We start from the raw sequence: 57,671 nt of genomic DNA on the forward strand, positions 1-57,671 counted from the left end.
GTTCAACCAGGCCGGCGGCCCCGGCAAGGACCACCCGCGCTACGCCGGGCTGACCATCTGGTCGCCCAACATCAACATCTTCCGTGACCCGCGTTGGGGCCGTGGCATGGAAACCTACGGCGAGGATCCCTTTCTCACCGGACAACTGGCGGTCGGTTTCATCCGCGGTTTGCAGGGCGATGATCTCGACCACCCGCGCACGATCGCCACGCCCAAGCACATCGCCGTGCACAGCGGCCCGGAGCCGGGGCGGCATGGGTTCGATGTGGATGTGTCGCCGCGCGATGTGGAAGCGACCTATACGCCGGCCTTCCGCGCGGCACTGGTCGAGGGCCAGGCCGGCTCGGTGATGTGTGCGTACAACTCGCTGCATGGCACGCCGGCGTGCGCGGCCGACTGGCTGCTCAACGGCCGCGTGCGTGGGGATTGGGGCTTCAAGGGCTTTGTGGTCTCCGATTGCGATGCGGTGGACGACATGACCCAGTTCCATTACTTCCGCCCCGACAATGCCGGCTCGTCCGCCGCAGCGCTCAAGGCCGGGCACGATCTCAACTGCGGGCATGCCTATCGCGACCTCGGGACCGCCATCGAACGCGGCGAAGTGGACGAGGCGCTGCTCGATCAATCGCTGGTGCGCCTGTTTTCCGCACGCTATCGGCTGGGCGAACTGGAAGCCCCGCACAAGGATCCGTATGCGCGGCTTGGCGCGAAGGACATCGATAACCGCGGCAACCGTGCATTGGCCCTGCAGGCCGCCGCCGAGTCGATCGTGCTGCTGAAGAACGCCGATGCCACGCTGCCGCTGAAAGCCGGCACGCGGCTAGCGGTGGTCGGCCCCAATGCCGATGCATTGGCCGCGCTGGAGGCCAACTACCAGGGCACCTCCGCTGCGCCGGTGACGCCACTGCTCGGCCTGCGCGAGCGCTTCGGCATCCAGCAGGTGCGCTACGCGCAAGGCGCGCCGTTGGCTGCCGGCGTGCCGGGCATGATTCCGGAGACCGCACTGCGCAGCGACGGCAAGCCGGGGCTGCGTGGCGAATATTTCGACAACGTGGACATGACCGGCGCGGCACGCGTGGTGCGGCAGGACCGCGTGGTGAGCTTCAACTGGGACCAGGTCGCCCCGGCCAAGGGCGTACCGGCGGATCGTTACGCCGTGCGCTGGAGCGGCGAACTGCTGCCGCCCGGTGCCGGCGACTACACCCTGGCGGTGCGCGTGGCGCGCTGCTTCGATTGCAGCGGCCACGACCCGGTGCGGCTGTACATCGACGACAAGCTGGTGGTTGCCGGCAATGCCGAAGACAAGCACGTGCCGGCCGGCATGCACAACGCCGACGGCCGCAGCGTGGAAACCGTGCTGCATTTCGAAGATACCCGCCCGCGCAAGATCCGCCTGGAAATGGAGCACCGCGGCCAGGACCAGGGCGTGCGCCTGGAATGGCTGGCTCCTGCCGCGGCGCAACTGGCCGAAGCGGAGCAGGCCGTGGCACAGGCCGACGCGGTGGTGGCGTTTGTCGGACTGTCGCCGGATGTGGAAGGCGAAGAGTTGCGCATCGATGTGCCCGGCTTCGACGGCGGCGACCGCAACGACATCGCCCTGCCCGCCCCGCAGCAAGCCCTGCTTGAACGCGCAAAGGCCTCCGGCAAGCCGCTGGTGGTGGTGTTGATGAGCGGCAGCGCCGTGGCGGTGAACTGGGCCAAGACCCACGCCGATGCGATCGTGGCCGCGTGGTACCCGGGCCAGTCCGGCGGCACCGCGATTGCCCGTGCGCTGGCCGGTGACGACAACCCCGGCGGGCGCCTGCCGGTGACGTTCTACCGCTCCACCAAGGACCTGCCGGCGTACGTCAGCTACGACATGAAGGGCCGCACCTATCGCTACTTCAAGGGCGAGCCGCTGTTTCCGTTCGGCTACGGGCTGAGCTACACCAGCTTTGCGTATGCGCCGCCGCGCCTGTCCACCACCACGCTGCAGGCCGGCAGCACGCTGCAGGTGACCACCACCGTGCGCAATACCGGTGCGCGTGCCGGCGATGAAGTGGCGCAGGTGTACCTGCAATACCCGGACCGTCCACAGTCGCCGCTGCGCAGCCTGGTCGGCTTCCAACGCGTCCACCTCAAACCGGGCGAACAGCGCGAACTCAGCTTCACGCTGGATGCGCGTGCGCTGAGCGATGTGGACCGCACCGGGCAACGCGCGGTGGAAGCCGGCGATTACCGCCTGTTTGTCGGCGGTGGGCAGCCGGGCACCGGCGTAGCCGGCGATGCGGCGGCGTTCTCGATCTCGGGGCGTTTGCCGTTGCCGAAGTAGGCGCCGCATCGAGCGGACGCACGCAGTCGCCGGCCATTCCGGCGCAGGTGGACAACAGGTGCGCGGACGTCGGTGAAGTGTCGACGGCGCACCAACCGGCTAGAGGCAGCGACGTGCATGCCTACGCCCCCCTGTCGGCGCGTTGATCGGCACTGACGATGCCCGCTGCAAGGCGGCCGGAGCGAGTGCCGACGTGCGGGCTGCAGGGCGGAGGCCGTGGCGCCCGGCGGGCGTTCTCGAAGACGGGTCGCGGCCTGCGTGCAGATGGGAAGGCCGCGGACCAGTCCGCCACTCCGCCATCGAAACGGCCCGCATACGGCAACGAATTGTGCGGGCGCACTATGCATATTCGGCGAACACGTTGTATGGTCATCAGGAATTGGTCATGCATAGGTCTCATCGCTCCAGTTGCCGTGTGGCGGCCGCCAGCGCAGGGATGAGGGTCGTGCGGATCGCAGGTCGAACCATGGAGTCTTGAGGTCATGCATACCCGCCGCGACATCCTTCAGCTGCTCGGCGCCGGCGCCGGCTTGCTGGCCAGCGCCCTGCCCGCGTTCGCGGCCGCGCCTGCCGCAGGTGCGTCCACTGCCGGCGGCGCATTCGTCAGCAAGCGCCCGCCCAAGGCGCAGCGCCGCTTCGTCAGCAAGGCGGTCGAGCAGCAGATCGTGCAGATCAAGGCGCAGATCGCCGACCCGGAACTGGCCTGGCTGTTCGAGAACTGCTACCCCAACACGCTCGACACCACCGTGGAAACCGGCACCCGCAACGGCAAGCCGGACACCTTCGTCATCACCGGCGACATCCATGCGATGTGGCTGCGCGATTCGTCTGCGCAGGTGCATCCATACGTGCCATTGGCCAGGCGTGACCCTGCATTGCGGCGCATGTTTCATGGCCTGATCCAGCGCCAGGCTGCGTGCATCAAGCTCGACCCCTACGCCAACGCCTTCCTGCCCGATGGCCAGACCCAGCGCCTGAAGTGGTCGCTCAACGACATCACCGAGATGAAGCCCGGCGTCGGCGAGCGCAAGTGGGAAGTGGATTCGCTGTGCTACCCGATCCGCATCGCGCACGAATACTGGCGCGCCACCGGCGATGCGGCACCGTTCGACGACGACTGGCGCGAAGCGATGCACGTGGTGGTGCGCACCTTCCGCGAGCAGCAGCGCAAGGACAACCGCGGCCCGTACGTGTTCCAGCGCCCCTCCCCGCTGGCCACCGAAACCCTGGTGCTGGAAGGCTACGGCCAGCCGACCAAACCCAACGGCATGATCCACTCGATGTTCCGCCCGTCCGACGATGCCTGCGTGTTTCCGCTGTTCGTGCCGGCCAATCTGTTTGCGGTGACCTCGCTACGGCAATTGGCCGCGATGAGCACGGCATTGCATCGCGACACGGCTTTCGCCGCCGACTGCACCGCACTGGCCGATGAAGTGGAAACCGCCACCCGCCGGTTCGGGCAGCTGCGCGACAGCGATGGGCAGGCGTACTGGGCGTTCGAAGTGGACGGCTTCGGCAACCAGCTCTTCATCGACGACGCCAACGCGCCCGGCCTGCTCAGCCTGGCCTACCTGGGCTGCTGCGATCGTGCCGACCCGGTGTTCCTGCGTACCCGCCAGCTGGCCTGGAGCGAGCGCAACCCGTATTTCTCGCGCGGTACCGCCGCAGAAGGCGTCGGCAGCCCGCACAGCGGCATGGGCACCATCTGGCCGATGTCCATCGTGCAGTACGCGCTGGTCAGCGACGACGACGCACAACTGCGCCAATGCCTGCAATGGCTGAAAACCACGCACGCCGGCACCGGCTTCATGCACGAGGCGTTCGACAAGGACACCCCGAGCACCTTCACCCGCGACTGGTTCGCCTGGGCCAACACCTTGTTCGGCGAACTGATCATCGACCTGCATCAACGCAAACCCCAGCTGCTGCGTAGCGCCTGATGTTGCGAAGGGCCTGACCGCCCTTCGCATGCGTTACCGCGCAGCGCTTGATCTTCCCTTCTCCCGTCGGGACCTCGGTCCCCTTCATGGGGAGAAGGTGCCCGAAGGGCGGATGAGGGGACGGCGCACCCACTTCGCGACATCAGAGACCACACACATGGCAACACGACGCGGTTTTCTCCAAGGCGCCATCGCCGCAGCACTGTTCGGTAGCGTCGGCCTGCCCGGCATGGCCCGCGCGCGCGCCGGCAACTACGCGCTGCCGGCCGACGCGCGCACCCGCGCCGATCTCACCCGCCATGTCGATGTCTTCATCGGTACCGGTGGCCACGGCCACACCTTCCCCGGCGCCACGCTGCCGTTCGGCATGGTGCAGCTGAGCCCGGACACCTACAACGCGGTGTGGGATTCGTGTTCGGGCTATCACGAGTCCGACGGCTCGATCATGGGCTTCTCGCACACGCATCTGTCCGGCACCGGCATCGGCGACATGCTGGACTTCCTGCTGGTGCCCGCCACCGGCGAAGTCAGGCTGGTGCCCGGCCCGCTCGACAATCCGGACGCCGGCTACCGCTCGCGCTACGACCATGCCGATGAAGCCGCATCGCCCGGTTACTACCGCGTGCGTCTCAAGGACAGCGGCGTGCATGCAGAACTCACCGCCACCGCGCGGGCAGGCCTGCACCGCTACCACTTTCCCAAGGGCAAGCCGGCGCACGTGTTGCTGGACCTGTGCCACGGCATGCAGGACAAACCGGGCATCCCCACCCGCGTCAGCGATGCGCAGCTACGCGTGGTCGATGCGCAGACCCTCACCGGCGGGCGTCGCGTCTATCAATGGGCCAAGGGGCGTTACATCTACTTCGCGCTGCGCGTCTCACGCCCATTCGCGCGCGTGCAGCTGTACAACGAAGACCAACCGCTGGCTGCCGATGCGCGCAGCAGCGACGGCGTGCATCTCAAGGCCGCACTGCACTTCCCCGATGCATCCGACGCACCGCTGCTGATCAAGGTCGGCATTTCCGCGGTCAGTGCCGACAACGCATTGGCCAACCTCGACGCCGAATTGCCCGACTTCGACTTCGCCCGCGTGCACGCACAAGCCGTGGCCGCCTGGGAAAAAGAGCTGGCCCGCGTGCGCATCGACAGCGACGACGACGCACAACGGCGCATCTTCTACACCGGCCTGTATCACAGCCTGCTGGCGCCCACGCTGTTCTCCGACGTGGACAACCGCTACCGCGGCATGGACCTGCAGATCCACACCGCGCCTGCCGGCTACCACAACTACAGCACCTACTCGTTGTGGGACACCTACCGCGCCGCGCATCCGCTGCTCACGCTGGTGCAGCCCGAGCGCGTGCCCGACCTGGTGCAATGCCTGGTGCGCGGCGCCAACGAATGCCCGGACGGCGTGGGCATCTGGCCGCTGCAAGGCGTGGAAACCGGCTGCATGATCGGCTACCACTCGGCCGTGGTCCTGGCCGAAGCGCACGCCAAGGGCTTCACCGGCATCGACTACAAGGCCGCGTGGCCGGCGTACCGCAAACGGGCGATGGACGACACCACGCATGGCCTGGGCGAATATCGAAAACTCGGTTATATCCCGGCCGACAAGGTGGACGAAGCGGTCAGCCGCACGCTCGAATATGCCTACGACGACTGGGCCTGCGCACATCTGGCGCAAGCCGCAGGTGCCAGCGACGATGCACGCGCATTGCGTGAACGCTCGCGCAATTACCGCAATGTATTCAATCGCGACAGCGGCTTCGTGCAGGCGCGGCTTGCCGACGGCAGCTGGGCCACACCGTTCGACCCGCGTGGCATGGGGCATATCGCCAAGTGGCGCGATTTCACCGAGTCCAATGCCTGGCAGGCCACCTTCCTCAACCAGCACGACCTGTACGGCTACATGGACTTGTACGGCGGCCGCGATGGCTTCGTCGCCAAGCTGGACGAGCTGTTTTCCACCAGTTCCGAGCTGCCCGCCGACGCACCGCCGGACATCGACGGCCTGGTCGGCCAGTACGCGCACGGCAATGAGCCCAGTCACCACGTGGCGTATCTGTTCGCCTATGCCGGGCAACCGTACAAGACCCAGGCGATGGTGCGCCGCTTGCTGCGCGAGCAGTACCACGACGCGCGTAACGGCCTGTCTGGCAATGAAGATTGCGGGCAGATGAGTGCGTGGTTCGTGCTCAGCGCGCTCGGCCTGTATGCGGTGGATCCGGTCAGCGGCAACTACGTCGTGGGCAGCCCGTTGTTCAAGCGCGCCACGCTGGATGTGGGCAACGGCCGCACCCTGCGCATCGTGGCCAACAACAACAGCGCGCAGAACGTGTACGTGCAATCGCTGACCTGGAACGGCAAGCCGCTCACCCGCGCCTGGCTGCGCCACACCGAGCTGGCTGCCGGTGGCACGCTGGAATTTGCGATGGGACCCAAACCGAACCCGGCCTTCGGCGCTGACAAGAAGGATCTGCCACCGTCGTTCGCGTAACGTGATTGCACAACTACCGCGTGCTCCCGCAAGCGGGCATTGCGCGTCCTTCTCCCGCAAGCGGGCATCGCCTTCCTTCTCCCGCAAGCGGGCATTGCCATTCCTTCTCCCGCAAGCGGGCATTGCCATTCCTTCTCCCGCAAGCGGGAGAAGGTGCCCGCAGGGCGGATGAGGGCAGAACGCAAACACCAGCGCCTCCATCCACCCGCACCACCGGCCCCACCTACATCGAGACCTCCATGCTGCGTACCACTCTTGCTCCCCTGGTCCTGGCCCTGGCGCTCGCGCTGCCCGCCGCTGCTGCAACGCCCGAATCCTGGCCCGCCTTCGGCACGCAGGGCACGCAGTTCGTGCGCGACGGCAAGCCTTACCAGATCCTCTCCGGCGCCATCCACTTCCAGCGCATCCCGCGTGCCTACTGGAAAGACCGCCTGCTGAAGGCGCGCGCCCTGGGCCTGAACACCGTGGAGACCTACGTGTTCTGGAACCTGGTGGAGCCGCAACAAGGCCAGTTCGATTTCGACGCCAACAACGATGTCGCCGCGTTCGTGCGCGAGGCTGCCGCGCAAGGCCTCAACGTCATCCTGCGCCCGGGCCCCTACGCCTGCGCGGAGTGGGAAGCCGGCGGCTACCCGGCCTGGTTGTTCGGCAAGGACCATATCCGCGTGCGCAGCCGCGACCCGCGCTTCCTCGCCGCCAGCCAGGCCTATCTGGACGCAGTAGCCAAACAGGTGCAGCCGCTGCTCAACCACAACGGCGGCCCGATCATCGCCGTGCAGGTGGAGAACGAATACGGCTCCTACGCCGACGACCACGCCTACATGGCCGACAACCGCGCCATGTACGTCAAGGCCGGCTTCGACAAGGCGTTGCTGTTCACCTCCGATGGCGCCGACATGCTTGCCAACGGCACCTTGCCCGACACCCTGGCCGTGGTGAATTTTGCGCCAGGCGAAGCCAAGAGCGCATTCGACAAGCTGATCAAGTTCCGTCCCGAGCAACCGCGCATGGTGGGCGAATACTGGGCCGGCTGGTTCGACCATTGGGGCAAGCCGCATGCGGCAACCGATGCCAGGCAACAGACCGAAGAACTGGAATGGATCCTGCGCCAGGGCCACTCGGCCAACCTCTACATGTTCATCGGCGGCACCAGTTTCGGCTTCATGAATGGCGCCAATTTCCAGGGCAATCCCAGCGACCACTACGCGCCGCAGACCACCAGCTACGACTACGACGCCATCCTCGACGAGGCCGGTCACCCCACGCCCAAGTTCGCGCTGATGCGCGACGCCATCACCCGCGTCACCGGCGTACAACCGCCCGCATTGCCCGCGCCGATTGCCATGGCCGCCCTGCCGGAAACCCCGCTGCGCGAATCCGCCTCGCTGTGGGACAACCTGCCCGCCCCGATCGCCATCGACACCCCGCAGCCGATGGAGCACTTCGGCCAGGATTACGGCTACATCCTCTACCGCACCACCATCGCCGGCCCGCGCAAGGGTCCGCTGTATCTGGGCGACGTGCGCGACGTGGCGCATGTGTATGTGGATCAACGACCGGTCGGTAGCGTCGAACGGCGTCTGCAACAGGTGTCCATCGATGTGGATATTCCGGCCGGCCAACACACCCTGGATGTCCTGGTCGAAAACAGCGGCCGCATCAATTACGGCCCACGCATGGCCGACGGCCGCGCCGGACTGGTCGACCCGGTGCTGCTAGACAACCAGCCACTCACCGGCTGGCAGGCCTTCCTGCTGCCGATGCGCGCCCCCGACAGCATCCGCGGCTGGACCCGCAAGCCGGTGCAAGGCCCGGCCTTTCATCGCGGCACGCTGCGTATCGGTACGCCCACCGACACCTATCTGGACATGCGCGCCTTCGGCAAGGGCTTCGCCTGGGCCAACGGCGTCAACCTCGGCCGCCACTGGGCCATCGGCCCGCAGGCCGCGCTGTATTTCCCTGCCCCGTTCCAGCGCAAGGGCGACAACACCGTGGTGGTGTTCGACCTGGACAGTACGCCCAAGCCCAGCGTGCGCGGCTTGAAGCAGCAGGTGTGGATCAAACCGAAGGACTAAAGCCCGGCCAAATCGCGCGTTAAAGGTCTGCGGCTATCGGTGGTTGGCTAGTGGTGAACCCGGCGCACGCACAGCAGCCGGCGTACCCAGGCACCCACGCCCCCCCCAACGCCAGGCAACTGCCGCGACAGCAGCGCCCGACGCGGCCTTCAGACCGCGCCGCACCCGCCGTTATCAGAACGTCCGGTGCCGCTGCGCCGCCCGTACCACCAGGTATCGGACGGCGCAGATTCCAGGCAAGATCACCGGCTGACACCGTTACGGGGGCGCTCTGGTTGCTACGTGGACGGCTTGATTGCAGGTTCCAGGAGCGTTGCATGTCCTCGTCCACCGTTACGCAAGAATCCGTTCCCGCAGGTCCGGAGCACACCCAGCACGCGTTCGCAGAACAGGTCCACAGCAAGCCGATGGGCAGCACCGAAGCGGCGCACATGATGACCTTCCTGTGCCAGACCCAGTCGGCCAAGAAGCCGCAGACACTGTTGCCGCCGCAAGTGCGCGACGACAGCAACGCCTGAGCAGTCGTCTCGATCATTGACGCCGCAGGCCAGGCCTGTGGCGGGCTGTGCGTGGGCGGCACACTCACACGTACGAACGCCGTGCTTGAACATGGCGCGTGCAGACAGGCGTTGGCGACGGCCCAGCGTGCTGACGGCCAGCACGTCCAGCCACGGTGACGGCCGCGCGAGTCACCTCACCGCAATCGAGAGCGACCGGCGACGACTGCCCGGCGCATCGCCCTGCCTGCACGCTTCATGCAATGGAGTTTTCATTCCGACGCTGACGGCGACGCACCGCCATTGCCGCGTGCCACCAGCCAGCGCAGCGGAATGAGCGGGTGTCATGCGATCGTGGCGTGCGCCGTGGTCGGCGACCGCCTGCTCCGGGGATACTCACTACACGCGGTCTTTGGTGGATGATAAGAGGCTCCACATCCGCACAGGACTCGACCACGATGCGTCTGCCATGCCTGCTGATCAGCGGTGTTGCCAGCCTTGCCGCATGCACTGCGCACGCACAGGCGCCGCTGTCGCCAATCGTGCTCAGCGAGTTCATCGCCGACCCCGCACCCACACCGCAGGCGCATGCCTCCACGTTGTTGGAAACCCGCGACGGCCACCTGTTGGCCGCCTGGTTCGGCGGCGCGCATGAAGGCGCAGCGGACGTCGGCATCTGGCTCAGCCAGCGCGACGCGCAGCACTGGCAGTTACCCCGCCGCATCGCCGACGGCGCGCGTGCCGGCACCGATGGCGCGACTGTGCCTGCCTGGAACCCGGTGCTGTTCCAGTCGGCCAGCGGGCCGGTGCAGCTGTATTACAAACTCGGCCCCAACCCGCGGCAGTGGTGGGGCCTGCGCATGACCTCCAGCGACGACGGTGCGCACTGGTCGTCTCCGCAACGCCTGCCCGACGGCATCCTCGGGCCGATCAAGAACAAGCCGGTGCAACTGCCCGGCGGGCGCATCCTGGCACCCAGCAGCAGCGAAGACCGCGGCTGGCGCGCACATCTGGAATGGAGCGACGACGATGGCGCGCACTGGCAACGCGGCATGCCGCTCAACGACCCGGCGCTGATCGGCGCGATCCAGCCCAGCCTGTTGCTGCATGCGAATGGCCGCGTGCAGGCGCTGGGCCGCAGCCAGCAGAACAAGCTGTTCAGCACGTTCTCCGACGATGGCGGCCTGCACTGGCAGCCAATGCAGTTGCTCGATGTGCAAAACCCCAATTCCGGCACCGATGCGGTGCTGCTGCGCGATGGCCGCTCCCTGCTGGTCTACAACCCGGCAGTTGCCGGCAAGGACTGGTGGGAGGGCCGCGGCACCCTGGCCGTGGCCGTGTCTGACGACGGCCTGCAATGGCGGCGCGTGCTGACACTGGAAGACAGCGCCAAGGACGAATTCTCGTATCCCGCAGTGATCCAGACCCGCGATGGCCTGGTGCACATCAGCTACACCTGGAAACGCCAGCGCATCAGGCATGTGGTGATCGATCCGGCACGGCTGGCAGGCAACTAAGGGCACGAGCAAGTAATGCGGGGCGGTAGCCCAGGCATTTAGGTGCAGGAGCGCTCTCCTGGTCGGGGTGCCGTTCGCTCTGGGGGCCGCGTCGCGATGCGTGCAGGTTGCGTGCATGGCGGACGCTCACGCACGCGGAAGGAGCATGTGTTGATTGCGCGGTTCTCAGCATCTGTTCCAACGCTTCGTGCCTTGGATGACGGTGATGAGCACTGCGCACGGACTCAAGTTCCCTCCTTCCCGGCGGCAGATAAGCACGCGCCAGCAGTCACGTTCAGTGCTTCCGCAACAGGCGCTCAACGATGCAGCAGCTCCACGAAGCGGCGCACGCGGGCGACATCGGTGCGCTGGCAATCGCCACCTAGGTCGCTGATGTGGGCATGCGGCGCGTGCACCTGGGCAGCTACCGGGCCGCGCAAGGACGCATGGAACTCACGCGCACCGGTGCCTGCACGCAAGGCGGCGATGTTGTGTTCGGACACGCCCGCCCCCGGCATCACCACGATGCGACCGGCCGCCCGCTCCGCCATCGCGGCGATGGTCTCGATGCCGTCGATCGCACTGGCGCGCGCCCCCGATGTCAGCACCCGCTCACACCCCAACGCGATGGCCGCGTCCAGCGCACGCAATGGGTCCGCACTGACATCGATCGCGCGATGAAAGGTCACGCCCAGCGTGCCCGCTGCCGCGATCAACACGCGCATCGTGGCCAGATCGACCTGGCCATCACGATCCAGCGCCCCCAGCACCACGCCGTCGCAACCGATGCGCACGCATTGCTCCACATCGCGGCGCATCACTTCCACCTCGTCGGCGTTGAACACAAAATCGCCCACGCGCGGACGGATCAGCACATACAACGGGATCTGCAGGCGCTCGCGCACCACCGCCAACGTGCCGAACGAGGGCGTCAGCCCACCGCCGTCCAGGCCGCCGCAGAGTTCCACGCGCATCGCGCCGCCTTGTTGCGCTGCCACTGCCGAACCGATGGAATCGGCAGCCACCTCCAGGCCGACCGCGCTCATGCCGCGGGCTCCTGGGTGTAGTGGCTTTCACCGGGCACCAGCAGATCCTGCCGCCGTGCATCGCACACCGCGTAGCTGAAGCCTTTCTGGATGGCGAATGCTCCCACCTCGCCACGCTTGTTCATCGCCAGAAAGCCGACCTGCAAGGTGCGCGTCAGCTCCGGCTTGCGGCGGATCAACCGCATCACCACCTCGCGGCACGCGTCGGCCGGCGACTTGCCTTGCCGCATCATTTCCACCACCGCAAAACTGCCGACATTGCGGATCACTTCCTCGCCCACGCCGGTGGAGGTCGCACCACCCACCTCGTTGTCCACGTACAAACCCGCACCAATGATCGGGCTGTCGCCGACCCGGCCGTGCATCTTCCACGCCATGCCGCTGGTGGTGCAGGCACCGGACAGGTTGCCGTGCGTATCCAGCGCCAGCATGCCGATGGTGTCGTGGTTGTCCTTACCGCCGGGCAACTTGGCATCGCGCCAGGCGCGGTTTTCGACATTGGCTTCCGGCGAATACTTGGACGTCTTCAACCATTCCTTCCAGGCCGCTTCCGAGCTTGGGGTGAGCAGCCTGGTTTTCGGAAAGCCCTGCTCCAGCGCGAACTGACGCGCACCATCGCCCACCAGCATCACGTGCGGCGTTTTCTCCATCACCGCGCGCGCCACCGAAATGGCGTGCACCACATCTTCCAGCGATGCCACCGCGCCGCAATTGCCCAGGTGATCCATGATGCAGGCGTCCAGCGTCACCCGCCCGTTGCGGTCCGGATAACCGCCTAGGCCGACGGTAGGATTGGTCGGGTCCGCTTCTGGCACCCGCACACCGGCTTCCACCGCATCCAGCGCAATGCCGCCGCTGCCGAGAATCTTCCAGGCCTCCTGGTTGGCGGCAACGCCAAAGTCCCAGGTGGAAATCACCCGCGCCGCACCACGCGGCAGCGCTGACGGCCGCACACCCGGCGTGGCGCCCACTGCGGCCTGCGCGCGTGCGCCCCAGCCGGCCAGCCCGGAAGCGATCGCGCCCAGCGTGGCGCTCTTGAGGAAGTGACGACGTTGGATCATCCGGGCAACTCCATGATGGAAACGAACGGCCGCGCAGTGCGGCACCAGCCTTCCATCATGCGGCAGCGTGGCGTGCGGATAAACCGTATTGCGGCGCTGTAGTGTGCGGATCCGCGCACAACTGTCGCGTGACTGGGCCGAGCCTGTCTGGGCCGCCGCGTGTTCGATGCGTGGATCGAACACGCGGCCGGCAACGGAGGGCGCCGTGCGCAGCGATGCCGAATCGCGCCTGGCCGCGCAGATGAGGCAGCCGACGCTGTCCTCTTCGCCTCGCCCTCATCCGGCGCTGCGCGCCACCTGCTCCCGGTGGGAGAAGGGAGTGAGGCCGGTCACGACACGGTTACCGGCAACGGTCCAGCTGCACTGCCGCAGCGCATCCAGGCCCGGCGAAAAAATCTTTCGTCCGGTTAACCCCATTCGCTGCGCTGGCCCGTTTCACTGACAGAGGCGCAGTGCACGGCGACCTCGGGCTGCTCGATTGTTCACTCATCCCACTTCGTCACGCAAAGGATTTCCCATGCCACGTCATAGCCTGATCGCGCTCGCCTTGTTGCTGAGCGCCTGCTCGCACGAACCCACTGCAGCGATCGACGAGCCGTCACGCGCCGAATCCTTGCCACAGCTCGCGCAACCGCAGCAACCCGACCAGATCGACTCGCTCCCAGAGGTCAGGCCGCAAGCGCAGCTCGCAGCACCCGCCCCTGCACATGTCCTGGAAGCGCCATCGGCCCCTAGCCCGCCGCAGCCGCCCGTCCTTGCGATGCCGGCGATGCCTGCGCCGGTCAGCAGCAGCCTGTCACATCAGGCACCCGCCGCCACGTTGATGGCGCATCGCCCGGTACTGGATAACCGCATGCCGATGCCACCGGTGATCCCGGCACCTGCCGAAGACCGCGAGCGCTACCAGCACATCGACGACAACGCCATCGTGCAGGCCGCCCAACAGCCAATCTCCACCTTCAGCATCGATGTCGATACCGGCAGCTACAGCAATGTGCGCCGCTTCCTCAGCGCAGGCAGCCTGCCGCCGGTGGATGCGGTGCGCGTGGAAGAATTGATCAACTACTTCCGCTACGACGACCCGGCGCCCACCAATGGCCAACCGTTCGCCGTGCGCACCGAACTGGCGACCACACCGTGGAATAAAGACAGCCTGTTGCTGCGCGTCGGCATCGCCGGCCGCGACATCGCCACCGCGAATCTGCCGCCGGCCAACCTGGTCTTTCTGGTCGACGTCTCCGGCTCGATGGACGCGCCGGACAAGCTGCCGCTGCTGCAGGCCTCGCTCAAACTGCTGGTGCGGCAGCTGCGTGCCAAAGATCGCATCACCCTGGTGACCTACGCCGGCAACACCGCGGTGGTGCTGCCGCCCACGCCGGGCGACCAGCAAGCCCGGATCGTCGAAGCCATCGACGCCCTGCAATCGGGCGGCGGCACCGCAGGCGCCAGCGGCATCGAACTCGCTTACAAAGCTGCGCAGCAAAGTTTTCTGCGTGGCGGCATCAACCGCATCCTGCTCGCCACCGATGGCGACTTCAACGTGGGCGTCACCGATTTCGATCAGCTCAAGGGCATGGTCGCCGAAAAGCGCCGCTCCGGCGTCGCCCTGTCCACGCTCGGCTTCGGTACCGGAAACTACAACGACACGCTGATGGAGCAGCTGGCCGATGCCGGCGACGGTGCCTATGCCTACATCGACACACCGCTGGAAGCGCGCAAGGTGCTCACTCACGAGCTGGGCGCCACGCTGGCCACCATCGCCCGCGACGTCAAGATCCAGGTGGAATTCAACCCGGACACCGTCAAGGAATACCGCCTGATCGGCTATGAAAACCGTGCGCTGCGCGATGAGGATTTCAACAACGACCAGGTCGATGCAGGCGACATCGGCGCCGGCCATACCGTCACCGCCTTGTACGAAGTCACCCCCGCCAATGGCAACGCATCGGTGGACCCGTTGCGCTATGCAAACGCCGCGGCACGTCCGCAGGCGCGCGCCCTCAACAGCGAGCTGGCGCACGTCAAACTGCGCTACAAACTGCCCGATGCGCAGCGCAGCCGGCTGCTGGACACGGTGGTCCGCCGCGATCAACGCCGGGCGCTGAGCGCCACCAGCGATGCCTTCCGGTTTTCTGCGGCGGTGGCCGGGTTCGGGCAGCGTCTGCGTGGTGGCAACCAGCTGCGTGGCTGGGATTACCCGCAGGTACGCGCACTGGCCGCCAGCAGCCTGGGCGAGGACCGCTTCGGCTATCGCGCCGACTTCCTGCAGATGGTGCAGCAGGCCAACGCGCTGAGCACCCGGCCCGTCGCCACCACCGACTGATGTGCGCGGCGCTTGCCTATACTGCGCACATGCACCCGGCCGATCTTGCGCATCTTCCCGACGAGGAGCTCATGCTCCTTGTCGCCAATGGCTTTGTCGAACAACCGGCAACCGAGTTGTTCACGCGCCACAACCGCGCCTTGTTCAACTTTCTGGCCTGGTTGTGCGAAGGCAATCTGAGCGAGGCCGAAGACCTTGCGCAGAAAACCTGGGTCAAGCTGATGACCCGTTGCAGCGATTACCGCCCCGGCGCATCCGCATTCACCAGTTTCCTGTTCCAGATCGCGCGCAATGCCTGGATCGATATGCGCCGTCGCGCCGACACCACCACCTCGGTGCCGCTGGAGGACAGCCACCTTCAGCTGCCCGACGAGGACCTGTCCACCGAACAGATGGCGATGCTCGGCCAGCAGCAACAGCGCGTGCGCACCGCGGTGATGGCGCTGCCCGACGCGCAACGCGAGGTGATCGTGTTGCGCTTCTTCGCCGGCCTGTCCGTCGAAGACATCGCGCAGGTAGTTGGCGAAGGCTTCGAAACCGTCAAGAGCCGGCTGCGCTATGCGTTTGCCAAGCTGCGCCTGAGCCTGGACGCTGCGCAATGAAGCCGGTCGTCGAACGTTTCATCGCGGGCGAAGACGGCATGGCCACGCTGCTGCGTGCCCTGCCCACCCATACACCGCCGGCCAGCATGCAGGCATGGTTTGCGCAGGCCGCCAGGCATGCCGACCGTGCACGCAGCGCCGCTGGATCTGGATCTGGATCAGCGCAAGATCCCGGCACCCTGCAGTTCGAACCGCCCGCATCGATGAACGCCGTCTTTGCTGCCGCAGCCGCGCAGGCCGAGCAGGCGCAGGCTGCACAGCGTGCAGCCATTCAAGCACGCATGAGCGATGGCGAAGACGCAGCGCAGGCACTGGGCGCCCCGTTGCACGACACCACGCGTGCGTGGCTGCAGCAGCACACGCCGTCGCCACCCACGGCCGCGATGCCTGTGGCGCCGGTGTTGCAGGGCAGCGTTGGTGACCAGACACCGGCCGGCGATGGCACTGCGACAGCCGGTGTACAGCAGGCGGCGAATCGCGCGTCGTCCGATAGCTCGCCACGCACGGCTTCGCTGGCTCCGCCGCAGGCCGCGGCAACGCCATCGTTCACCTCGCCAGCGGCGGCGCCCGGTGGCGCCGCGCCGCCACACGCTGCGCTGCACGGCCATGCCCCGGGTCGCGCGCGCCGCCAGCGGTGGATGCCGGCAGTGGCACTGGCCGCCTCGGTCACGCTGGTGGTCGGTGTTGGCCTGCGCTGGCAGGCAACTGCGCCGCAGCAGGCCCCGGCCGACGCGTACGAGCCAGCGCCGGCTTCAGCGCAAGTCGAAGCCGCAACCGGAGCAACGGCGACGGCAGCCGACGGCAAGCAGCCTGCGACGGGCCAGCGCCTGCCCGCGCCACCAGACCAGGGGGGTGCTGTTGAGCGCATGCCCCAACCTGTGCCCTCCCCGATGGCTGCACCGCCGCCGATGCCTGCACCCGCAGCGGTTGCGGAATCCCCCCCGATGCCTGCACCCGCTTCGCGCGCGGCGCCCATCGGCATCGCGCGCCCATCGCCTGCCGCCGCGCCCGCGCCGATTGCACCGCCACCTGCAGCTGCGTTGGCGCCGCCAGCGCTGCCCGCACCGCCAGCGCCGATCGCCAGCACCACAGTCGAGCAGAGGCAGTCCTCAAGTACCGACGGTATTGCGCCTGCGTCGATGGCCGATGGCACGCTGGCGTCGCCGCGTACTGCGACGCCCCAGGCAGCCCCGATGCCGGTCGGCACGCGGAGCAATGCGGCAGCGGCCATCGATGTGCAACGCTCCCAGGCACTGGACACCAATACACTGGTGTCCTCCGCGCAGCACGGCGCGACCACACCGCAGGCGCTGCAGGACGCGCGGCGCTTGTCGCTGCCGGCGCACGAGCGCTCTCCTGTGCCGAAGGCTGCGGCGCAACCGGGCGCTCCGAACGATGCCAAAGCATCCGCTGCTGCCAAGCCGGCTGCGCCAGCCGGCGCCTCCACGACAGCCGCTACCGAGAGCAGCGTCTCCACGCCGGGCACATCGATACAGCTGGTGGCGCTATCGGCGCCGCCGGATGCGTGGGTCGACCAGTATCTGCATACCCACCCTGGTGCACCCGCGCGGCTGCGCATCTGGGCAGGCGAACCGGAGGCCACTGCCTTCAGGCAGTGGCTCGATCGACTGCGCGCGGCGGCTCGACAACACGACTGGTCCACGCCGGTGGACGTCATCCGTGAACCACGCCTGCCGCCAGACCGGGTCCGCATCGAAGTGATCAGCACGGCGCAACCATAAGCGCGCCTGGTCCGACCGGGCGCAGGACGGGCGCATGCGCGCTGCGCGAATGTGGCGCCAGGTAAAGGCGATGCGTCTACAGTCAGTGGAGCGCTGCTGCATTCAGTTCTTGCGACGCAGTGACCCGACTTGCCGAGATGTCGCGCGCAGCATCGCTGCAATTAGGCTGTCTATCTTCGACCACACCGAGATACGGCAGGATGCGGCGCCCCGAATCACGATGCAGCGCACCGTCTGGGCTGCCGTCGAGGCACCTTCGCCGGACCTGCGCACGCTTGCGCGGGCGCACTGCGCCACCTCGTCATCAAATCCAAGCAGTTGCACAAGCGCACGCGGCACACGCGAAACGCAAATCAGTACTTCCGATACGACTCATGTGGAGCCGCGCCATCGGCGCGATCTGCCGGTCACTCGATGCGCATCGCGCATCAGCCCTCGCCACCCTCCGCATCCTCGCGCAACAGGCTGGTCAGCACATGGTCGCGCCAGACGCCGTTCAACTGCAGGTAGCGACGCGCGCGGCCTTCGATCCGGAAGCCCAGGCGCGCCAGTACCTGGGCGCTACGCACATTGTCCGGCACGTATTGCGCCATGACCCGGTGCAGCCCCAGCGGGCCGAACACGAAAGCGATGCCCTGCGTCGCAGCCCACTGCATCACACCGCGCCCCTGCCAGCCGGCATCCAGCCCGTAACCGAGATGGCAGGCCTGAAATGCGCCCCGCTGGATCTGGGTGAACCCCACCGTGCCGATTACTTCCTGCCCGGCCTGCAGGACAAGTTGCAACTCGCGCTCGCCGGGCACCGACATGCGGTACGCACTGCATATCCGGCGCCACCCGTCGGCGGTGTAGAACGCGGGCGGCCGCAACGGCATCGCCTCGACCAGGTGCGCCCGGTTACGTGCGTGATACCCGGCCACGGCGAGCGGATCCACACCGGACAGGTCGGAGAGCACCATGCCATCGTCGCGGCACACCGGGCGAAAAGCGGGCAGGCTCATGGCCGCCCCCTGCAGTGTTGACTGTTTGCTCTACGACGCCCGGCATCCATCGACCAGCACGCTGCGGATGCGGTCACGATACGGCCATGGCGCCGGCTACCCAGGCACACCCCTGCGCGCCGGCATGCACCCGCCGTATCGATCCGGATTTCAAACGGGGTGGCTGGCAACGCCTGGTCGGCACCGGCCAGCGTGGCACGGGGGCGATGCGTCAGGCGCGCCGTGCAGATGAGCCGTGGCCGCTGCGGGCCGCGTTTGCGCAGGCTTGGCAGCTGCGGTGCGGAGCTGTTGCCTGCCACCCTGGAGTGCCCGACACAACCCAGCCAGACGTCGCCAGCCACGTGCGCACGGCGCGCAGGACCGCCGTGTCCGCGTGGTCCATGCCCACTCCACGCGCCGGCCGCGCCCGCATGGCGGCGAGCGCCGTGGTCTTGTTGGACGCTCTTAGGCGGCAGCAGCCGAGTCAAGCGCCTGCGCCACCTGCCACTCGATGGCATCCAGGTTCGGCAGCAACGCGCTTTGCTCGCCGAGCAGCACGCGCATGTGCACGCCGTCCGGCAGCGCCTCTTCCGAGGCGTCGGCCAGCAGGCCGTCGCGCGGCACCGAGATCAGCTGCGGAAACGAAGCCGTCAGCAAGGCGAAATACGGCAGCGCAGGATTGCCGCCCAGCGCCTTCAGCACGATGACCTTGTTGTTGACCGCAGTGGGTTCATCGCCCAGGCCGCTGAAGCGCGCGAACGACAGCAGCGGCACCTTCCAGCCGTACCAGTCGATACGCCCGACCACCCAGCGCGGCATGTCCGGCAGCGCTTCGACCGCCACGCGCGACATCACCTCGGCCACCGTGGCGTTGGGCAGCAGCACGCGTTCGGTGCCGGCCTGAATCAGGACGCCGCGGATTTCGTCATTGTTGGCGTAGCTCATTGCAGGTTTCCGATCTGAAAGGGAGCTTCCGGCTTACGCCGGCCAACGCTGTGCCAACGCCTGCGCCAACTGCGCAGGATCGCCGGTCAGGATGCCTTGCCGGGCCAGGCGCGCGGCTGCGGCCGGGTCGTAGCAGCCATCGGCGGACTGACCCGCCAGCCAGCCGCCCTGCCCGGCCAATGCCAACGATGCGTCCACCAGCGCCTCGTTGGCGCCGCTGAGCAGCAGCACCGCACTGTCGCCGGGCGGCAGCGCGGCAATCAGCCCGGCAGCATCGCTGTGTGCCACGAAGGCCAGCGCGCCGGCGTGCTGCTGCACACCGACGTCGTCGGACAGCACATAGACCTTGCCCGGGGCGACCACCTGGCCCGCTTCGCCCAACTCCACCGGCAGCGCCGACACGCGCCCCATCTGGCGCACCAGGTTGCCGTACTGGCCACCATCGAGGGTCATGCGCACCAGCACCGCGCGTGGAAACTGCGGCGGCAGCGCGGCCAGCAGGCGACGGATCGCATCCGGTCCGCCGATCCCGGCCATCACCAGCACCGCGCCGGTCACCTCGCCACTGTGTTCCAGATCCACCAGCGACAATCCGCCGGTCGACAAGGCTGCAACGTCCAGCTCGGCGCGCGGGCGCACCACCACGGTGACGTCGTCCACCAGGCCCCAGGTGCTGGAATCGCCCAGCGTCAGGCCGGGCGTGTCGGCGGCGGCCGGGGTCCCGGCCTGCGCGGCCGTGCGCGCAAACAACGCATCGCCCGGCATGTTCTCGAATGCGTGCGCGGCGGCTTCCAGATGCTGATCCAGCTGCAGGTCCGAATGCTGGCGTGGTTCCAGCGCCAGGCCCGGCTCGGGCTGCAGCGAGGGCTCGCTTTCGGTGCCCGGCGGCAGCACGTCGGCGTGGCCGTGCAGCTTGGCAGCCAGATGGCGCACCCAGCGCTGCGCTTCCCAGCCTTCGCGCCGCACGGTGAGCTCGGCTTCGTCGAAGATCACCGTTACGCCGGGCATGTTGAAGGCCGGCTCCAGCGCTTCGAGCGCGTCTTCGATGGACGGCTCCAGTGCAACCAGCACCGCCACCGGCTCGGCGTCGCGCAGCATCTGCACGTCGACTGCAGACGGTTCGTCTTCCAGCACCACCTGCGCACCGGCCAGGCCGAGCGCTTCGCGCAGGCGCTCGCGCGCCTGACCGGGCCGGCCCAGCAGGGCAACCGGAGTTCCCATTGCGCCATTAGTCTCGGACACGGGCGATCCCCAGCAGGTCATACACGTTTCGCATCAGATCCAACTCTTGGTAAGGCTTGCCCAGGTAACGCTGCACGCCGATCTCGAAGGCGCGCTGGCGGTGCTTCTCGCCACTGCGCGAGGTGATCATCACAATCGGCACCGCCTTGAAGCGCGGATCGGCACGCATCGCGGTCGCCAGCTCGTAGCCGTCCATGCGCGGCATTTCGATATCCAGCAGCATCAGGTCGGGCACGCGCTCTTCGAGCAATTCCAGTGCCTCGACACCGTCGCGGGCGGTGGTGACGTCCAGGTTGTGGCGTTCCAGCACGCGGCTGGTGACCTTGCGCATGGTCAGCGAGTCGTCGACCACCATCACCAACGGCACCTGCCGCTGTGCTTCGGCGGGGCTTTCCAGTGCCGGACGCGCCGGCTGGCTGAGGTAGCGACGCACCAGCGGTGCCACGTCCAGGATCACCACCACGCGGCCATCGCCGGTGATGGTGGCGCCGTAGATACCCGGCACCGAGGCAATCTGCAGGCCCACCGGCTTGACCACGATCTCGCGGTTGCCCAGCACCTGGTCGATCGCCACCGCCGCGCGCAGATCGCCCGCACGCACCAGCAGCAACGGCACCTGCGCCTGCCCATCGGCACGCGCGGCGGCCTGGCCGACCAGCGAGCCGAGATCGTGCAGCACGTACTCCTCGCCGGCGTAGTGGTAACCACCCTCGCCCGACTCGTAGCGGGTGCGCGAGATACGGCCGATACCGCTGACCGACGCCACCGGCACCGCAAAGGTGGTCTCGCCGATGCGCACGAACACCGCCTGGGTGACCGCCAGCGTCTGCGGCAGGCGCAAGGTGAAGGTGACGCCCTGGCCACGCACCGAGTGGATATCCACCGAGCCGCCCAGCTGACGCACTTCGTTGCGCACCACATCCATGCCCACGCCACGGCCCGCCAGCTGGCTGACCTGCTCGGAGGTGCTGAAGCCAGAGGCAAAGATCAATGCATCCAGCTCGACATCGCTGAGCTCCTGCCCGGGTTCGATCAGGCCGCGCTGCTCGCCACGGCGACGGATCGCCTCGCGGTCCAGCCCGGCGCCATCGTCGGCCACTTCCAGCACGATTTCCGAGCCTTCGCGGCGCAGGCGGATCGCGATGCTGCCTTCTTCCGGCTTGCCCGCGTCGCGACGTTGTTCCGGGCTTTCCAGCCCATGTGCGACCGAGTTGCGCAGCATGTGTTCCAACGGCGCGACCATGCGATCGAGCACGTTGCGATCGAGTTCACCCTGGGTGCCTTCCAGCACCAGATGCACCTGCTTGCCGGTGTCGCTGGCCGCCTGGCGCACCACACGGCGCAGACGCGGCACCAGGCCATCGAAGGGCACCATGCGCGCACGCATCAGGCCGTCCTGCAGCTCGGAGCTGACGCGCGACTGCTGTTGCAGCAGGCCGTCGTACTGACGCGAGAGATCTTCCAGCACGCCCTGCAAGCCGCCCAAGTCGGCCGCCGACTCGTTCAGCGCACGGCTGAGCTGCTGCAGGGTGGAGAAGCGGTCCAGTTCCAACGGATCGAAGGTGCGATCGCCCTGGTCCTGCTCGCGCTGGTAACGCGCCACGATCTGCGCTTCGGTTTCAAGGTCCAGACGACGCAGCTGGTCGCGCAGACGGGCGTTGGTGCGATCCAGTTCGCCCATGGCACCACGGAACGCGCCCATCTGCTGTTCCAGACGCGAGCGGTAGATCGCCACTTCGCCGGCGTGATTGACCAGGCGATCGAGCAGGTCGGCGCGCACGCGCACCTGTTCCTGCTGGGTACGCGGCATCAGTTCTTCTTCGGCCTGGCCTTCGACCGGGATCGGAGCCGACAACGGTGCCGGCTCCACCGACGCCTTGGCGATCGCGCGGACATCGGCGTCGCTGGGCGGGGCCGCATCGCGGCCACGGGTGCGGGTTTCGAAGGCTTCCACTAGGTCGGTCGGCATCGCCACCGCGCGGTGCATGCCGGTACGGGTCAGCAGCTGATGCAGACGGTCGAAGCCACGCTCGAACAGGCGCACGTCATCGCGGTCGATGTCGGTGCGGTTGGCCGCCACCGCTTCCAGCAGCGATTCGATCGCATGGCCCAGGTCGCCGATGGCGTTGATGCCGGCCATGCGCGCGCCGCCCTTGAGCGTGTGCAGATCGCGCTGCAGTCCGTTGAGGACATCGCGGTCTTCGGGCACTTCGCGCATGCGGGCGATCAGGCCATCGCAATGGTCCAGCAGATCGCGGCCTTCTTCGACAAAGATATCGACCAATTCGCCATCGAGCTGATCGAAGTTGAGCGGGCCGATATCGAACGCAGCGCCCACGTCGTTGGCTGCGGTCTCCACGCGTGCGGCATCTTCCACCGGTGCGCTGAAGGCGGCGGCGGTGTCTTCCGGCACGACGGCGCTGTGGTCGGCTGGCTCGTGCGCGCTGGCGGCTGCGTGCTGGTCTGCAGCGTCGTCGGCGCCGGCATGCTGATCGGCGTCGGTGTGGACGCCGGCATCCGTGTGATCGGCATGTGCTGCATGCCCGGTCGCGGCACCCACGTCCCCGGCTACATCCGCGTCGGCATGTACTGGAGCGTCGGCGCTGACAGCCGATGCGTCGTGCAGGTCCGGCGCGATGTCCGATTGCGGATCGCCTGTCTCTTCGACCTGGTCGGCCGCATGCGCCATTTCGAACGCCTGCACCGATTCGATGGTGTGATCAGGCAGGGCGTCGGCGTCGGCCTGCGCAGTCTGTGCGTACTCGGCGTGCGCAAGCTCCGCGTCGGCCTGCTCGGCGTCAGTCTGCTCGGCGTCAGCCTGCCGTGCTTCGGACTGTTCGGCGTCGGTGTGCTGGTGCGCGGCAGTCTGCTCGCCTTCGGCCGCATGTTCGTGCGAAGACGTGTCCGGCTGCGACTGCTCGCCGGAATCGATGTGCTGCTCCGCCTGCGACTGCTCGCCGGCATCGACGTGCTGCTCCGCCTGCACCTGCCAGCCTGCGGACTGCTGGGCGTCCGAAGACGCGTCCTGGTCCGCATCCGCGTGCTGAGTCGACGCGTGTTCTGCCGCCGCTGCATGCTCGTCAGACTGCGCGAGGTCCGCAGAATGCGGCGGTTCGTCCGCAAGCGTTTCGCCAGCATGTAGCGGTGCTGCGTCGCTGTGCTGCAACGCCTCGTCCGCCGGCTGTTCGCCAGACAATTCCTGCGTATCGGCCTGTGCGTGCACGCCCTGATCGACGGCATGGCCGTCCTGGTCGGACGGCACGCTGTCCAGCGCCGCGGTTTCCGGCGTCCAGTCTTCTGCGGTGGTTGCCTGCGGCTGTGCGTCCAACGCAACGTCGGCGTGCACGGCTTCCAATGCTTCGATGGTCTCGACCGCGTCGTCCGGGCGTGCTGCTGCGTGCTCGTCGTGCGTCTGCGCATGCGCGGCCTGCGCATCCATTGCCTGCTCGGCATCGGCATCTGCGGTGGCCAGCGTCTGCGCCTGGCCCAACGCAGCTTCTGCGTCGGCCAGCTCGTCTACCGCAACGCTGTCTGGTTGCGTGCTGGTCGCATCAGTGTCGTGCTCGCTGGACACACCATCAACAACTGCCTCGCTCGGCGCCTCTGCAGCGTGCTCGCCCGGTGCTTGATCGTGCGGCGCGGTCTGCGCATGTTGCAGCTCGGTCGCATCCCAGGCGTCGGCCTCGACCAGCGGCTCGTCGGCCGGCGTGTCGTGTGCGTCGGCACCCTGCGCTACGGCCTGGTCTGCCTGCTCGTGCTGCGCGGCATCGCCATGCAGCGCATCGGTAGGCTGCCCGGAATCGGCAACCGGCACCAGCGCATCATCGCTCGCTGCGTGCGCAGCGTCGGTAGTCGCGTCGACGTGTTCGTGTTCGTGTTCGTGTTCGTGTTCGTGTTCGTGCGGCGCAGCGTGACCGGCAGCGTCGACGGCGTGCGGTGCAGGCGCGTCCAATGCAAGCGCCGAATCGTGCTCGGCTTCAGCCTCGGCCAGTTCGTCCACTGCGATCGGCGCATCGGCCGACTGCGGCTGCGCGTCTTCGGCATCGGGCGTCGGTGCGGCGGTCTCGGGCGGCAGTGCGCTGGAATCCAGGTACTGCGACAGATCTTCCACGCCGGTCAGTTCGACCGGCACAGCGTGCCCGGCAGCAGCGTCGCTGGTCGCATCGAGGTCGTCGAGCTCTTCCAGGAACGCCTGCGGCGGCCACTGCGCTTCCGGCAACGTCTCGACCAGGGCGCGCAGGCGCTCGGTCAACGGCGCAAACGACGGGATCAGCGGTGCGTCGGCGCGCAGTGCAGTGACCGTGGTGGCGATGGCTGCGGCGGTGGCCGCGATCGCGTCGATGCCTTCGGACGACGGTGTGGCCGATGCAGCGAGCAGGCGCTTGACGTAGCTTTCGGCCGGCGTGGTCACCAGGGTGATTTCCGGCACATCGGTCATCGCAAACGCGCCACTCATGGTGTGCACGGCGCGCAGCAATTCTTCGGTCGCCAGTTGCGGCGCGACGCGGGTGGCCTGCAGCCAGGCATTGACCGTGTCCAGATGCGTGGCGACCTCGGCTTCGAGGATCTCGCGCAGCACACTGTCCACCGAGGCCGGCGTGCCACCGCTCGCAGCAACCGCATTGGTCTGTGCAGAGACCGTGGCGATCTCGGGCACGGCCGGCGTGGCCGGTGCGGGCACGTAATAGACCTCTTCGCCGGCTGCAACGCGCTCGGCAATGGCCTGGATTTCAGGCAGATCCGCGCTGATGCGGCCCTGGTCGCGCAGCGCGGCATTGAACTGCGGCAGCACCTCGTAGGCCAGTTCCACCATCGCCACGACCGCCGGGCTGGCCGGGCGCGAATTGTCGAGCACGCGGTTGAGCATGCTCTCGATCTTCCAGCTGAACTCGCCGAGCACGCTGGCACCGACCAATCGCCCACTGCCCTTCAGCGTGTGGAAAACGCGACGGATCGGACGCAGGTTGTCCGGGCTGTTCGGGGCGGCGCGCCAGATGGGCAGCAACTGCCCGAGGTTGACCAGTTCCTCGTCGAACTCTTCAAGGAAGACATCACGGATGTCGTCATCGATATCGCTGTCGCCGAAGCCACCGAAAATGCCGGCATCGGCAGCCACCGGAGCCGGCTCGCTGACCACGACGGGCGCGACGTCTGCAGCCCGGTCGTTGCGCACGGGCGCGTCCTGCGGCCGCTCCACATCGAATTGCGCAGCAGCGGCGTCGAGCTGGGCCAGGAACGCGGCCGAGGCATCGTCCAGCTCGAACTCGCTGACCGTGGCCTGCTGCACCCGCGCGGGCGTCTGCTCGGCGCTCGCTTCGGCCGGTGCGTCGTCTGCCTCAGGGGTGGACTCGACGAACGGGTCGTCGTGTTCCGGCGGTGCAACCGGCGGGCTCGGCGGCGGCGAGAACGCATCGTCGATGCTGACCTGCGCGCGACGCGCCTGGTTGTCGGCAATGAAGTCCAGCGGCGCGTCGGCCTGTTCGGTATCGCCCGGCAGATCGATGTGCGTGATCTGCAGCGGTGCCTCGTCGGCGGGCACGGAGACGGCGGCCTGCTCCTGTTCCAGCGCACTCAGGTCGACGGTGTAGCTGACCTGCGTGGCCTCGCTTGCGACGTGGCTGTCCTGCTCGGCCGAGACCGGGTCGAAGGCGGAGCTGGCGATCGGCGCCGTCTGCCCGGTGGTCTCCAGGTGCCAGTCGCCCGGCGCCTGCGCACCGTCGTCGTCGGACAATTCCAGCGGGGCGACCGTAAACGGCACGTGCGCCTGGCCGGAGCGGGTTTCTTCCGCAGCGACAGGGTCGAACGAGAACACCGTATCGGTGGCCGCTGCGCCGGTGTCGTGCACGACACTGGCGGCAAACGGCGTCTCGACCACGGTTTCATTGGCCCATTCCAGCGACGCGGCAGGCACCGCATCGTTGGCCGCCGCAGCCGGCGTGCCGGCGTGCGCAGCAGGCGATGCTGCCACCGTCTGCAATGCGGCAACGCTGCCGGGCTGGTCGGTGCCGACCGGCAATTCGGACGGCTGCCCGGACGGCAGCGGCCAATACCGCAGCGTTTCCAGGCTGTTGCGGGTGATGTCCAGAATCTCCTCGCGGCCGGGACGGCGCTCGCGCAGAGCTTCCAGGTAGTACTCCAGGCTGGCCATCGCATCGGCCAGGGTGTCCAGCTGACGGCCGCTGGGCACGCGCTGCTTGCCGATCAACTCCAGATCGACGTAACGACGCACGCCTTCCAGGTAATCGGCGGCCTGCGGCAATTCGAGAATGCGCAGTGCGCCACCGACTTCGCCCAGCAGATGCGGCACATCGGCCAGACGCGCGTGGTCCCAATTGGTTTCGATGAAGGCGACGAAATGTTCGCGCGCCGCGCCGAAGTTGGCGATCGCTTCCTGCGCCAGCACGTCCACGGTGCGGCGCACTTCCGAGGAGGTGGCACTGTTGCTAGCTTCGTTGCCATCGCCGAGATCGGCGCCAAGGCTGGCGACCTGATCGTCCAGCGAGGCATCCACGTACAGCAGCGCGCCGGCGATATCCAGCAGCACGCCTTCGTCCATCTGCACCTGGCCGTCGACCACGCGCGCCAGCGCATCGCGCTGCTGCACGACGACATTGCGCGCAACGCCCAGGCCCATCATGCCCAGCGTGTCGGCAACGCTGCCCAGATCCTTGACCTGGGTCTGCAGCTCGGCGATGTCGCCGCCGGTGCGCAGATGCAGGTCCAGCGCATCCTTGACGCGCAGCAGTTCTTCCTTGACCGCGCTGCCGACGGTGTCGAGCAGTTCGCGGTTGCGCCCGGAAAGGCTGCCGCGGGCGTGATCCAGCTCGGCTTCGGTGGCAACACCGGCCTGCGGATCGAACGCGAACAACACGCTCTCATTCAGACCGGGCTGGCCACGGGTGGCGCGGATTTCGTTGAGCAGCGGCAGCAGCACGATCGGAATGTCGCGGTGGCCGTTCTGCAGGCGCTCCAGATAATCGGGCAGCAGCACGGTGCCGCGCATCAGCATGGCGCATGCTTCGTCGCGGTCGGCGACCTCGCCGACCTGCACGGCCTGGGCCAGCAGTTCGAGCTCTTCGGCCACCATGGCCGGCGCATACAGCTCCACCATTCGCAGCGTGCCCTGCACCTGATGCAGATAACCCGCGCAGAAGCGCATCCGACTGGTATCGGACGGTTCTTCGGCGAAGTATTCGATCTCGTTGCGCGCCTGGCGCAAGGTCTCGTCCAGCTCCGGCTTGACCCAGCCCAGTGCGGCGTGGCTCATCGCATCGCGAAGCGCGCTCATTGCAGCCCCCTGACAACGGCCGGCTCACCGCTGCTGCGGTCACCGGTCACTTCCTGCATCGACGTAATGCGACTACGCGCCATCTGCTGATCCTTTCCCGTTCCGCGTCGTGGTCACGCCGGCAGCTTGAAGTCGGCGACCGAACGGCGCAGATCGGCAGCAAGCTCGGCCAGGTTGCCGATCGACTCGGCCGTCTGCTCCGCACCCTGCGATGTCTGGCTGGTGATCTGTCGGATCACGCCCATGGTCTGAGTGATGTCCGTCGCCGCGGCCGACTGCTGGTGCGCCGCGATGGAGATGTTCTTAATCAGGTTGTTCAAGGCGTTGGACACGCGCTCGATTTCGGTCAGCGCCGTGCCGGCATCCTCGGCCAGGCGCGCACCGGACACCACTTCAGAAGTGGTCTGCTCCATCGAGCTGACCGCTTCGTTGGTATCGGCCTGAATGGTCTGCACCAGGCCTTCGATGCGTCGGGTCGCACTCGAGGTGCGCTCTGCCAGGCGTTGCACTTCGTCGGCCACCACCGCGAAACCGCGACCGGCCTCGCCTGCGGATGCCGCCTGCACCGCGGCGTTGAGCGCCAGGATGTTGGTCTGCTCGGAAATGTCGTTGATCAGTTCCACGATCGAGCCGATCTCCTGCGAGGATTCGCCCAGGCGCTTGATGCGCTTGGAGGTTTCCTGGATCTGGTCACGGATCTGGTCCATGCCCTGGATCGTCTCGCGCACCACGCCGGCACCCTCGGCGGCGATGACCACCGAGCGCTGCGCCACTTCGGCCGATTCGGTGGAGTTGCGCGAGACCTGTTCGATGCTGGCAGCGATTTCGCTGATGCGCTCGGACGCAGTGGTGATCTGGTTGGCCTGCTGGCCGGCCGCTTCGGCCAGCTGCATCGCGGTGGCCTGGGTTTCCTGGGTCGACACGGCCACCTTGGCGGAGGTGTCGTTGATGGTGGTCACCAGGTGGCGCAGTTCGTCCACGGCGTAGTTGATGGCGTCTGCAATCGCGCCGGTCATGTCCTCGGTCACCGAGGCCTTGACGGTCAGGTCACCCTCACCGAGCGAGCTGATTTCGTCCAGCAAGCGCATGATCGCCTGCTGGTTGCGGCTGTTGAATTCCACCTGCGCCTGGTAGCGCACGTCCTGCTCGCGGGTGCGTACCCGCACCGAGCTCCATACGAAGCCGATGATGGCCAGCAAGGCGACCAGGCCGGACACCACGCCCAGCCAGAAATTCGGGAACAGGCGGGTGTCGCGCACCGAACCGAACGCCGAAAACGCATCGAACAGCTTCTTGCTGTCGTCGAGCATCTTGTTGGAGCCAGCGGTCAGTGCGGCCGCCGACGACTGCGCGGCAAACAGGTTGCGCGAGCTGGCGAGGATGGCGTCGATGTCCTTCTTCATCGTCGCCCACTGCGCCTGCGACTGCTCCAGCGCCGCCAGCGCGGCCGGGTTGCGCACCGCGGCAATGCCGAGTTCTTCGTTGCCTGCGCGCAGGCCGTCCAGCATCTGCGTGAACACCACCGAGTCACGCCCCAGCGCGTCACCCGAGGCGGCCGCATTGGCGCCACCGGCACGCATTTCGGTGACCCGGCGCGCCATGGTGCCGGCGACCACGACCTGCTGCAGCGTGTTGTAGATCTGCGCGGCGGGCGCGCCGCTGACGGTCATCGCGCGCACCACTTCGTTCAACTGCGCCTGCAGCTGCGGCACGCTGCCGGAGAAGCGTTCGGCGTTGCCGGCCAGGCCGAGCACCGCCGGTTCGCTGGCGATGACCTGATCGGCGTTCTTGCTCAGCGGCACCCAGGTCGCCTTGAGCTGCGCCATCGAACTGGCCACCGAACCTTCCTGGCCGTAGCGGCCATCGAGTTCGCTCACCGTGCTGTCGATGCGGCCCTTGGTCTCCTTGAACGCGGCGAATGCCTTGGCGTCGCCGGACACCGCTTCGCGGCCCTGGTTGGCCAGCTGCTGCGAGAGCACCTGCAGGTCGGCCGCGCCGGTGCCGGCACCGGCCAGGCGGCTGCCCTGCCAGGTGGCGACGCCGGTGTTGGCGCCAAACACGATCATCGACAACACCAGCAAGCCAAGCCAGAAGCTGGTGCTGACGCTGCCGAGCTTGTTGGTCTTGCGGGCGTCCGGGGCGGTACTCATGGTTCGACCTCGATCTGTATGACGTGGCGGGGTCGCGGCTTAGGCCGCGGCCTGCCGGAATTCAGGAGTGCGCGACAGCAATGCCAGGGAGAACACACCCCAGTCCTGCGTCTCGTTGCGGAAGGCACGCTCGATGAAGTGGGCGTAGCGGCCCTGGGCCAGCTCGCCGGGCTCGACTGCCTGCGCCTGTTCGAAACTGCGCTGGCCGTAGAGCTCATCGATGGTCAGCGCGACGTCGCCGCCGCTCTGACGCATGATCAGCACGCGCTGGCCTTCCTGCAGCACCGTGCGACGGCCCTCCAGGAACTGCTTCAGATCGATCACCGGAAACAGATTGCCGCGCAGGTTGCCCACGCCCAGCAGCCAGGGCTGTGCGCCCGGCACCGGGGTGACCGGCGGCATCGGCACGATTTCCGCCACCTCGCGGAAGTCCGAGACCAGGCGCCGGGTACCGACGCGATAACCCACACCGCGCCAGATATCGGCCGAGAACTGACGTTCCGGCAGCGGCGTGGCGTGCGCAAGACTACGACGCTCGTAGTCTTCGAGAATATCGAATGGAGAACGCATCAACGCACCAGTTGTTTGATGCGTGCGATCAGATCGTCTTCGCGCGGCGGCTTGACGATGTAATCGCTGGCACCTTGTCGCAAACCCCAGGCCTTGTCGGTTTCCATGCCCTTGGTGCTGACCAGCAGCACGGGGATATCCTTGGTGGCCTGGTCGCGCGCAAGTGCACGCGTTGCCTGGAAGCCGCTCATGCCGGGCAACACCACATCCATCAGCACCAGATCGGGCGCCTGGCTGCGAACCAGCTCAAGTCCCGCTTCGGCGTTGTCGGTGGCGACGACCGTATGGCCAGCTTTTTCCAGCCATTGACTGAAGACTGCCCGATCGGTGGGCGAGTCCTCGATCAATATAATTCGAGCCATGTTGCCTTTCCCCCTGGTCAGGCGTGGACGTACGTGCGGATCGCGCTCAGTAGTTCTTCACGGGTGAACGGCTTGGTCAGATATTGCTCGGAACCGACGATGCGGCCACGTGCCTTGTCGAACAGGCCGTCTTTGGACGACAACATGATGACCGGCGTCGACTTGAAGAGCTGGTTGCCCTTGATCAACGCGCACGTCTGGTACCCATCCAGGCGCGGCATCATGATGTCGACAAAAATGATCTGAGGTTGCTGGTCCGCAATTTTGGCCAGTGCCTCGAAACCATCCGTTGCTGTCACTACTTCACACCCTTCCCGCTTCAGCAGCGTTTCGGCGGTGCGGCGAATGGTTTTCGAGTCATCGATCACCATCACCTTCAGTCCTGCGAGTTCCCCACCCGCAGCAATGTTTTCACTCATGCAAATATCCCCGGGCGCGCGACGCTTCATCCCTTCCGACGTCGCTACGAAACTGCATGTATATCCCAAGACCCGCATCGACTGTCAAGGGCGCATTGCCGGGGCCCCGCCAGGCGGACGTTCCGACCGCGTCTGGGCGCGTCCGAACCGACGAGTCGCGCATCTGCGACCGCCCAGGCACGCCATCGCCCACCGCTTGAAGTTACCATCGGCAGCCTGTTCGAAAGGTTTAGCCCCATGTCGCTCGACGTCGTTGTGGTGATGGATCCCATCGCCTCCATCAAGATCGTAAAAGACACCACCTTCGCCATGTTGCTGGAAGCCCAGCGCCGTGGGCATCGCCTGCATTACGTGCGCCCCGGCGGACTCAGCCTGCGCGAAGGCCGCGCGGTGGCGCAGGTTGCGCCGCTGAGCGTGCGCGAGGACAAGACCAGCTGGTTCACCCTGGGCGAGTTCGCCGAACTGGCATTCGGCCCCGGCCAGGTGGTGCTGATGCGCAAGGACCCGCCGGTGGATGCGGAGTTCGTCTACGACACCCAGGTGCTGAGCGTGGCGCAGCGCGCCGGCGCGCAGATCGTCAACGACCCGCAGGGCCTGCGCGACTACAACGAGAAGCTGGCCGCGCTGCTGTTTCCGCAGTGCTGCCCGCCGACCCTGGTCAGCCGCGACGCGGCCGCGCTCAAGGCCTTCGTGCTGGAGCACGGCCAGGCGGTGCTCAAGCCGCTGGACGGCATGGGCGGGCGCTCGATCTTCCGCAGCGGCACCGGCGACCCCAACCTCAACGTGATCCTGGAAACGCTGACCGACGGCAACCGCAAGCTGACCCTGGCGCAGCGCTTCATCCCCGACATCACCGCCGGCGACAAGCGCATCCTGCTGGTGGACGGCGTGCCGGTGGACTATTGCCTGGCGCGGATTCCGCAGGGCGACGAGTTCCGCGGCAACCTGGCCGCCGGCGGACGCGGCGAAGGCCGCCCGCTGTCCGAGCGCGACCGCTGGATCGCCGCGCAGGTCGGCCCGGAAATGCGCCGTCGCGGCATGCGCTTCGTCGGCCTGGACGTGATCGGCGATTACCTCACCGAGGTCAACGTCACCAGCCCCACCTGCGTGCGCGAGCTGGATGCGCAGTTCGGCCTGAACATCGCCGGGCTGCTGTTCGACGCCATCGAGGCCGGCGCCGCGCAATGAGCACGGCGGCGGCCCTGCCTGCTTCCATGGACGAACGCCGGCGGCTGACCACCACGCTGGTGATCTCGTTGCTGCTGCACGGCGCGCTGATCCTGGGCGTGGGCTTTGCGGTCAGCGAGGACGCGCCGCTGGTGCCGACCCTGGATGTGATCTTCAGCCAGACCAGCACGCCGCTGACGCCCAAGCAGGCCGACTTCCTGGCCCAGGCCAATCAGCAGGGCGGCGGGGACCACGCCACCGCGCAGCGCCCACGCGACAGCCAACCCGGCGTGGTGCCGCAGGATCGCACCGGCCTGGCCCCTCAGGCGCAACGCGCCACCAGCGTGAACGCGCCGGAGCCGACCCAGACCCGGGTGGTGAGCAGCCGCCGCGGCGAACAGACGGTGCCGAACCCGCAACCGAATCCGCAGACCGACCCGCTCACCCCGGCCGATGCACAACGCGTGCAGCGCGATGCAGAAATGGCCCGGCTGGCTGCCGAAGTGCACCTGCGCTCGGAGCAGTACGCCAAGCGCCCGAACCGCAAGTTCGTCTCTGCCAGTACCCGCGAATACGCCTACGCCAACTATCTGCGTGCATGGGTGGACCGTGCCGAGCGCGTGGGCAACCTGAACTACCCCGACGAGGCGCGGCGCCGCCGGCTGGGCGGCAAGGTGGTGATCAGCGTGGGCGTGCGCCGCGACGGCAGCGTGGAAAGCAGCCGCGTGCTGATCTCCAGCGGCGTGCCGGCGCTGGACGATGCCGCCTTGCGCGTGGTGCAGCTGGCACAGCCGTTCCCGCCGCTGCCCACGACCAAGGACGACGTGGACATCCTGGAAGTCACCCGCACATGGCTGTTCCTGCCCGGCGGCGAGCTGCACGACGATCGTTGAGGTGGCACGCGCCTGATCGGTGCGCGTACGGTGCCACGCTGCTGATGGGGTGACGGTGCTGCCCGGCCTGCAATGCGAACGGGCCGCCGCCGCGCATGTCGTCGATCGGCGTGAAGCTCCCCGGCGCGCAGAATTCCAGCGTGGTGCCCAGCGCATCGCCGACTGCCAGGCCGAGCAGGCACCCGCGAAAACGGGCGCGTTGTGCAGCGCCGGTCATGGCGTTGCGCCGGCCGCCTTGGCGGCGCGGGCGGCCTGTTGCTCGACCAGGGTGAGTGCGACGTTGTCGCGCAGGTAAGCCGGCTCCACCCGCTCCGGCGCCACGCCTTCGCCACGCTGCAACGCCGGCACCGCGAGCGTGAGCAGATCGGCCGCACGTGGCAGCGCGGTTGCATCGACACTGGTCAGGCGGGTCGCAAAACGCTGTTGCAGCAGTGCGTCGGCCGCGGCGAAACCGGTGCCGACACCGGCCATGCGCGCGGCGCTGTCGGGCAGCGCGAGCGCGTCCGGTGCGCACACCACTTCCGGTGCCAGTTCCAGCAAGGTGTCGCCGCTGCGCACAAACACGCCGGCATACACCTCGCCCATGCGCGCGTCGATGCAGGCCAGCACATGCGTGGCCTCGGCAGGCGCACGCAACGCCAGCACCTGCAGCGTGGAGATGGCCAGCACTGGCAGATCCAGCGCCAGGGCGATGCCTTGCGCGATGCCGATCGCCAGACGCACGCCGGTGAACGCACCGGGGCCACGGCCCACTGCAATCGCATCGAGCTGGCGCCGCGCGATACCTGCCTCGGCCAACAGCTGCTCGGCCCACGGCAGTGCGAGTTCGGCATGGCGGCGTGGCGCCAGTTCGAAACGCTCGATCACGCGGCCATCCACATGTAGCGCAACGGAGCAGGCTTCGGTGGACGTTTCGAATGCGAGGATGTTCATGGGAGAGCCGGAACCGGGGACCCGGGACTGGGAACCCGGAAAGGGGCAAAGTTTAACTGATCGATTCGAGGGGCCGGGACCGTGCCCGCGCGTGCCAACCGATCCATGCGGGTACTTATGCGCAAGCGACTGCGCGGGCCGACCGGCAACGCGGCATCCGCGACGGCCATGGCACAGCAATGCGGCATTCGCGGCTGCCCCTGCGTACTTCGCTCTGTGCCTAGCCGGGTTCCCGGCCCCAGGTCCCGAGTCGCGGCATGCAGATCGCACCGCGCCGGCAACCCAGCATCCCGACACATGCGACGGCCACCACCAGCTCGCCCTGCGTTTATCCGGGTTCCTGGTCCCCAGTCCCCGGTCCCGCCCCCTGCGGCTCAAAAAACGCCTGCACATCGGCAATCTCGCGCGTGCGCGCAAACGGCGGCAGCGATTTCATGAAGGTGCGTCCGTAGCTCTTGTTCACCAGCCGCGGGTCGCACAGCACCAGCACGCCACGGTCGGTTTCGCTGCGGATCAGCCGGCCCACACCCTGTTTGAGCGCGATCACCGCCTGCGGCAGTTGCTCGTCGCGGAACGGGTTGCCGCCGTCGCGGCGGATGGCATCCAGGCGCGCTTCGAATACCGGATCGTCGGGTGCGGCAAACGGCAGCTTGTCGATCACCACCACGCTCAAGGCATCGCCGACCACGTCCACGCCCTCGCGGAAACTGGCCGAGCCCAGCAGCACGCCGTTGCCGGAATTGCGGAAGCGCTGCAGCAAGGTCGCGCGCGGCGCTTCGCCCTGCACGAACAACGGCCACGGTGCGCCACGCAAGGCCTCGGCCGCTTCGCGCAGCGCCCGATGCGAGGCGAACAACAAGAACGCACGGCCGTTAGATGCTTCCAGCACCGGCGTCAGTGCCGCGATCAAGGCGGTGCCAAAACCACGCGCGGCCGGGTCGGGCAGATTCGGTGGCAGATAGCACAGCGCCTGGCGCGCCCAGTCGAACGGACTGGGCTGCAGCAGGGTCACCGGATCGCTCAGGCCCAGCCGTAGCGCAATGTGGTCGAACTCCCCGCCCACCGCCAGCGTGGCCGAGGTGAACACCCAGGCCGCGTGCGATTTTTCGCGGTGTTCGCGCAGCGGCCCGGAGACATCCAGCGGTGTGCGCTGGCAGCGGAATCCGCGCGGACTCAGTTCGTACCAGAGCACATCGTTGTCGACCGTCTCTTCCGGCGGATCCTGCGCAAAATCGGGGATCGGCACATCCTCGCCCAGCCAGCGCGACAACCGGTTCAGGGCCTCCTGCGCACGCGCCGTGCAGCCATCGAAACCCGGAGACGCCTGGCGCAGCGGCAGCAGCGCCTCGCCCAACCGCGCCAGGGCCGACAGCACTGCATCGAAGCCTTCGCGCACCTGCGGCTTGGCCAGTGCACGCCATTGCGTGCCACGTGGCGGCAGCCCCTCCATGCCGGCACGCAGCGCGCGCAAGGCCTCGTCCAGCGCCAGGATCGGTGCCTGCAGGCTGGCTTGCGCGCCGGCCACCAGCCGCGCTTCCACCATGCAATCGCGCGCCAGTTCCTGCCAAGGCCGCATGCCGAAACTTTCGCCGAAGAAATTGGCCGCCAGCTCGGGCAGCTGGTGCGCCTCGTCGATGACGAAGGCTTGCGCGCCCGGCAGGATTTCGCCGAAACCTTCCTGTTTGAGCGCCAGATCGGCCAGCAGCAGATGGTGGTTGACCACTACCAGATCGGCCGCCTGCGCGCGCTGACGTGCCTGCACCACGAAGCACTCGCTGTAGAACGGGCATTCGGTGCCCAGGCAGTTGTCGACGGTGGAGGTCACCATCGGCAGCAGCGGCGAGTCGTCCGGCAAGGCTTCGAGCTCGGCCATGTCGCCGTACTGGGTGCGCCCGCTCCAGGCCACGATGCGCTGGAACTGCGACACCTGCTCGGGCGTAGCAAAGCGCGGCTCGCCACGCGCCTGCTGGGTGCGGTACTTGCACAGATAATTGGCGCGGCCCTTCAACAGTGCGCTGCGCAGCCCGACACCCAGTGCGGCACGCACGCGCGGCAGATCGCGATGGAACAGCTGATCCTGCAGCGCACGCGTACCGGTGGAGACGATGGTCTTGAGCCCGGACAGCAGCGCAGGCACCAGATACGCGTACGTCTTGCCGGTGCCGGTGCCGGCCTCGGCCAGCAATACATCGCGCTGCTCGAAGGCCTCGGCAATGGCGCCGGTCAGGCGCAACTGCGCAGTGCGCGGCGCAAACGCATCGAGCTGACGCGCCAGCGCCCCGCCCTCGCTGAGGGCCTCGATGCTGGCAGTGACAAGTTGGGACATGGGACCGAACGAAGAGCGGACAGGAAGCACGACAGCCTAGCGCGTGCGCAGTGATGCTGCCTGGGTCCGGCTTGCAGCAGCCGGTAAACATGTCATCGCAGCGACGAGACTGCGGTGGACGCGGGGCGCATCGATTTCATGATTGCGCCATGCCAGCGACAGCGGTCGATGACTGCCGACAAGGTTCAGGCGCCTTTCGATGCCGGACCACGCGATGGCGCTTGCGTCATCCGCTTGGTCCGGCAGGCTGTTGCACCTTCGTTGCTACAGATGCCCCGCCCCATCCAGGCACGTCAGACCCAGGACCAAAGAGGCCGAGGGCGCTCGTCTTGCGTTGTGCTGCGCAGGCTGGCCCACGAAGCGACGCTGCCCGCCCACAGGAGGCAGCCGACCGAGCCGGTCGCGCTGCTGGCAGCACGACCGCTGCCGTGCGCACTCAGTACCGCTTGACGCCCGGCACGGTGCAGCCGGCGATCTGCGCCTTGGCAGAGGCTGCATTTTCCTTTTCTCCCCGTGCCAGCCGCGACTGCTCGATGGTCGCCCAATGGCGACGGCACAGTGGGCCGGTCTTGGAGCCAAGCTCGATCGCCTGCTTGGCGAAGCGCTCGGCGGCCGGCCAGTCGGCCTGCAGCACGGACACTTCCGCGCGCTCCTGCAGGATCGCCGGGTCGCCGGACACCAGTCCCAGCGCTTGATCCAGCGCGGCTGCCGCGCCGGGCAGATCGCCAGCCTGGCGCTTGCTCTTGGCGGTCTCGCGCAGATCGTCCACCTGCGGGTCGCGCAGCGGCTGCACCGACAGCTCGGTGTCGTCCACGCCGGCCTCGCGTTCGATCAGCAACAGCCGTTGGGTCGGGGTGGTCGGATCCACCGGAGCCGGCGGCGGAGGCGGCGGCGCGCTGACGCAGGCGGTAAGTGCGGTCAACACGCTAACCAGGGCAAGCAAGCGGTGGATTCGGATCATGGGGTCACTCCAGTCAATGCGCGGGTGGGGCCGTAGCAGGTGCGGGGGCGGGTTCTTCGGGCTTCTTCTCCAGACCGAAGAAGCGGCGCCAGCCGCCACCGCTGGATTGCTCGGCGGGCGCGGTGGCCTCGCCGGGAACGCCCTCGATCGACGGCGCATTGCCGGCGCAGGGAGCATACGCGGGCGTGAAGCCGACCACGAATGGGAACTGCCGCGCGCCGGGGCAGCCGGCGTCGGTCACGCCGGTCCCGGCGGCATCGACCGGCTGCCAGTCCAGCCCCTTGCCGCTGACCTTGAGCGGCGCGCTGGGCAGGCGCGCGAAGATGCTCGACCACACCCGCATCGCACCGGTGGCGCCATACAGGCCGGTCTGCTCGTTCTGGTCGTTGCCCATCCAGATCACCGCCAGGTGATCGCCGGTGTAGCCGGCATACCAGCTGTCGCGACCATCGTTGGAGGTGCCGGTCTTGCCGGCCGGCGACAGCCGCCCCAGCCCGTCGCTCAGCAACTGACGCGCGGTGCCGCCGCTGACCACCTGCTGCAGCGCGATGCTGATCAGGTTGGCCGCCACCGAATCGCCTTCCTGTGCCGGTGCCGGGGTCTTGTCGTAGCGCTTGAGCAGCTTGCCCTGCGGGTCGAGCACGCCACGCACCGCATGCAGCGGCTGGATCTCGCCGCCGGCGGCCAGGAACTGGTACAGCTGCGCCATGCCGTACGGGCTCTGGTCGGTGGCGCCCAGGATCAGCGACGGATTGGGGTCGGCCTTGATCCCGGCCAGCACCTGGATCAGCTGGGCGATGCGGTCGGCACCGACCTGCATGCCCACCCGCACCGTGGCCTGGTTGTAGGAATGCGCCAGCGCATCGATCAGCCGTACCGTGCCGTGGCTGCGGTTGTCGGAATTGCCCGGCGACCAGGTCTTGCCGCGGCTGAGCTGCACGGTCACCGGCGAGTCGTCGACCCAGCTGGATAGCGCCCAGCGGTCCGGCGAGGCCAGGGCCAGCAGGTAGACGAACGGCTTGAGCAGCGAGCCGACCTGACGCTGCGCTTCGACCGCGCGATTGAACCCCGGCTTGGCCACGTCGCGGCTGCCGACCACCGCCAGCACATCGCCGTTATGCACATCGGTCAGCACCAGGCCGGCCTGCAAGGGCGGGCGCTTCTTGTTGTCCAGGCGCTTGATGGTGCCGGTCACCGCGCCTTCGGCATACGCCTGCGCAGACGGCGACATGCCGGTGAGCACGCTCATGCCGGCGCCCTGCAGCACGCCTTCCGGGTAGTCGTGCGCCAGCTGGCGGCGCACCAGATCCACATAGGCCGGGAAGCGGTTGGCCGCGACCAAGCCCGGTTCCTGCGGCACGCCCAACGGTGCGGCCAGCGCGCGCTTGTATTCTGCATCGTTGATCAGGCTGTTTTCGTGCAGCTTGCCCAGTACGAAATTACGCCGGTCCAGCGCGCGTTCCGGGTTGCGGCGCGGGTCGTAATACGACGGCCCCTTGACCAGCCCGATCAGCAGGGCGATCTGCTCGGTGGTCATCGAATTCAACTCACGACCGAACCACAGCTCCGCGCCCGACGACACCCCGTGGATGGCCTGCCCACCACGCTGGCCCAGATAGACCTGATTGAGATAGGCCTCCAGGATGGTGCGCTTGTCGTAGCGCGCCTCCATGATCACCGCGTACAGGATCTCGTTGAACTTGCGGGTGAGGGTTTGCTCCTTGCCGATGCCGAGCAGGCCGCTGCGGGCCAGCTGCTGGGTCAGGGTGCTCGCGCCCTGCCGCACCTGGCCGCCGGAGCGCAGCATGATCCAGGCCGCACGCACCATGCCGCTGAGATCGATGCCGTGATGGCTGTTGAAGTCGCGGTCTTCCACCGCCTGCAAGCCGGTCACCAGCAACTCCGGCACTTCCTCCATGCGCACCAGGCGGCGCTCTTCCTGCTTCTGTCCGTACAGGGTGGCGATGCGTGCCGGGTCCAGACGTGCGCTCTTGAGCGCCTTGCGGTCGCCGGCATCGCGCAGGCTGGCCACGCGGCCACCGGACAGCGCCACCTCGACACGCCGCGCGGGCACACGTCCGTCCACGTCGATATAGCCACGGCTGGCGATGGTGAAGCGGCTGCCGTCCTGCTGGTAGGTGCCGGCCAGCTTGGCCTGGCCGTCGTCGCGGTAGGACGCCGCATCCAGCTCGGTCTTCAAGGTGGCCGCATCCAGCGCATTGCCGGGCGCCAGCACCAACGGCCGCCCGTAGACGCGGGTCGGGATCTGCCAGCGCAGTTCGCCGAACCGTTGGCTGACCTGCTTGTTCAGATACACCGTGTAGGGAATCAGGAAACCGAGCGCCAGCGCAATGCCGGCAAATCCCCAGACAATCAGTCTGCGCTGCCAGCGGGAGCCTTGCTCGTCGGTGTCGTCCTGGAAATCGTCGGAATCGTCGTGGTCGTAGCGTCGGGGCACGGGAATGCGAGAATGTAGAGTCCGGCGAGTCTAGCGCAGCGGTGTCATGGTTGCGGTTCACCGGGCCTGGCGACTTAAGCGCGGCTAACAAACGCCGACACGCCTTGCGCTGTGGTCCGGCGATGCTCGGCGCGGCATGGCCCGCTCGGTACACTGCGCGCTCAGGCCCGCCTTGCCCCATCCGGCGACGGCTCGCCCTGTGTCACCCGTCTCTACGCTGGAGTTCCAACGGAATGTCGATGTCCCTGGCCGATGCGCGCTACCTGTTCAATCGCGTGCTTGGCCTGATCCACCGCAGCGTGGCGAGCATGCGCACCCGCGGGTGGCGCGCCACCTGGCAGCGCATTCGCGTGCACACGCAGGCGCCGCCGGTCGCGCTCGGCACCCCGCTCTGGTTGCCCGATGCCACGCCGTTCGACGTATTTGCGGTACCGCACAGCGCCGCACCACGGGTGACGGTGGTGATTCCGGTGTACAACCATATCGCCCATACGCTGGCCTGCCTGCGCGCGCTCGCCGCGCACCCGCCACGGCTCGCCATCGAGATCATCGTGGTGGACGATGGCAGCAGCGATGTCACCGCGGTGCAGTTGCCGCAGATCGAGGGCCTGCACTATCACCTGCGCGCCAGCAACGGCGGTTTCATCGCAGCCTGCAACGATGGCATCGAACTTGCGCGCGGCGATTACGTGGTGTTGCTCAACAACGACACCATCCCGCAGCCCGGCTGGCTGGACCGGCTGATCGCCACGTTCGACCAGCACCCGGCTGCCGGGCTGGTCGGCGCGCAGCTCGTGTACCCGGACGGGCGTCTGCAGGAATCCGGTGGCGTGGTGTTCGCCGATGGCAGCGCCTGGAGCTACGGCCGCTTCGAATCTGCCGAGGACCCGCGCTACGCCTATGTGCGCGCGATGGACTACTGCTCGGGTGCGGCGATTGCCCTGCCACGGGCGCTGTTGCAGACACTGGGCGGGCTGGATCGCCGCTACATGCCGGCCTACTACGAAGATACCGACCTGGCGTTTGCGGTGCGCGCCGCCGGGCATCAGGTGCTGGTGCAACCGGCCAGCGTGGTGGTGCATGACGAAGGCACCAGCAATGGCACCGATACCCGTACCGGGGTCAAGGCCTACCAGGTCCGCAATCAGGCGGTCTTTGCGGACAAATGGCAGCAGGTGCTGACCCGGCAATTGCCGGTCGGCCGCGTGCCCGGCCCCGCGCAGCTGCATCGCCGGCAGCGCCAGGTACTGATCCTTGACGAATGCGTGCCGCAGCCGGACCGCGACTCTGGCTCGTTGCGGCAGTTCAACCTGATCCGTCTGCTCTGCGAAGAAGGCGCGCACGTGGTGTTCGTGCCGACCCGCCGCGAACATGCCGGACGCCACACCCAGGCGCTGCAGCAGTTGGGCGTGGAGGTCTGGTACGCGCCGTTCCTGGAGGGCATCGGCAGCTGGTTGCGCACGCATGGGTCGCGCTTTGCGGTGGTGCTGCTGGTGCGTCATCACGTGGCGCATGCCTGCCTGCCGTTGCTCAAGCAATACGCGCCACAGGCACGCACCCTGTTCGATACCGTCGACCTGCATTACCTGCGCGAACGCCGCGGTGCCGAGCTTGCCGGCGATGCCAACCTGTTGCGCAGCGCAGAGCGCACCCGGGTGCGCGAACTGGAGATCATGGCTGCCACCGATGTCACCCTGCTGGTGTCGGCCGCCGAACAGGCGCAGCTGCGCGCGGACGCACCGCAGATCCGCACCGCCCTGCTGTCCAACCTGCATGATGTCGCCGGCAGCGGCCACGGTTTCGAACAACGCCGCGACCTGGTGTTCGTCGGAGGGTTCCGTCACGCGCCGAACGTAGACGCGGTGCAGTGGTTCATCAGCGCCATCTTCCCGCAGGTCCGCGCGCAACTGCCCGGCGTGGTCTTTCATTGCATCGGCGCCGACCTGCCCGAAGCGCTCAAGCTGCTGGCCGACGAATGCCCGGGCGTGCAGTTGCACGGGCATGTGCCGGACCTGGTGCCGTTCATGGACAGCGCGCGCCTGTCGGTGGCACCGCTGCGCTTTGGCGCCGGCGTCAAGGGCAAGATCAACCTGAGCATGGCGCACGGCCAACCGGTAGTCGGCACCACCTGTGCAGTGGAAGGCATGCACCTGCGCGACGGCGAAGATGTCTGCGTGGCCGACGACGCCGACGCGTTCGCCGGCGCCATCGTGCGGCTATATCAGGATGCGGCGTTATGGCAGCGCCTGGCGGACAACGGCCTGCGCAACGTGGCCCGGCATTTCTCGCTGGAGGCCGCACGCGACACGGTGCGCGCGTTGTTCATCGCGCCTTGACCGGGCGGTGTCGCACGTGTCGCCTGCCCGGCCGGGGCTCTGCGACCGACCTTCACTCACTCCCCGCCGACGCATGCCTCAGCGCTGCTCGGCCACCGCCCGCACCCGTCGCGTGAACTCGGCCAGCTCCGGCAAGCCTGGATCCAGCTGATGCGCCTGGTCCTGGGCACGTCGGGCGAACGCTGCATCCTCCTGCCCCAGCCGCTCGCTGCCGACCGCAACCCAGCGTTGCGCCAGGCGCCGACGTGCGCCGGCCAGCGCATCGCCGTTGGGCGTCAGCGCCTGCCAGGCATCCAGACACCCGCGTGCCGCGCGCAGGCGGTTGTTGCGCAGTTCGTCTTCGAAACAGCGTTGACTGGCAGGCACCACCCGCGCGGCCGCCTGCACCACACGTGGATCGCGCGGCGCCAGCGCCTGTGCGGCGCGCACGGCATCGTATGCACTGGCCCCGGGCGGCGTCATCCACTGCTGGCGTGCTTCGGCGTCGGCCACGCGTTGCAGCAACGCGCGCAGGCGGCGCTCGCGCACTGCGCGCGACAGACCGGTCTGCGGGCCGCGTTGCGCATCGCGCGCACGCGCGATCGCCTGCTCGGCCTGCGCGATCGATGCAGCGCCCGGCACCAGGGCCTGCGCCTGTTGCAGCGATTGCATGGCTTCATCGAAATGGAAATCCGCAGCCTGGCGACCCGCCTGTGCGGCGTATTCGCCGGCCACCCGTTCGAGCCCGCGCTGCGCCCCGGCATCTGCCGGCTCGGCGGCCAGCACCGCGGCAAAATCGCGCGCTGCCGGGGCCAACCGGCCGCGGCGCAGCAAGGCCTGTGCACGTTGACGGCGCTGCTCGAGCAGACGGTGATAGTGCCCCTCGGTCAGCGGCAGGTCGGCATGCCCGGAGTCGTAGCGCTTGGCAGCGGCCAGCAGGGCGGCGGCATCGGCAAGTGCGTCGCGTGCCAGCGCATGGCGCGCCTGCGCCAGCAGATCGGTCAGGGCATCTTCGCGTCCTTCCAGCGCGTCGGTGCGGTCCGGGGCCAGGGTCAGGATGCGCTGGTAAAGCGGCAGCGCGCTGTCGGGGGTTCCATCCAGGCACCCCTGTTGCTGGGCGACCACCGCCTGTGCGAGCAAGGCATCGAGTCCGGCACGGCGCGCCTGCAGGTCGCGCAGACGCAGCGCGACCGGGGCGGTCTGCGCCTGCGGCACCTCCAGCGCACCTGCCAGTGTCAGCGCGCGCTGCGCGCCGGGCGCATCGCCGGCCGCGATGGCCGCACGCGCCTGCACCACGGCGGCGGCACCGGTACGCGCCAGGCCGGTCCGCGCCTCTGTGCGATCGCTGTCCAGCGCGAGCGCAGCGTTGAACAATTCGCGCGCCCCGGTGCCGTCGGCTGCGCTGAGCCGGCCGCGCAGCAAGGCCGCATCGCCGCGTTGCAGCAGCTGCTGGATGCGCGTATCCGGCCACAGCCAGTCGGCAAGCGGCTTGCGCAGCACGATGACGCTGAGGAGCAGGCACGCGGACAGCGCCAACACCACGCGCCATAGCGCGCGGCTGCGCAACGGCGCCCAAAGGCGGGGCGACCTGGCACAGCGCGGCAGCGGAAACATGCGGTGGCGTCCATCCTTGGCGCGACCTGACGGGGACGCGTTCACCCGACTATGGTAGCTGCCTGCTGCGAAGACGATGTGCGTTTCGGGAATCGGGAATCGGGAATCGGGAATCGGGAATCGGGAATCGGGAATCGGGAATCGTCAGGCAAACATGGCTGATCGGGCTGATGGGCTTTGCAGATCCACGGATAAACGGTCGTGACACGGACAGCATGGCGGCGCAGTGACTTGCACCGCATGGCCTCCATCGTCCGCTTGCTGACCATCGATGGATGCCACGGCATGCACTCTGACGATAACGCCGCTCGTCTGTGCGGCGCCCTTCAAGCGAACGCCACCGCCTTGTTACCCAGCCTCAGCCCAGGCGCCGGACCTCGTTGACGCCGGGCAAGGCGTCCAGTTTGCCGAGCAGGGCCGACAGCTGGTCGTAGTCGCTGACCTTGAGCCGCAGCCGCAACTGCGCCCTGCCGGTGTCGCGCACGTTGTCGCTGTTGATCTCCAGCACGTGGGCGTCTTCCTGCGCGATCAGGTTGGTGATGTCCTTGAGCAGCCAGCGCCGGTCCACCGCACGCACCTGCACATCCACCTCGTAGCCGCTGCCGGCCTTGCCCCACTCCACCGGCAACACGCGCTGCGGGTGGGCGGCGGCCAGCCGCGCCAATGCTGCGCAATCGGTGCGGTGCACGGTGATGCCGCGGCCGCGGGTGAGGTAGCCGGCAATGGGTTCGCCGGCCACCGGCTGGCAGCAGCGCGCCAGCTGCACCAGCAGGTTGCCCACGCCCTGCACGGTGAATTTGGACTTGCCCAATCCATCGCGACGCGCAGTCGGGCGTGGCGGCGCCGGCACCGCCGGTTGCGACGCGGCGCGCTCGGCTTCCAGCAACGCGCGGCTGACCTGGTTCGGGCCGGTATCGCCCAGCGCCACCTGGATATACAGCTCGTCGATGTTCTCGGCGTGGAATTTGCGTGCGGCCACGCCCAGATCGGCATGCTGCAGGCCCAACCGCTTGAGCTCGCGATCGAGCAGGTCCTTGCCGGCCTGCACGTTGCGCGCGCGGTCGAGCTTGTGGAACCACGCACGCACCTTGTCGCGCGACCGCCCGCTGGCCAGAAAGCCGTTGGACGCCAGCAGCCAGTCGCGGCGCGGGTCGGCTTCCTTGGCGGTCATGATCTCCACGCGGTCGCCGCTGCGCAGCCGATACGTCAGCGGCACGATGCGGTCGTTGACGCGCGCGCCCCGGCAGCGATGCCCCACCATGGTGTGCACGTGATACGCAAAATCCAGCGGCGTGGCGCCCTGTGGCAGATCGATCACCTCGCCCTTGGGGGTCAGCGCGTACACGCGGTCTTCGATCAGCTCGGCATCCAGCGCGCCGGCCAGCTCGCCGTGCTCGCCTTCCTGCACCTGCTCCAGCAACTGGCGCATCCACAGGATCTTTCGGTCGAAGGCCTTTTCGGCGCCCTTGCCGCCTTCCTTGTATTTCCAGTGCGCGGCCACGCCAAGTTCGGCCTGGGCATGCATCTCGAAGGTACGGATCTGGATTTCGATGGTGCGCCCTTCCGGGCCGACCACGGCGGTGTGCAGCGAGCGGTAGTCGTTGGCCTTGGGCCGCGCGATGTAATCGTCGAACTCGCTGGGCACCGGTGCCCACAGCGAATGCACCGCACCCAACGCCGCGTAGCAGGCCGCCACGTCGTCCACCATCACGCGCACTGCGCGCACGTCGTACAACTGGTCGAAGGACAACCGCTTTTTCTGCATCTTCCGCCAGATGCTGTAGATGTGCTTCGGCCGCCCGCTCACCTCGGCCCGCAGCCCCTGCCCGGCCAACGCGCTGGACAGGCTGCGCTTGACCGCTTCGATATAGCGCTCGCGTGCAACGCGGGTTTCATCCACTTCGCGGGCGATGCGGCGGTAGGTCTCCGGCTCCAGGTGACGGAACGCCAGATCTTCCAGTTCCCACTTCACCTGCCAGATGCCCAGCCGGTTCGCCAGCGGGGCATGGATGTCGCGGGTGAGCTGGGCCAGCGCGCGGCGCTGTTCCTCGTTGAGGCGGTCGGCCACGCGCATGCGCGCCAACTGCCGCGCCAGCAGGATCGGCACCACCCGCAGGTCGTGGATGATCGACAGCAACAAGCGGCGCAGGCCCTCGCTGTTGCGCCCTGCCTCGCGCCCGGCATGCAGCGCCCAGACCTGGTCGGCCGCATCCAGGCCATCGAGCAGTCCCTCCACCGCCACGCGCCGCTCCGCCGGTTGCCACGGCAGGGCGGCAACGGTGCCGCGCAACGCCGGCAGGTCGAACAGCAGCGCCGCAATCAGGGTGGCCTCGTCAGCCGCCAGCAGGGCCAGCGCATCCAGCGTGTCGCCGAGCAGCGACCACGGCACGCTGTCGGCTGGCGCGGGCGGCATGTCCTGCCAGGCCTGCGCAAGCGCGTCCCGCAGGGCGGGTGCGATCGAGGCGACAGCCGGGCGCTGCAGCACTGCCTGCAGGCGTTCGAATGAGGAACTGGTCACAACGGTGGACACGGTGGCGGCAACAGCAAGGGGCTGACGGCTACGGTAACGTGCGCGTCACCTTCTCCACAACGCGAAATTTCGGTGCCCGTGCGCTGCCGTACGACCGCCGTGCTTATGGTCGGTTCACGCGCCAACGTCTTGATTCGCAACCGCTCAGCGCAATGCGGCAGGCGCCATCACGGTCCATCTGCGCCGCATCCGCCGCTTTTTACGTGCTCTTTACAACTCGCCCAAACCGGCTGCCTATGCTCCCTGCACGTCGTCGCTGCCGTGCGCAGCGGCGACGTCACTCACCCAACTGCGAGGTAGCCGATGAAGACCTGGAAGAAGCCTGTCGTTCGTGAAGTCAACTGTGGCGCCGAAATCAACTGCTACGTCTCCGGCGAGTTTTGATCCGGCCCGTTTCACACACACCTGCCGCCCTTTCTTCTTGATGCATGTCCGGCAGTTGCCGGCAGATTAGGTAACAGTTCTCCATGCGCATCATTGTTCTGGGATCGGCGGCCGGCGGTGGGCACCCGCAGTGGAATTGCCACACACCCGCCAGCCAGCGGGCGTGGCAACAAGCAGACGGTGCCCAACGTCGTACCCAGGCCAGCATCGCCGTCAGTGCAGATGGCCAGCGCTGGGTGCTGATCAATGCCTCTCCTGATTTCCGCCAGCAGATCCTTGCCACGCCCGCGCTATGGCCACAGCAGGGGCTGCGTCACTCGCCGATCGAGGCAGTGCTGCTGACCAGTGGCGAAATCGACCACATCGCCGGGCTACTGTCGATGCGGGAGAGCCAACCATTCTCGTTGCATGCCAGCAGCCGCGTGCTTGATCTGCTGGCACAGAATCCGATCTTCGACGCAGTCAACCCGCACTACGTCACGCGCACGCCCTTCGCGCTCGATACCCCCTTACCGCTGCTCGGCCTGCAGCTCACACCGTTCTCGGTGCCGGGCAAGGTGCCGTTGTTCATGGAATCGCGCAGTGGCGGCGACCTGGCCGGCTCCAACGAAGAAACCCTCGGGCTCACCATCGACGACGGCCGGCACCGGGTGCACTACATTCCCGGCTGCGCCGCCATGACCGATGCACTGCGCGCGCGCCTGCAAGGCGCCGAACTGGTGTTCTTCGACGGCACGCTGTGGCGCGACGATGAAATGGTGCAGTTGGGCGTCAGCCAGAAGACCGGCCAGCGCATGGGCCATCTCAGCATCGACGGACCCGAGGGCACCATCGCCGCGTTCGAAGCGCTGAACGTGGCGCGCAAGATCTTCATCCATATCAACACCACCAATCCCGTGCTCGATATCCACTCTCCGGAGTACGCCAGCGCGCGTGCCAGCGGCTGGGATGTCGCCCACGACGGCCTGGAGATCACGCTGTGACCGCCCTGCTCACCCCCGACCAGCTGGAAGCAGACCTACGTGCCATCGGAGCACGCCTGTACCACGACCAGCACCCCTTCCACGCGCTGCTGCACGACGGCAAGCTCGATCGCGGCCAGGTGCAGGCGTGGGCCTTGAACCGCTTCGAGTACCAACGCTGCATTCCATTGAAGGACGCTGCGATCCTGGCGCGCATGGAAGACCCGGCGCTGCGGCGCATCTGGCGCCAGCGCATCCTCGATCACGACGGCAATAGCGCGGCCGATGGCGGCATTGCCCGCTGGCTGCATCTGACCGACGCCCTCGGCCTGGACCGCCAGCTGGTGGAATCGGGGCGTGCACTGCTGCCCGGCACCCGCTTTGCGGTGCAGGCGTATCTGCACTTCGTGCGCGAAAAGAGCCTGCTCGAGGCCATCGCATCGTCGCTGACGGAATTGTTCGCTCCCAACATCATCGGCCAGCGCGTGGCCGGCATGCTCAAGCATTACGACTTCGTCTCGGCCGAGGCGCTGGCCTACTTCGAGCATCGCCTGACCGAAGCGCCGCGCGATTCGGATTTCGCGCTGGACTACGTCAAGCAGCACGCCGACACCATCGAGAAACAACAGCTGGTCAAGGACGCGCTGCATTTCAAATGCTCGGTACTCTGGGCGCAGCTGGATGCCTTGCACGTGGCCTATGTTGCGCCCGGCATCGTGTGGCCGGACGCCTTCGTGCCGGCGCGCGACGCCAACCGGGCCGCCGCGTGAGCAGCATCACGCGCGACAGCCAGCCGGCCCTGCGCGCAGGCGTACGTCTGCAGCATGACCGCGCACGCGACCAATGGGTGCTGCTCGCCCCCGAACGCGTGGTCGAGCTGGACGACATCGCCCTGGTGGTGGCGCAGCGCTTCGATGGCGTCCGGTCGCTGGCGCAGATTGCGGTGGAACTGGCCGCCGAGTTCGACGCCGACGCCACCGAGATCGAAGCCGATGTGATCGAACTGACGACCACCTTGCATCAGAAGCGTCTGTTGCGGCCATGAACAGTGCACCGCCGCCGCTGTCGGTGCTGCTGGAGCTGACCCATCGCTGCCCGCTGGCGTGCCCGTATTGCTCCAACCCGATTGCACTGGCTGCACTGCGCGAGGAGATGGACACCGCCGGCTGGCGCTCGCTGCTGCAGCAGGCCGCCGACATGGGCGTACTGCAGGCGCATTTTTCCGGTGGCGAGCCGATGCTGCGCAAGGACCTGCCCGAACTGGTGGCGCATGCGCGCGCGCTCGGGATGTACAGCAACCTGATCACCTCCGGCGTGGCGGGCGGCGAGCCGATGCTGGACCAGCTGCAGGCCGCCGGGCTGGAGCACGTGCAACTGAGCGTGCAGGACGTCGACCCGGCCGGCGCCGACCGCATTGCCGGCTATCGCAACAGCCTGGCGAAGAAACGCGAGTTCGCCAGCGCCGTGCGTGCGCGTGGCCTCCCGCTGACCCTCAACGCGGTGCTGCACCGGCATAACGCCGAGCGCGTGCCCGGCATGATCGCGCTCGCGCTGGAATGGCAGGCCGAGCGTATCGAAGTCGCCCATACCCAGTACTACGGCTGGGGCCTGCGCAATCGCGCGGCGCTGATGCCCAGCCGCGAGCAGTTGATGGCCACCATCGAGGCAGTGGAAACCGCACGCCGCGAACTCGGCGACCGCCTGGCGATCGACTTCGTCACCCCCGACTACTACGCGCGCCAGCCCAAACCCTGCATGGGCGGCTGGGGCCAGCGCTTCGTCAACATCTCCCCCCGCGGGGACGTGCTGCCCTGCCATGCCGCCGAGACCATCGACGGCATGCGCTTCGACAATCTGCGCGAGCGCTCGCTGGCCGATATCTGGAACAACGGCGAGGCGTTCGTGCGCTTCCGTGGCACCGCGTGGATGCCCGAGGTCTGCCAGGGCTGTCCCAAGCGCGAGATCGACTGGGGCGGCTGCCGTTGCCAGGCGCTGGCGCTCAGCGGCGATGCTGCTACGCTGGACCCGGTGTGCGAACGCTCGCCCACCCATGCGCAGGTGCGTGCCACCGCCGAACGCGAAGCCGCCGCGCCAGCGCCGGACTTCGTCTATCGCCGGCCTGCCCGCCCCGCGCGTGCACAACCTGCCACTGCAGGCGGCACGGACTGACCTGCGGTGGCCGGCGCAGAACAGCGTCTACACTAGCCACCTCTTTCCTCCTGGATGGCTTCCATGTCGCTCGCGCGCCGCATTCCCCTGCTGGTCTGCCTGACCCTTGCGTTGTCTGCCACCCCGGCCCTGGCGCAGCGTGCCGTCCAGGGCGATCTGCAGTCGCAGATGAGCGCCGAGCAGTTCAAGGCCGCCGGCCTGGACAAGCTCGACGCCACCGAACTGGCCGCGCTCAACGACTGGCTGCAGGGCAAGGTGGCCAAGGAAGCGGCCGTGGTGGTCGAGCAGGCCAAGGAGGCCGGCCGCCAGGAGGTCATCGTGAAGAATCGCGGCTTCTTCGATTTCGGCAGCAAGGAGCCGATCGAAAGCAGCATCGTCGGCGAGTTCAAGGGCTTCTCCAAGGGCCGCGTCTACACGCTGGCCAATGGTCAGGACTGGGAACAGACCGATGCCGCCAGCCTGTCCGGCGTGCGCAAGGACGCACCCAAGGTCAGGATCAAGCCCGGCCTGGTCGGCGTCTGGTATCTGCAGATCGAGGGCTACAACACCCCGGCCAAGGTACGGCGAATCAAGTAAGCACTGGTAACTGCGCGGCATGGGTGAGTCCTGCCGTGCAATGGCAGCGTGGGCTTCGTCCCACCCCGCTGGCGGCCTTGGCACCGCGACCCGGACGTTCGTAACGTGCAAGACTTGCCGTTACGTCCCGGCGCGCCATGTGCTTTCCGCTCGACCTGCCCATGACTGCGCTGGCGCGTTGCACCGCTTCCGGAGGACACCGATGCGCTTGATGACACGTTGCGGTCTTGCCCTGCTGGCCCTGCTCTCCTGCCCGGCGTTGGCCTCTACCGCGGCCGAGCGATGCGCCACCTCGCCGGAGGTCGGGTTTGATCAGGCCCTGGTCTGCTATCACGACGCGGTGGAACAGCAGCCGCTGGTCTACACGCGAGTGGGCACCAGCCGCGTTGCTGGCGTGGAACGGCGCGACTACCTGCTCACCTCGCAGACCTGGTCGCCTGAGGCGCGTGTCACGCCGGCCATCTGGCAGCACGATGTGGCGATCTATGTGCCGTCCGATGCCTTGCCGACCCGCGCGGTGCTGATCTCCACCAACGGCACGCGTCACCCGGCAGACGGCGGCGCGGCGCAGCCGGCCAGCGAGTTGCCGCCGGAGGCGCTGGCTGCGCTGGCGCAACGCAGCCGCACCGTGGTCATCGCATTGAGCGACATTCCCAATCAGGCCTTGCGCTATCAGGGCGACGCCGCGCCAAGGCGCGAGGACGACAGCGTCGCCTACACCTGGTCGCTGTTTCTCAAGGCGCCACAGCAACGCAAGACCATGCCGCTGCATGTGCCCATGGCCGCGGCGATCGCACGCACCATGAGCCTGGCCGAGCGTGAGCTGGCGCCGCTGAAGATCCACCGCTTCATCCTTGCCGGTGCGTCCAAGCGCGGCTGGGCCAGCTGGCATGCCACGATCGCCGACCCGCGCGTCGAAGCCGTGGTGCCGTTCGTGATCGACATCCTCAACATGCCGGCGGTGCTGGACCACATGTACCGGACATACGGGGGCAACTGGCCGATTGCATTCAATGCCTACGCCCGGCAAGGCATCACCACGCAGCTGCAGACGCCGGCGTTTGCGCAGCTGGTGCAACTGCAGGACCCGCTGAGCTACCTGCACTCGCCGTACCGCAAGCGGCTGTCGTTGCCCAAATACATCGTCAATGCCAGCGGCGATGATTTTTTCCTGCCCGACAATACGCAGTTCTTCTATGCGGCGCTGCCTGGCAGCAAGGCCTTGCGTGTGGTGCCCAACAGCGCGCACAACGGCATCCGTGCCGCGGTCGTCGACACGTTGGTGCCCTTCGTGACGCGGCTGCAGCAACAGCGCCCGCTTCCGCAGCTGAGCGATACCTTGCGCAGGGGCGCCGCGCCGCAGATCCGCCTGCGTTCTTCCGAGCGACCGACGCGGCTGCAACTGTGGACGGCCAGCAACCCGCAGGCACGCGACTTCCGCTACGCCTGTGGCATCCGCTATCACGCCAGTCCGCTCGTTGCGGGGCGTGGCCACACGATCGCCGTGCCGGTGCAGGTGCCCGAGACCGGCTGGAGCGCGTACTTCGTGGAAGCCACCTATGCCGATGGCTTTGTCGCCACCAGCCAGACCTACATCCTCGGCAAACAGCAGTATCCGCAGCAGGCGCCGCCGACCGACAACGCCGCCTGCAGCACCTTGCCGGGCATGGAAAGCAGTGCCGCTACGCGTTGATGTCGTGCACCGCCAACCTGGCGGAGACAGCGTTGCCGCAGGTGTCGCCAGCGAAGCGCAGCCCTGGGCGGCGCTGATCCGCGTGTGCGTCCGATGCCCGCGGCTTCCGAACGGCAGTGAGATGTCGTAGCGGTGACTGCGCAGGTCGCCATTCCACCTGCCTGCGTGCTGTCGCGGCGACGGCCCAACTGCCGCCGCACCCGCTGCATGCGCACCGATGGCGATGGCCAGGTTCGCTTGCTGCCGACTGGCGCCACCGCTGCGGTTGACCAAGTGGACACTCTTGACCGACTTGCGCAACGAAGTCTGCACAGAACCGTTCCCAAGCCCCGATTTGACACTTGAGCCCGCCAGCAAGATCGATCCAACCCGACTGGACCATTGACATCGTTGTCACCAACTCCTAAACAGCCGTGACGCGCTGATGGCATCGGCCAATCGGACGGATCAAAGGACTGCATGTGGCTGCGACCTCCCGTTCTGCTCACGCTTCCGCCTCGCCCGCGGTGTCCGCTGCCACCGGCTTCGTCGCGGCCGATGTCGGCGGCACGCATGTCCGGCTTGCCCACGTGACGCAGGCCGACGACGGCGCGGTGGAGCTGACGCACTACCGCACCTATCGCTGCGCCGAATACGCCAGTCTCGACGCCATCCTTGCCGAGTTCCTGCCGCAGGTGAGCCGTGTGGAGGCGGTGGTCATCGCCAGCGCCGGCGTTGCGCTGGACGAGGACACCTTCATCAGCAACAACCTGCCGTGGAGCATGTCGCCCAAGCGCCTGCGCACCACGTTGGCGCTGCGCAGCGTGCACCTAGTCAACGATTTCGAAGCCGTCGCATACGCGGCGCCGCACATGGAGCCGCGTGCGGTGCTGCAGCTGAGCGGCCCCACGCCCCGGCATGTCCGCAGCACCGGCCCGATCCTGGTGGTCGGCCCCGGCACCGGGTTGGGCGCGGCGGTGTGGATCGATGCCACACCCAGACCGCTGGTGCTGGCCACCGAAGCCGGCCAGGTCGCGCTGGCCAGCACCCACGACCACGAACTGCAGCTGCTGCGCATCCTGCTGCGCGGGCAGCACTATCTGCCGCTGGAGCACGTACTGTCCGGCCCAGGTCTGCTCCGGCTCTACACCGCTGTCTGCCAACTCCATGGCGCCTCGCCGCGTCATCAGTTGCCTGCCGCCATCACCCAGGCCGCCTTGCACGAAGACGACGCGCTGGCCGGCGAATGCCTGCAGGTGTTCTGCGCGCTGCTCGGGCATGCCGTCGGCGACATGGCACTGGCCTATGGCGCGGGCGGCGTCTATCTGGCCGGCGGCATCCTGCCGACGATCGGGCACTTCCTGACCACCAGCCAGTTCCGTGCGCGCTTCTTGGCCAAGGGCAACATGCGCGAGGTGCTCGAACGCATCCCGGTCAAGCTGGTCGAGCACGGGCAACTGGGCGTGCTCGGTGCGGCCAATTGGTACCTGCAGCACCACGCTGACGTGTCGTAGGCGATCTGTCGCGCGTTGTTGAGAACGCGCGGTGGCAACACCCCGCATCCGGCGAGCAGCCGCCCGCCGTCCATCCCTGTGCGTGATGAGGAGAGACATCATGAAATACAGCACCACCCTGCTGTCCAGTGCGATTGCGTTGTCGTTGGCATTCAGTGCGCATGCCCAGCAGAGCGATGGCCAGCACGCCACCGACCTGGATGCGGTCCAGGTGGTCGGCATCCGTGCCAGCCTGGAAAAATCGCTCGACACCAAACGCAACAACACCGGCATTTCCGAGGCCATCACTGCCGAGGACATCGGTAAATTCCCGAGCACCAACGTGGCCGAAGCGCTATCGCAGATTCCTGGCGTCACCCTGGATCGCCGTTTTGGACAAGGCGAACGCGTAAGCATCGACGGCACCGATCCCAGCCTCAACCTGTCGTTCCTGGACGGTCACCCGGTGGCGCAGGCGATCTGGCTGTACGGCGAACAACCCAGCCGCGGCTTCGACTACACCTTGCTGGCACCGCAAATTCTGGGCCGCGCGGAAATCCTCAAATCCTCCGAAGCGCGACTGACCGAAGGTAGCCTGGGCGGCACGGTCCTGATGCATACGCGCCAGCCGCTGGACCTGGAGGCCAACGAGATCGCCGGTTCCATCGGCTACAGCTACAGCGACCAGGCCAGCACGGGCAAACCCAACGCGGCGCTGCTTTACAGCTGGAAGAACGCTGCAGACACCTTCGGTATCGCGGTCTCCGCGCAGCATTACCAAGAGCGCGTCGACCGCCGTGGCATGGAAGTCTTCGGCTACGCGCCAGCCAGTACCTTCGCCAATGCTGCAGGCACGGTGCCGGCCGATGCGGACGTACCCAACTCGATCAATGCCGCCTGGTTCCAGCAGGACCGTGAGCGCGACAGTGCCGTGGTCAACCTGCAACTCAAGCCCAGCGATGCGCTGGAGTTCAACCTGAGCGGCCTGTACATCAATGAGAATTTCGACAACTACAACCAGTCGATGTACAGCTTTCTCACCTGGAACGCCGGCACGGTGGCGGCGGTGGACCAGCTGGGCAGCGTGCGCAATGGCGTGGTGACCAGCGGCCACTCCAGCGCCAATGCCGATCCGCTCGGCGGCACGGTGATCTACGACAACAACGTGCGCGAATCGGAAGTCACCACCAAGGGCCTGGACCTGCGCGGCGCGTTCCGCGGTGACGGCTGGGGCTTGAACGGACAGGTGGGCCAGAGCAAATCGGAGAACACCGATCTGTCGCAATACTTCATCGAGCCGTTCTACAACGGTGGCTTCAGCTGGGACACCCGCCGTGGCATCCGCTTCGACGACCCTGCAGCGGCGCGCAACCCGGCCAACTGGGGCTCGGCCGGTGGCTGGTTCGGCAACAACGGCATCTTCTCCACTGAGAGCAAGGACACTTACGGCCAGCTGGACCTCAACCTGCAGTTCGACAGCGTGTTCAACCAATTGCTGCTGGGCGTGCGCCATGGCAAGCATGAAGAGCGCTTCGAGCTCAATGTCTATGGCGGCGTCACCCCGGGCACCCTGGCCGATGTGGGCACCATCGGGCTGACCGATCTGCAGGATTTCTATCCCGATCATGGCCGGCATGTGCAGGCGGGCCGCAATAATGTGCTGAACTGGATCCGCAACAGCCCGGTCGATTACGGCGCGCCCGATCCGGCCAGCTATCTCAACAACAGCTGGGCGCTGGAGCAGACCAACAACGCAGCCTATGCGCAGCTGAATTTTTCCGGCGGCGGTGTGCGCGGCAACCTGGGTGTGCGCTATGTGGATTCCAAGACCGAGGGCAGCGGTTTCGCCTACAGCGGCACGCCCTCGCTGGCCAACGCCGACAGCCTGTGGCAGACCCGCACCCGCAAGGAAGACTTTCTGCTGCCTTCGCTGACGCTGTCGTACGACGCTGCCGACGATTGGGTGTTCCGCTTTGCGGCCGCCAAGGTGATCGCCTGGGCGCCCTACAACCAGATGGTCAACAACACCTTCCTCAACGACACCACCTTGACCGGCAGCGGTGGCAACGCGGAGTTGTCGCCCTACGAATCGTGGAATTTCAACCTGTCGGCCGAGTACTACTTCGCGCAGCAATCGGTGGTGGCCTGGTCGGTGTTCTACAAGAAGATCGACAACTACATCGACACCAGCGCCAGCGTGGAGCGCCAGTACAACGCGCTCCGCGACACCGCGCCGCAAAGCTGGGCGCAATTGCTCGGCAGCAACGGCTGTACTGCCGACGGCTATTGCGACTACAGCATCCAGCGGCCGCGCAATGCCGGCGACGGCAAGGTCAAGGGCTTCAACATTTCCTTCCAGCAACCGTTCGGCGACAGCGGCTTCGGCCTGACCGCCAACTACACCTACGCCAACGGCGAAAACAACACCGGCGACGCCCTGCCCTACCAATCACGCAACAGCGTGGCGTTCAGTCCGTACTACGAAAAAGGCCCGCTCAATGCGCGGCTGACCTACAACTGGCGCGACAGCTATCTGGCCGGCGGCTATGTCGCCGGCGCGGCGCCGGCCAGCGTGGACGACTATGCCGAATTGGGGGCAAGCATCGGCTATGCCTTCAGCCCCAACTGGTCGCTGCAGGTAGATGCGCAGAACCTGCTGGATGAAGAATACCTGCAGTATCTGGGCGACAAGGATCACCTGGCCGGCCGTTACAGGAGTGGGCGCCGTTACATGGCCAGCCTGCATGTGAAGTTCTGAAACGGGCAAGCAACGGCCGCACCGGCCATGGGTCGGTGCGGCCGTTGCTTGATGGGTTGGCAGCCGGCGCGCGTTTGCTGCGTGTCTTGTCTGCGCGCATAAGCCATTGCCGCCGATACCACGCCACGACTCTTCGGCGTGTGCACTGCACGCCGCGCCGGCCGCCCGATGCGATCGGAGCGGCCGGCCTGCTGGTGGTGCGTTCCTGATTCGGCGCGTGCACCCGACGACGGGCAACGCGCTGCCGCACGTCAGATGCCGCTCAGCCCCGCAGCGCCGCGACGCGCTGCGACAACTTCTTCGCAGACACGCCGGACTTGGCGCCCAGTTCCTGCGCAAACACCGACACACGCAGCTCTTCCAGATCCCAACGCAGCGATTGCCATTCCTCGCGCTGCTGCAAGCCGCGCGCGGCCGCGTCATCCAGCGCATCCACGAAGGGCTTGAGTTCGAGCATGCGCGCCTGGTCGCGCGCCGGGTCGCGCTTGGCCCGCTCGGTACGCAGGATCATCGCCCTGAGGTAACGCGGATAGTTGGCCAACGCCTCGGCCGGCGTGTCACGCAAGAACCCGGCATGCACCAGCGCACGCAACTGCTGCTCCAGGTCGTCCAGATTGCCGCGTGCCCAGCCCATCAACGGCGCTTCCAGCAAGGGTTTGAGCTCGGCGACCGCCCCCAGGATGCTTTCGGCCAGGGTCAGCCGCGCCATCGCCTCGCCGAACAGCCGCTTGGTGGCATCGTCGCGACGTTGCGCAAATGCGGCCGGGTCGCGAATCGCAGCCAGCCCCTCGGCCAGCACCGCATTGAGCGCGGCATCGACCAGATCGCCACGCAGGCGCTCCTGCGATTCGATGGCCGCGTACAGCAAGCCGGTCTTGGGCGACACCGGCAATTGCTTGCGCGCCTGCTTG

General features: G+C 67.4%; 38 protein-coding genes and 1 pseudogene (2 of these 39 cut by a window edge). 21 read left to right on the forward strand and 18 right to left on the reverse strand.

Going from position 1 to position 57,671, the window contains the following annotated elements; translation table 11 throughout:
• From RZV17_RS14725 to RZV17_RS14750, 6 genes are all read left to right on the forward strand, one after another.
• Positions 1–2,311: the 3' portion of a glycoside hydrolase family 3 C-terminal domain-containing protein gene (locus tag RZV17_RS14725; protein ID WP_355604514.1), read on the forward strand. It extends 350 nt beyond the left edge of the window; only the last 2,311 of its 2,661 coding nucleotides appear in the window; its start codon lies beyond the left edge, outside the window; it ends in the stop codon at positions 2,309–2,311.
• Positions 2,312–2,793: 482 nt separating this feature from the next.
• Positions 2,794–4,251 (forward strand): glycoside hydrolase family 125 protein, encoded by a 1,458-nt coding sequence (locus RZV17_RS14730; RefSeq protein ID WP_355604517.1) that lies wholly within the window; start codon positions 2,794–2,796, stop codon positions 4,249–4,251.
• A gap of 157 nt (positions 4,252–4,408) precedes the next feature.
• Complete coding sequence (locus RZV17_RS14735) at positions 4,409–6,751, forward strand: GH92 family glycosyl hydrolase (protein ID WP_355604520.1); 2,343 nt, start codon at positions 4,409–4,411, stop codon at positions 6,749–6,751.
• Positions 6,752–6,990: 239 nt separating this feature from the next.
• A complete protein-coding gene (locus RZV17_RS14740) occupies positions 6,991–8,826 on the forward strand; it encodes a beta-galactosidase family protein (protein ID WP_355604523.1) in 1,836 nt (611 codons plus the stop codon).
• 317 nt (positions 8,827–9,143) lie between these two features.
• The gene (locus tag RZV17_RS14745; protein ID WP_047697346.1) at positions 9,144–9,344 is read left to right on the forward strand and encodes a hypothetical protein; all 201 of its coding nucleotides are present in this window, start codon (positions 9,144–9,146) and stop codon (positions 9,342–9,344) included.
• Between the two features lie 437 nt (positions 9,345–9,781).
• Positions 9,782–10,840, forward strand: coding sequence for a sialidase family protein (locus tag RZV17_RS14750; protein WP_355604527.1), 1,059 nt, complete (start codon positions 9,782–9,784; stop codon positions 10,838–10,840).
• 296 nt (positions 10,841–11,136) lie between these two features.
• Here the strand turns inward: RZV17_RS14750 and RZV17_RS14755 are convergent, their stop codons facing one another.
• Complete coding sequence (locus RZV17_RS14755) at positions 11,137–11,865, reverse strand: copper homeostasis protein CutC (RefSeq protein ID WP_355604530.1); 729 nt, start codon at positions 11,863–11,865, stop codon at positions 11,137–11,139.
• Entirely contained in the window at positions 11,862–12,926 is a 1,065-nt protein-coding gene (locus RZV17_RS14760) for a N(4)-(beta-N-acetylglucosaminyl)-L-asparaginase (protein WP_355604533.1), read from the reverse strand. Before RZV17_RS14760 ends, RZV17_RS14755 begins: the two co-directional genes overlap by 4 nt.
• A 517-nt stretch (positions 12,927–13,443) precedes the next feature.
• Between RZV17_RS14760 and RZV17_RS14765 the strand changes: the two genes are divergently transcribed.
• The 3 genes from RZV17_RS14765 to RZV17_RS14775 are packed head-to-tail and all read left to right on the forward strand — an operon-like array spanning position 13,444 to position 17,593.
• Positions 13,444–15,249, forward strand: a complete 1,806-nt coding sequence (locus RZV17_RS14765) for a VWA domain-containing protein (RefSeq protein WP_355604536.1) — start codon at positions 13,444–13,446, stop codon at positions 15,247–15,249.
• Between the two features lie 29 nt (positions 15,250–15,278).
• Positions 15,279–15,851 (forward strand): sigma-70 family RNA polymerase sigma factor, encoded by a 573-nt coding sequence (locus RZV17_RS14770; protein ID WP_355604539.1) that lies wholly within the window; start codon positions 15,279–15,281, stop codon positions 15,849–15,851.
• Positions 15,848–17,593 (forward strand): hypothetical protein, encoded by a 1,746-nt coding sequence (locus RZV17_RS14775; protein WP_355604542.1) that lies wholly within the window; start codon positions 15,848–15,850, stop codon positions 17,591–17,593. The genes RZV17_RS14770 and RZV17_RS14775 overlap by 4 nt, the downstream gene beginning before the upstream one ends.
• 428 nt (positions 17,594–18,021) lie before the next feature.
• On the opposite strand, the gene RZV17_RS14780 is transcribed toward RZV17_RS14775, so the two are convergent.
• The 8 genes from RZV17_RS14780 to pilG all read right to left on the reverse strand — a co-directional run bounded on the left by RZV17_RS14780 (position 18,022) and on the right by pilG (position 31,549).
• A complete protein-coding gene (locus tag RZV17_RS14780) occupies positions 18,022–18,594 on the reverse strand; it encodes a GNAT family N-acetyltransferase (RefSeq protein WP_355604545.1) in 573 nt (190 codons plus the stop codon).
• 444 nt (positions 18,595–19,038) lie between these two features.
• Positions 19,039–19,518, reverse strand: coding sequence for a chemotaxis protein CheW (locus RZV17_RS14785; RefSeq protein ID WP_039412173.1), 480 nt, complete (start codon positions 19,516–19,518; stop codon positions 19,039–19,041).
• Between the two features lie 33 nt (positions 19,519–19,551).
• A complete protein-coding gene (locus RZV17_RS14790; RefSeq protein ID WP_047697328.1) occupies positions 19,552–20,739 on the reverse strand; it encodes a chemotaxis protein CheB in 1,188 nt (395 codons plus the stop codon).
• Positions 20,740–20,746: 7 nt separating this feature from the next.
• Positions 20,747–28,048, reverse strand: coding sequence for an Hpt domain-containing protein (locus RZV17_RS14795; protein ID WP_355604548.1), 7,302 nt, complete (start codon positions 28,046–28,048; stop codon positions 20,747–20,749).
• 113 nt (positions 28,049–28,161) lie between these two features.
• Positions 28,162–30,198, reverse strand: a complete 2,037-nt coding sequence (locus tag RZV17_RS14800; RefSeq protein WP_355604551.1) for a methyl-accepting chemotaxis protein — start codon at positions 30,196–30,198, stop codon at positions 28,162–28,164.
• 39 nt (positions 30,199–30,237) lie between these two features.
• Complete coding sequence (locus RZV17_RS14805) at positions 30,238–30,768, reverse strand: chemotaxis protein CheW (protein WP_039413900.1); 531 nt, start codon at positions 30,766–30,768, stop codon at positions 30,238–30,240.
• Positions 30,768–31,130, reverse strand: a complete 363-nt coding sequence (locus RZV17_RS14810) for a PleD family two-component system response regulator (RefSeq protein WP_039413898.1) — start codon at positions 31,128–31,130, stop codon at positions 30,768–30,770. The genes RZV17_RS14805 and RZV17_RS14810 overlap by 1 nt, the downstream gene beginning before the upstream one ends.
• A gap of 17 nt (positions 31,131–31,147) precedes the next feature.
• On the reverse strand, positions 31,148–31,549 hold the full coding sequence (gene pilG / locus RZV17_RS14815; RefSeq protein ID WP_005913706.1) for a twitching motility response regulator PilG: 402 nt from the start codon (positions 31,547–31,549) through the stop codon (positions 31,148–31,150).
• 237 nt (positions 31,550–31,786) lie between these two features.
• On the opposite strand from pilG, the gene gshB reads away from it, so the two are divergent.
• Together gshB and RZV17_RS14825 are read left to right on the forward strand one after the other, a co-directional pair.
• Complete coding sequence (gene gshB, locus RZV17_RS14820) at positions 31,787–32,737, forward strand: glutathione synthase (RefSeq protein ID WP_047697318.1); 951 nt, start codon at positions 31,787–31,789, stop codon at positions 32,735–32,737.
• Positions 32,734–33,609, forward strand: a complete 876-nt coding sequence (locus RZV17_RS14825) for an energy transducer TonB (RefSeq protein WP_166749097.1) — start codon at positions 32,734–32,736, stop codon at positions 33,607–33,609. Before gshB ends, RZV17_RS14825 begins: the two co-directional genes overlap by 4 nt.
• 58 nt (positions 33,610–33,667) lie before the next feature.
• On the opposite strand, the pseudogene RZV17_RS14830 reads toward RZV17_RS14825, so the two are convergent.
• From RZV17_RS14830 to mrcB, 5 genes and pseudogenes are all read right to left on the reverse strand, one after another.
• Positions 33,668–33,826: pseudogene (locus tag RZV17_RS14830) on the reverse strand (ADP-ribosylglycohydrolase family protein); the annotation flags it as partial.
• On the reverse strand, positions 33,823–34,542 hold the full coding sequence (tsaB, locus tag RZV17_RS14835; RefSeq protein ID WP_179454432.1) for a tRNA (adenosine(37)-N6)-threonylcarbamoyltransferase complex dimerization subunit type 1 TsaB: 720 nt from the start codon (positions 34,540–34,542) through the stop codon (positions 33,823–33,825). The pseudogene RZV17_RS14830 and the gene tsaB, both read right to left, overlap by 4 nt.
• Before the next feature lie 328 nt (positions 34,543–34,870).
• Positions 34,871–36,868 (reverse strand): ATP-dependent DNA helicase, encoded by a 1,998-nt coding sequence (locus tag RZV17_RS14840; protein ID WP_355604556.1) that lies wholly within the window; start codon positions 36,866–36,868, stop codon positions 34,871–34,873.
• A gap of 436 nt (positions 36,869–37,304) precedes the next feature.
• A complete protein-coding gene (locus RZV17_RS14845; RefSeq protein ID WP_166749100.1) occupies positions 37,305–37,829 on the reverse strand; it encodes a hypothetical protein in 525 nt (174 codons plus the stop codon).
• A gap of 13 nt (positions 37,830–37,842) precedes the next feature.
• Complete coding sequence (gene mrcB / locus RZV17_RS14850; protein ID WP_166749101.1) at positions 37,843–40,287, reverse strand: penicillin-binding protein 1B; 2,445 nt, start codon at positions 40,285–40,287, stop codon at positions 37,843–37,845.
• A gap of 233 nt (positions 40,288–40,520) precedes the next feature.
• Here mrcB and RZV17_RS14855 point away from each other — a divergent pair, with 233 nt between their 5' ends.
• Positions 40,521–42,623, forward strand: a complete 2,103-nt coding sequence (locus tag RZV17_RS14855) for a glycosyltransferase (RefSeq protein WP_355604561.1) — start codon at positions 40,521–40,523, stop codon at positions 42,621–42,623.
• Between the two features lie 78 nt (positions 42,624–42,701).
• Here the strand turns inward: RZV17_RS14855 and RZV17_RS14860 are convergent, their stop codons facing one another.
• Positions 42,702–44,216 carry a hypothetical protein gene (locus tag RZV17_RS14860; protein ID WP_355604564.1) on the reverse strand — a complete coding sequence of 505 codons (1,515 nt, stop codon included), beginning with the start codon at positions 44,214–44,216 and terminating at the stop codon, positions 42,702–42,704.
• A gap of 358 nt (positions 44,217–44,574) precedes the next feature.
• The gene (locus RZV17_RS14865) at positions 44,575–46,734 is read right to left on the reverse strand and encodes a bifunctional (p)ppGpp synthetase/guanosine-3',5'-bis(diphosphate) 3'-pyrophosphohydrolase (protein WP_166749104.1); all 2,160 of its coding nucleotides are present in this window, start codon (positions 46,732–46,734) and stop codon (positions 44,575–44,577) included.
• 315 nt (positions 46,735–47,049) lie between these two features.
• On the opposite strand from RZV17_RS14865, the gene pqqA reads away from it, so the two are divergent.
• The 9 genes from pqqA to RZV17_RS14910 all read left to right on the forward strand — a co-directional run bounded on the left by pqqA (position 47,050) and on the right by RZV17_RS14910 (position 56,760).
• The gene (gene pqqA, locus RZV17_RS14870) at positions 47,050–47,130 is read left to right on the forward strand and encodes a pyrroloquinoline quinone precursor peptide PqqA (RefSeq protein ID WP_002812057.1); all 81 of its coding nucleotides are present in this window, start codon (positions 47,050–47,052) and stop codon (positions 47,128–47,130) included.
• A gap of 83 nt (positions 47,131–47,213) precedes the next feature.
• Positions 47,214–48,113, forward strand: a complete 900-nt coding sequence (gene pqqB, locus RZV17_RS14875; RefSeq protein WP_047695267.1) for a pyrroloquinoline quinone biosynthesis protein PqqB — start codon at positions 47,214–47,216, stop codon at positions 48,111–48,113.
• Entirely contained in the window at positions 48,110–48,862 is a 753-nt protein-coding gene (gene pqqC, locus RZV17_RS14880; protein ID WP_047695268.1) for a pyrroloquinoline-quinone synthase PqqC, read from the forward strand. Before pqqB ends, pqqC begins: the two co-directional genes overlap by 4 nt.
• On the forward strand, positions 48,859–49,137 hold the full coding sequence (gene pqqD / locus RZV17_RS14885) for a pyrroloquinoline quinone biosynthesis peptide chaperone PqqD (protein WP_047695269.1): 279 nt from the start codon (positions 48,859–48,861) through the stop codon (positions 49,135–49,137). The genes pqqC and pqqD overlap by 4 nt, the downstream gene beginning before the upstream one ends.
• The gene (gene pqqE / locus RZV17_RS14890; RefSeq protein WP_047695270.1) at positions 49,134–50,261 is read left to right on the forward strand and encodes a pyrroloquinoline quinone biosynthesis protein PqqE; all 1,128 of its coding nucleotides are present in this window, start codon (positions 49,134–49,136) and stop codon (positions 50,259–50,261) included. Before pqqD ends, pqqE begins: the two co-directional genes overlap by 4 nt.
• A gap of 63 nt (positions 50,262–50,324) precedes the next feature.
• Positions 50,325–50,837 (forward strand): hypothetical protein, encoded by a 513-nt coding sequence (locus RZV17_RS14895; protein ID WP_047695271.1) that lies wholly within the window; start codon positions 50,325–50,327, stop codon positions 50,835–50,837.
• 202 nt (positions 50,838–51,039) lie between these two features.
• A complete protein-coding gene (locus RZV17_RS14900; RefSeq protein WP_355604572.1) occupies positions 51,040–52,530 on the forward strand; it encodes a PhoPQ-activated protein PqaA family protein in 1,491 nt (496 codons plus the stop codon).
• A 461-nt stretch (positions 52,531–52,991) separates the two neighbouring features.
• A complete protein-coding gene (locus tag RZV17_RS14905; RefSeq protein WP_047695273.1) occupies positions 52,992–54,023 on the forward strand; it encodes a glucokinase family protein in 1,032 nt (343 codons plus the stop codon).
• A 100-nt stretch (positions 54,024–54,123) separates the two neighbouring features.
• Positions 54,124–56,760 (forward strand): TonB-dependent receptor, encoded by a 2,637-nt coding sequence (locus tag RZV17_RS14910; RefSeq protein WP_047695274.1) that lies wholly within the window; start codon positions 54,124–54,126, stop codon positions 56,758–56,760.
• 262 nt (positions 56,761–57,022) lie between these two features.
• Here the strand turns inward: RZV17_RS14910 and hrpA are convergent, their stop codons facing one another.
• Positions 57,023–57,671, reverse strand: the end of a protein-coding gene (hrpA, locus tag RZV17_RS14915; protein WP_355604577.1) for an ATP-dependent RNA helicase HrpA. The gene runs 3,467 nt beyond the window's last position; only the last 649 of its 4,116 coding nucleotides appear in the window; its start codon lies beyond the right edge, outside the window; the stop codon is at positions 57,023–57,025.

Origin of the sequence: Xanthomonas cannabis (assembly GCF_040616535.1) — a bacterium.
GTDB classification, from domain to species: Bacteria; Pseudomonadota; Gammaproteobacteria; order Xanthomonadales; family Xanthomonadaceae; genus Xanthomonas; species Xanthomonas cannabis.

Excerpts from the sequence above, each read along its gene's own strand:
- RZV17_RS14730 (WP_355604517.1), top strand. The coding sequence starts at position 2,794 with ATGCATACCCGCCGCGACATCCTTCAGCTGCTCGGCGCCGGCGCCGGC.
- RZV17_RS14735 (WP_355604520.1), top strand. The coding sequence starts at position 4,409 with ATGGCAACACGACGCGGTTTTCTCCAAGGCGCCATCGCCGCAGCACTG.
- RZV17_RS14740 (WP_355604523.1), top strand. The coding sequence starts at position 6,991 with ATGCTGCGTACCACTCTTGCTCCCCTGGTCCTGGCCCTGGCGCTCGCG.
- RZV17_RS14745 (WP_047697346.1), top strand. The coding sequence starts at position 9,144 with ATGTCCTCGTCCACCGTTACGCAAGAATCCGTTCCCGCAGGTCCGGAG.
- RZV17_RS14750 (WP_355604527.1), top strand. The coding sequence starts at position 9,782 with ATGCGTCTGCCATGCCTGCTGATCAGCGGTGTTGCCAGCCTTGCCGCA.
- RZV17_RS14755 (WP_355604530.1), bottom strand. The coding sequence starts at position 11,865 with ATGAGCGCGGTCGGCCTGGAGGTGGCTGCCGATTCCATCGGTTCGGCA.
- RZV17_RS14760 (WP_355604533.1), bottom strand. The coding sequence starts at position 12,926 with ATGATCCAACGTCGTCACTTCCTCAAGAGCGCCACGCTGGGCGCGATC.
- RZV17_RS14765 (WP_355604536.1), top strand. The coding sequence starts at position 13,444 with ATGCCACGTCATAGCCTGATCGCGCTCGCCTTGTTGCTGAGCGCCTGC.
- RZV17_RS14770 (WP_355604539.1), top strand. The coding sequence starts at position 15,279 with ATGCACCCGGCCGATCTTGCGCATCTTCCCGACGAGGAGCTCATGCTC.
- RZV17_RS14775 (WP_355604542.1), top strand. The coding sequence starts at position 15,848 with ATGAAGCCGGTCGTCGAACGTTTCATCGCGGGCGAAGACGGCATGGCC.
- RZV17_RS14780 (WP_355604545.1), bottom strand. The coding sequence starts at position 18,594 with ATGAGCCTGCCCGCTTTTCGCCCGGTGTGCCGCGACGATGGCATGGTG.
- RZV17_RS14785 (WP_039412173.1), bottom strand. The coding sequence starts at position 19,518 with ATGAGCTACGCCAACAATGACGAAATCCGCGGCGTCCTGATTCAGGCC.
- RZV17_RS14790 (WP_047697328.1), bottom strand. The coding sequence starts at position 20,739 with ATGGGAACTCCGGTTGCCCTGCTGGGCCGGCCCGGTCAGGCGCGCGAG.
- RZV17_RS14795 (WP_355604548.1), bottom strand. The coding sequence starts at position 28,048 with ATGAGCGCGCTTCGCGATGCGATGAGCCACGCCGCACTGGGCTGGGTC.
- RZV17_RS14800 (WP_355604551.1), bottom strand. The coding sequence starts at position 30,198 with ATGAGTACCGCCCCGGACGCCCGCAAGACCAACAAGCTCGGCAGCGTC.
- RZV17_RS14805 (WP_039413900.1), bottom strand. The coding sequence starts at position 30,768 with ATGCGTTCTCCATTCGATATTCTCGAAGACTACGAGCGTCGTAGTCTT.
- RZV17_RS14810 (WP_039413898.1), bottom strand. The coding sequence starts at position 31,130 with ATGGCTCGAATTATATTGATCGAGGACTCGCCCACCGATCGGGCAGTC.
- pilG (WP_005913706.1), bottom strand. The coding sequence starts at position 31,549 with ATGAGTGAAAACATTGCTGCGGGTGGGGAACTCGCAGGACTGAAGGTG.
- gshB (WP_047697318.1), top strand. The coding sequence starts at position 31,787 with ATGTCGCTCGACGTCGTTGTGGTGATGGATCCCATCGCCTCCATCAAG.
- RZV17_RS14825 (WP_166749097.1), top strand. The coding sequence starts at position 32,734 with ATGAGCACGGCGGCGGCCCTGCCTGCTTCCATGGACGAACGCCGGCGG.
- tsaB (WP_179454432.1), bottom strand. The coding sequence starts at position 34,542 with ATGAACATCCTCGCATTCGAAACGTCCACCGAAGCCTGCTCCGTTGCG.
- RZV17_RS14840 (WP_355604556.1), bottom strand. The coding sequence starts at position 36,868 with ATGTCCCAACTTGTCACTGCCAGCATCGAGGCCCTCAGCGAGGGCGGG.
- RZV17_RS14845 (WP_166749100.1), bottom strand. The coding sequence starts at position 37,829 with ATGATCCGAATCCACCGCTTGCTTGCCCTGGTTAGCGTGTTGACCGCA.
- RZV17_RS14855 (WP_355604561.1), top strand. The coding sequence starts at position 40,521 with ATGTCGATGTCCCTGGCCGATGCGCGCTACCTGTTCAATCGCGTGCTT.
- RZV17_RS14860 (WP_355604564.1), bottom strand. The coding sequence starts at position 44,216 with ATGTTTCCGCTGCCGCGCTGTGCCAGGTCGCCCCGCCTTTGGGCGCCG.
- pqqA (WP_002812057.1), top strand. The coding sequence starts at position 47,050 with ATGAAGACCTGGAAGAAGCCTGTCGTTCGTGAAGTCAACTGTGGCGCC.
- pqqB (WP_047695267.1), top strand. The coding sequence starts at position 47,214 with ATGCGCATCATTGTTCTGGGATCGGCGGCCGGCGGTGGGCACCCGCAG.
- pqqE (WP_047695270.1), top strand. The coding sequence starts at position 49,134 with ATGAACAGTGCACCGCCGCCGCTGTCGGTGCTGCTGGAGCTGACCCAT.
- RZV17_RS14895 (WP_047695271.1), top strand. The coding sequence starts at position 50,325 with ATGTCGCTCGCGCGCCGCATTCCCCTGCTGGTCTGCCTGACCCTTGCG.
- RZV17_RS14900 (WP_355604572.1), top strand. The coding sequence starts at position 51,040 with ATGCGCTTGATGACACGTTGCGGTCTTGCCCTGCTGGCCCTGCTCTCC.
- RZV17_RS14910 (WP_047695274.1), top strand. The coding sequence starts at position 54,124 with ATGAAATACAGCACCACCCTGCTGTCCAGTGCGATTGCGTTGTCGTTG.